Origin of the sequence: Vibrio sp. MA40-2 (assembly GCF_047302445.1) — a bacterium.
Classification (GTDB): domain Bacteria; phylum Pseudomonadota; class Gammaproteobacteria; order Enterobacterales; family Vibrionaceae; genus Vibrio.
In genome coordinates, this window is the sequence record NZ_CP178628.1 from 2,710,036 (window position 1) to 2,767,706 (window position 57,671).

Genomic DNA, 57,671 nt, shown 5'->3' on the forward strand with positions numbered 1-57,671 from the left:
AAAACTATTTTTAACTAGCCAGTTAGCGTGCTTCTTATCAGAGCGACGTTTTTCTGCGATATCATCAATCACTCTCGTTACCCGATGTTGGGCACATTTTTTAAGCTCAGGACACGCATCCAGAGGATAAGAATAACTAGAAAACCGTGACGTAGTTGCACTGCTTTCTGCGTGAGTATGAAGGTTGCCTGATTTGGGGTTATATAGTACTACGGCAACTCTGTCTACCGATGCAACTTCGCCTCTAATACGTTGATGAATATCGTCTAACTCATGATATAAAGAATCTAGCTTTTTAGAGGTATTTTGCACTGGTTGTAAGCGTTCTATAGACCTATCCATTACAAATTCCTAAATTAGCCTTTATAGCCCTTTTTGAAATATTCACTATAAATACTTCTCGGGCGTTGCTAACTTAAGTTTAGTTGTAAAACGGCAAAAATGAAGGCTTTTCGTTCGTAGTCTTACAAAAATTTACAAATTTATAATTTTACTTACATTGCCCTATTCTTTCGTACAATGCAGTTTAAATCATGGTCGTTGACCAACCCCGTCGCTTGCATAAAAGCATAAACCGTTGTGCTGCCTAAAAATTTGAAACCACGTTTTTTCAAATCCTTAAATAGCAAATCAGACTGCTTGGTTGTGACCGGAATAGCTTGATTTTCTGAGCGGTTATCTATCGGTTTATGCCCAACAAATCCCCAAACATAGTCACTAAAACAACCAAACTCATTTTGAATGGCAATGAACTGTTTAGCGTTATTAATCGCCGCTTCAATTTTTGCTCTGTGCCTTATAATCCCTTCATCTTGCAGCAATATTTCAACTTTAGCCGCATCAAATTCTGCCACTTTAGCTGGGTCAAAATGAGCAAAAGCCTCTCGGTAGCCTTGTCGTCTTTTGAGGATTGTGTACCAACTTAACCCAGCTTGAGCAGACTCTAACACTAAAAATTCAAAGAAAACCTTATCATCATAAACTGGCACTCCCCACTCTTGATCATGATATTCGACATAATCTTTTTTAGTCTCATCGAGCCATTCACATCGTGCCATCTATTGTCCCTTCAAATTTATAACTTACTGCCATTTTATTGGTGCGAGTTTTAGTAATTACAACTTACTAAATTCTCGGTTTACTTGGAATGACTCTGACGTAACATACGCCTCTATATTTCTAACACCAACATCAACTTGTTGTAATTCTCGGTCGATATTATTGAGCAACTGTTCTGGTGTTTGACCCGTTTTCCATGCCTTATTCTTGATAATATGCTCTTGTTTTTCCTTTATACTTTCTTGATATTCATAAGGTTGTTTCTCAAGCATCAAGGTGAATGCAATATAGGCTAACACGACCAAGAAACTGCCACCAAGCAGCGCGGCAGAAACGACCAGAATACGAACAAGCCAAATTTCTAGACCAAAAAAATTCGCAATACCAGCACAAACACCGGTTAATTTGCCGTTAAACGGATCACGATAGAGTTGTCTATCTCTCATGCTTTTGCCTCCAACTAGGTGACTCTGAATCTAAAATCCTTTCTAACGTATCCACTCTTTTTTTCAGTGATTCCGCTTGTAAGGTTAATGATTCTAATCGCTCATAATCTTCCGTGGTCAATCCATGCTCTGATTTTCTTTTACCACGATAGTGAAGAAACAACCAAAGCGGTGCCACAAAGATCAAAAATACAATTACAGGTCCTGTAATAATGGCCGCTGTCATAAATTCACTCCTAATTATTTATCTTGATTCATTTGCTGCTTAAGTTTTTGCAACTCTTTTTCTATTTCATCATTTGCTTGTAGTTCCGCAAATTCTTGATCTAAAGATTTCGCTTTACCCGACATTTCAAACGTATCGGCTTCCGCTTCTAATTGATCTATTTTACGTTCATATTGTTCAAATTTGGAAAATGCTTCGTTAGTACGGCTGGTATGCAGGTGCTTTTGCACATCTCTTCTATTTCCTGCCGTTTCTCGACGAATAATCAACGCTTGTTGTTTGGCGCGAGTCTCATTTATTTTGCTTTCTAACTTACTAATTTCGCCAGTAAGTTTATCAATCGTCTCTTCAACTAGAGTTTGCTCGGTGTGCAAATTTTTTACTAAATCTTGTAGCTTTTGCTTTTCAATTAAAGCCGCTCTGGCTAGATCTTCACGATTTTTAGTCAAGGCTAATGTTGCTTTTGCTTGCCACTCTTCGATATGTAATTCCATTGAATTAACCCGTCGACTTAGCTCTTTTTTATCGGCAATCGATTTAGCCGAATTGGTACGTACTTCAACCAACGTGTCTTCCATTTCCTGTAAAATCAGTCGAATCATTTTTTCAGGATCTTCTGCTTTATCTAGTAAAGCACCTACGTTTGAATTGATGATATCAGCGAAACGAGAAAAAATACCCATAATTACATTCCTTAATTGATCATTGTTGTCATTTTTGAAACCGTTTGTGTAGTTCACAAAACTTGTTCAGTACATCTCTTACAATACAACATCTGTGCCAAAAATTTAGTTGTTAAAATACAGTTAGTTACCAAAAAAAATATTTAATTTTTGATGTGCTATGATGAATATAACCAACAATTGGTAAAAACAACCACTCAAATAGGTCTCTAATATGGAAAAGCAAACCCTAATTGGCGAGTCACCGCTATTTTTATCTGTATTAGATAAAGTGTCTCGACTTGCGCCAATAGAACGCCCTGTTCTCATCATTGGGGAAAGAGGAACGGGTAAAGAACTTATCGCCCAAAGATTGCATTACCTTTCCAAACGTTGGGATCAGCCACTAATTACGCTTAATTGTTCAAGTTTGAGTGAAGGGCTTATTGACTCGGAATTATTTGGTCATGAAGCGGGGTCTTTTACTGGGGCAAAAGCAAAACATCAAGGCAGATTTGAACGAGCAGAAGGCGGTACACTATTTTTAGATGAACTGGCGACTGCACCGTTATCGGTACAAGAAAAATTATTACGGGTTATCGAATATGGCCAATATGAACGAGTGGGTGGCAGCAAGTTATTAAATGCCAATGTCAGATTGATTTGCGCCACTAATGCCAACCTTCCCGCTATGGCAGCCAATAATAGTTTTCGGGCTGATTTACTTGATAGACTGGCCTTCGATGTAGTCCACCTTCCACCATTAAGAGAGCGACAACAAGACATTATTTCACTCGCGCAACACTATGCAATGAAGATGTGTCGAGAATTATCTCTACCTTTGTTTGTTGGGTTCAGCCATGATTGTATCGATAAATTAATTCATTATCACTGGCCGGGGAATGTTCGAGAACTTAAAAATGTAATCGAAAGAGCAGTATATCAACATGGTACTTCTGAAGCACCGATTGAAAAATTGATATTCGATCCCTTTATAGCAGAATGGCAAAGTAATGATCATACATCGTCAATAAACCAAAACTATTCTGTTAATAAGGACAATACCGCTAATCCAAACAATGCTGCTAATCATACTGAGCCAAACAACCGCGCTCACATCGATTCAACCACTGCAGCAAATCTGACTGAAAACGACTATTCATTACCCATTGATTACAAAGAATGGCAGAAACAACTTGATATACAATTACTTATGCAGGTAATGAAAAAAGCAAAATACAATCAACGTAACGCTGCGAGATTATTAAATCTTAGCTATCACCAGCTAAGAGGAATGCTAAGGAAATATGATTTAATCAACCTCTTTACCAGTTCAAAAGCCGATTAATCTTTACATAGCTAACGGATTTTGTCTTACAAAGCCGCTGTTGTGTACTAAAGAATTGGTATGACTAAGAAAAAATGTTAAATTAGTTCGTTCTATGGGTATTAAAACAACCTATTTCCAATCAATGATAGCTCTATCTATGAAAGCAATTTTAAAGTTTACCGCAAGTATTATGGGTTTAGGCCTACTTGCAGGATGTGACAACAGTATTGATCACTCAACGATTCGTAAACAAGGATTTGTCTCTTGTGGACACAGCTCTCCTGACTCATTTAACCCGCAAATAGTTGAAGGTGGGTTTACCGATGAATCTCTAAGCCCTCAGATCTACGACTCTTTACTTACTCTTGATCCTACTTCTTTAAAACCGATAACGAATATTGCCTCGTCATGGACAGTAGATCGCGATGGAACGGTATACACATTCAAACTGAGACACGATGTCGAATTCCAGACAACCGCTTGGTTTACTCCGACAAGACCGCTAGATGCTTCGGACGTTGTTTTCAGCTTTAGCCGCATTATTGATAGCACCAATTCTTATCACGACATTGGTGATGCAAGTTACCCATGGTTTGAAAGTATTGATTTTAGTAACCTTCTGCAAAAAGTCGAAGCATTAGATTCTCACACTGTCCAGTTCACATTAAGCACAGCAGACAATACCTTTCTCTCTAATATTGCAACTACGCATGCAGTTATTCTTTCTCGTGAATACGCTCAACAACTAGAAAAGAGTGGCCAGAAACAACGTATAGATGAACAGCCTGTGGGTACGGGGCCTTTCTATTTATCAGAATACCAAGTAGGAGATTTAGTCCGACTAAAAAGACATCAGAAATATTGGCAAGGCACTCCTGATTTAGAACAAGTCGTTTTTGACATCTCATCGCGTGGCACTGGCCCTTTAGCTAAGTTATTACGTAGAGAATGTGACGTATTGTATGCTCCGTTATCTAGCCAAATTCCAATAATAAAACAAGATGAAAATTTAGTACTGGAAGCGAAACCTTCGATGAATGTTTCATTTATCGCAATCAATACTGACCACCCTGCCCTAAATGATCCGCGTGTAAGAAAAGCCTTAAGTTTATCCATAAATAGAAAGAGTATATTAGACTCCGTGTACTACGGCACCGGAGAACAAGCGTATTCGCTGCTTCCTCCTAGCTCTTGGGCTTACGAAAATGATTCGAACCAAATTCGATTCGATAAAAATTATGCCTTAGGTTTACTAAAAGAAGCTGGCTACATGACTGGGCTACAATTATCCATGTGGGTGCCACTGGAAGCGACTCCTTTTAATCCTAGCCCAAGAAAAACAGCCGAATTAATACAATCTAATTACGCCGATATTGGCATAGAATTAGAGCTATTTACCAGCGACCGATTTAACCGAACCGACTTAAATACTCATGCGTCTATGGATTTAATTCTTACTGGATGGAATGCAAGCACTGGAGACCCAGATAATTTTTTGCGGCCATTGCTTTCGTGTAGTGCCGAACAATCAGGGTTAAATGTTTCCATGTGGTGTAATCCAGATTTTGATTTTTTGTTAGATCTGGCAAAAGAAACCAATCAAGAAAGATACCGACTAAACTTATACAAAGAAGCGCAATATATAATGAATGAAGAAGTTCCTATCATTCCTCTCGCGCATGGGGCGCAGTTTTTAGCCTATCACGAGTCGCTACAAGGCTTTGAATCTAGCCCTTTCAGCACTCAGAGCTTTCATAAAGTCAGGAGAGTAAAATAGATGTTTCGTTATACTATTCGTCGTTTTAACCTCTTTGCCATCACCTTGGTAATGTTGACCATTGTTGGTTTTAGCATTACTAACTTGGATCCAAATTCGCCATGGGCTGACATGAATTATCTGCAAGGATGGGCGCGTTATGTTCAAAATTTATGGCATCTAGATTTAGGCATTAACAAACAAGGGACGCCTATCATCGATGATATTGTTGTCGTGTTTCCTGCCACACTGGAATTAGTTTTCATCGCCTTTGCACTTGCTCTGCTTATTGGTCTTCCATTAGGTACTTTGGCTGGTATGCGCCAAGGCAAGATGATAGATAACGTGATTTCGTTTGTATCGATGTCAGGTTATTCTGCTCCATTATTCTGGGTGGCTTTACTATTGATTATGTTCTTTTCACTGGATCTAGAACTTCTGCCCGTTTCTGGGCGATATGATTTGCTTTACGAAATAGATCACGTGACTGGCTTTGCTATTATTGATGCCTTTTTGTCTGATCGACACTATCGTTCCGAAGCCTTACAAAGTGTATTAGGCCATTTAATACTGCCTTGTTTAGTATTAGCCTTAGCACCAACCACTCAAATTATTCGTCTAATGCGCGCTTCGGTTGCTGAAGTAATGACGCAAAATTACATCCGTGCCGCGCGAATTAAAGGTTTATCCAAATGGGAGATCGTCGCCCAGCATGTGGTTAGAAATGCCTTACCACCTATTTTTCCTAAATTTGGCGTTCAGTTATCTAGTATGCTTACTTTTGCTATAATCACTGAGTCTATTTTCAATTGGCCGGGTATTGGTAGATGGCTGCTCAATGCGTTATCAAATCAAGATTTTGCATCTATTCAAGCCGGCGTTATTGTGGTCGCGTCTTTTGTATTATCCGCCAATATTTTATCTGACCTGCTCGGCACGTTAGCAAACCCATTAGTAAGGAAAGAGTGGTATGTTAACCAATAATATTTATCAAGAAGAACATATTCCAACTCAGTTTGAACGTTTTGCTAAAAGTTATAGAAGTAATACTTTAGCTATGTTTGGCATGTGGTGCCTATTTATTGTCGTTCTCGTCACTATCACTTCTCCATGGATAAGCCCACACGATCCTAACTTACAAACCGGACATTTACTCATTCCTCCCTCCTGGGCAACCGAAGGCAGTATTGACTATTTTTTAGGTACCGATGACCTTGGCAGAGACATCCTGTCGCGAATTTTAATTGGCTCCCAATACACGTTTGGCGCAGCAGTATTGGTTACTTTCATTGCAGGCATTATTGGTTGCTTTATTGGCATTTTAGCCGGAATGACCAAAGGGCTACTATCCAGTACGTTAAACCATATGCTTGATGTAATCATGTCTATTCCTTCGTTGCTGCTGGCCATTATATTTGTCGCCTTTTTAGGCTTTGGCGAGTTTAATATTTTATTAGCGATAGGGCTGGCTCTGATCCCTCGATTTATACGTTCTATTTACACCGCGATACACAGTGAATTAGAAAAAGACTACATCATCGCGGCTAGACTCGATGGTGCCGATGATATTTATTTACTGATCAATTCCATTTTTCCTAATATTTTGTCGATTATCGCTGCCGAAGTTACTATGGCGATTACCATTGCCATTATGGATATCACGGCATTAGGTTTTCTAGGATTAGGTGCCCAATCACCTAGCACAGAATGGGGCTCTATTTTAGGTGATTCAGTGGAACTTATTTACCTTGCTCCATGGACGGTGACGCTTCCGGGACTTGCCATTATGTTTACGGTTATCTCAATCAATTTAGTTGGTGAAGGTGTTCGACAAGCCTTAAATGCAGGGGTCGAATAATGCCTTTACTTGATTTTAGACATCTAACGATAGAAATAGAAACACCACATGGTTTGGTTAAAGCCGTCGATCGTATGAGCCTAACCATTCAAGAAGGTGATATTCGTGGTTTAGTTGGAGAATCCGGTTCAGGAAAAAGCCTGGTGGCCAAAGCTATCGTTGGCATCTGCAAAGAAAATTGGCGTGTTAGTGCCGATAGAATGCGTTTTGGCGATGTGGATTTATTGCAATTAACCGCAAGAGAGCGACGAAAAGTCATTGCTCGAGATATTGCTATTATTTTCCAAGAACCCTCAACTTGTTTAGATCCATCCGAAGCAGTTGGTAATCAATTAGCCGAATCAATACCGTCTAAAACCTTCCAAGGTCGATGGTGGCAGCGCCTAAAATGGCGCAAAAAACAAGCGAAAGCTTTATTACATAAAGTGGGCATCAAAGATCATCGTCGAGTCATGGGCAGTTACCCGTACGAACTAACAGATGGTGAGTGCCAAAAAGTAATGATAGCGATGGCAATAGCAGCCAAACCTAGAATGCTGATCGCAGATGAACCAACCAATGATTTAGACCCAATTACTCAGACTCAAATACTCAAATTGTTGAGCCGGATGAATCAAGTACACAATACAACCATATTATTGATTGGTCATGATTTAACCACCATTACTCAGTGGGCAACTCGTATTACGGTGATGTATTGTGGTCAGTCTGTTGAATCGGCTGCAACCAAGCAAATACTCACTAAACCTAAGCATCCGTACACTGTCGCACTACTTAAAGCGATGCCGGACTTTAATAATTGGATCCCTCATAAACAGAAGCTGCAATCGTTACCCGGCTCTATTCCTCCTTTACAGCATTTACCAATCGGCTGTCGATTGGGGCCTCGTTGCCCTTATGCTCAACGACAATGTGTGGAGATACCGTATTCTAAAATCATTAAAGGACATAAATTTTCCTGCCATTTCCCGCTTAATACGGAGACAAAATAATGCATGAGTCCTTACTTGAAGTTAACGACTTATCCAAACGCTTTGTTACTCGTTCTGGTTTATTTAGAAAAAAAATCAACCACGCAGTAAAGCCTTTGAGCTTCACACTTGAAGCGGGACAAACCATTGGTCTTATTGGCCAAAATGGTTCGGGAAAATCAACACTGGCGAAAATGTTAGCGGGAGTGTGCGAACCATCAAGTGGTGAAATTAAAGTTAATGGTGAAAAACTAGAGCACAAAGATTATTCAACTCGCTGTAAATTAATTCGCATGATTTTCCAAGACCCTAATAGTTCTCTCAATCAGAGAATACAAATTGGTCGCATATTGGAAGGCCCATTGCGAAGAAACACCGAGATGACGGCTAGCGCCAGAATGCAGAGAGTAAAAGATACGTTAGTTCGGGTCGGTTTATTACCTGAACATGCCTATTTCTATCCGCAAATGCTCGCAACAGGACAAAAACAGCGTATATGTTTGGCTAGAGCGCTTATATTACAACCATCAATTATCGTGGCAGACGAAGCGCTTAATGGCTTAGATATGGCTATGCGCTCGCAAATTATCAATTTGTTTTTAGATTTACAGGATGAGATGGGGGTTTCGTTTGTTTATTCTTCGCAGCATATTGGTATTGTTAAACATATTACTGACAAAGTGATGGTGATGCATGAAGGTGAAGTGGTTGAGTATGGCGAAACCAATCAAATACTAACCAGCCCTAAACATGCAATTACGCAAAAATTAGTTGAAAATCACTTCTACAAAGCACCAAACTATAACAAAGGCTAAAAAAAAGCGGTGATATTCAATCACCGCTTTAGTATTGCACAATTACTAATCTGAACCATTACTAGCCCATAACCTCTTAGCTTTTATGTATTTTTTGTGTCTGCTTTTTGAGTTCAAAATCAAACTCATCAGGAAATAACACCACACCTTCTTGGTCAATATTTGGAAAAACAACAATGGCCAGTTCATCGTCTGCTAAACCATGAGTCCAACGACTATGCCACTTGGCCACAGAGATACTTTCTGCAACGCAGTTTTCCCATTCGCCCGTACTCCATTCAGTAGCGAACGCTTGGCTAGGCCAAACAGGAACACAGTCTTCGTCTTCGGTATTGAGCATTACGCAACCGTGTTCATCTGTTAGTATCCAAACTTGGCGATTCGTTGCTATCTCTTTTATGCAATATTTTAGACGCTGTTCCGCATCAAGATTGCTTATTGCATTATTGTCGAGCTTATCAACCATATATACCTCGGTGTTTACGCCAATTCGTTTTGAAGCCAAGGCCAGCCTTGTTTCTTACGGCTTAACGTATTTTCCATCATTAACATGCCATTTTTCTCATGCTGCACTAACTTCTCACCAAACTCACCTTTATACAGTAAACGAGTGGTCGCAGAAGTAATATCCGTTAACATAACTGCAGCAAAGGCTAAGCCTTCTTCATCACAACGACGTTGAAGATCCGCTTCTAGTGCTTCAATCATTCCGTCTACTTGCTCTAATGTTGCAAGTTCAATTTGGCCTACAACTACATCACGATCCATAAACGGGTACGCTTTCAGATCTTTCTCTACCAATTGAGCAGCATTAAGCCCTTGGATATCAGTCTTAGCGATTAATAAGTTCTTAATAAACGAATCTAAATCGGTCACTTGAGCAAATTTAGCTAGTTCTTCAACGGCTTCTTTGTCTTTTGGTGTACAAGTTGGAGATGCGAAACCAACTGTATCCGATAAAATCGCAGACATCATTAAGGTTGCCATTTCACGAGTGATGTTAACTTCTTCCATCTTCAATAAATTGAATAAAATGGTACAAGTACACCCTACTGGCCAAATCCACGCTTCTAATGGATTAATGGTCATCACATCACCTAAACGATGGTGATCGACAATACCAACAATTTCAGCATCATTGATGTCATCAGGAGCTTGAGATACGTCAGTGTAATCAACTAACCATACTTTTTCACCAGCAACGCTAGTGCACATTTCAGGAGCTTCCACTCCAGCTTGCTCTAAAATGTATTTAGTTTCACGGTTAAGCTCACCTTGACGACCTGGTTTTGCTTCTAAACCACGAGCTTTAAGTAACTCGGTGGCAACTAATGCACTACAAATGCTATCACTATCTGGGTTTTTATGACCAATAACTCGAATCATGTCATTTCCTATACACGTTTTTATTATGGAATGAGATCTTGTATGACCTACTTTCAATGACCGATACTTTACCTTATTTTTCACATTTGTCATTGGATCGATGATAAAAAAATCCGCTTAAAGCTAATAAAGCTCTATAGTCTCAACAATAATTAAAGCTATTTGAGGTTATAAGCTATTAGCGTTATTAACAAAACTTAAACATAGCACCGTCAATTAACGCTATTCGGCCGAGCTGATCGGCTGAAACTTTTAATTTGCACAAAATACGTTATGCTGATTATCTATTTGCAATCACAGAAGTGATGACGTTAATGGTTTTAGATATTTCCTGGTCCCAATTAGCCTTATTCTCTCTCACCTTGATCATACCCTTTGCTATTAATGTTCATTATCAGACAGCATTAGCCAAAGATATGGCAATTTCGATGGTAAGAATGGCAGTCCAATTGATTTTAGTTGGCTTGTATTTAGAATTGGTCTTTCAGACCAATAACCTATTGCTTAATTTACTTTGGATTATCGTAATGGTCACCGTGGGTAGCAGCGCTATTATTGGCAAAGCAAAGCTCCCTATGCGACTGCTTTTTTTTCCTGTTCTTTTCGGCTTGGTGGTTGGTTTAGCGCCACTGTTATATTTACTGGTGGTTATGGTTATTCAACCGGTTCCACTTTACAGCGCTCAGTACGTGATCCCGCTTGCTGGAATGTTGCTAGGTAATACGTTAAGCAGCAATATTGTTGCATTACAAAATTTATACGGTGCGTTCGAGCACAGAAAATCAGAATATGAAGCGTCTATTTCATTAGGCGCGAGTCCCAAATACGCTACGTTACCTTTTATAAGAACTGCGATGCAAAAAGCGTTTGCACCTATACTGGCTTCAATGACGGCTACTGGCTTAGTGACATTACCCGGTATGATGACAGGGCAAATTTTAGGCGGAGTCAATCCCATGATAGCGATAAAATATCAACTTATTATTTTAATCGCTATTTTCGTGATGATGTCTATCTCAGTAACAATTTCGCTGCAAATGAGCATAAAAAAGACCGTGACGCCTCAAGGTAGAGTATTAGTAAAATTTCAATAAAAAATACTTGCGATCTTTGATTCGCTTATTTTCATTAGCGTCTCACATTTTATCCACAGATATTGTGGATAAACAACTGTTCGAATTAAATATAAAGACGCTAATTTTTATTACCAATTGATTTAAAAAACCAATCAGAAGAACGAATAAAGACGGACATAGTCGGTTGATTTGTTTATTTTACTTGTTACTTTAGCCCAAAATAAATTGTACTAATAATAACCATTTTGTTCATAGCTAACAGTTCTCGGCATCGATTCTTGTTCCGATAGTCAATCCCATTTAATCTGAGACTAGAACTACACCTCAAGGACTCTAAAAATGAAATATACTCAAGAAAAGATGGCAGAACTCAATTTATTGCTACAATTTGATCTTAGTAGTGCGGCGACGGGTATTAAGGTTCACAATGATGCAGCACAAGAATTGCAAACGGCTGTGCAGAGCCTATATGCTAAAAATTTATGTACTTTGCCCGATGGAGGTTATTTAACCAGCGAAGGCATTGAAGTCGCAGAGCATGCAGATAAAATATTACGCGTTTTATCTGCATAAAAGAGGAAACGGTTATCAATCATAGCAACATTGGCAATATCGCCATTATTGGAGCCGGTTGGTTAGGCCAACCGCTTGCCACACAATTACTAGCCAACAAGCAGTTTGTTTATGCGACTCGTCGATCGGCAGCCACACTAGAAGAACTACGAGCCCACTCCATTCCTTGTTTCCAGTTATCACTGCAAGGTCACCATGCGCCCTTAAATGGACAAAATGATCCAGATTACACGACGCAAATTGTACAAGATCTTATTGACCGCGACATCGAGACGGTTATCGGGGTTTTTCCACCCGGCTTTCGACAAGGTGGTGGCGAAGGTTATGCCAATAATTGGAAAACTCTGGTCGACTGTTGCCGAAAGGCAAAGGTAAACAAGATTATTATGGTCAGTTCGACCTCGGTTTATCCAGATACATGTGCAACCATGATAGAAGCCGATGCATCATATGAAATAGCCGTAGATAACGATGACTATTCGAATAAAAGCCGAATAATGTTAACGGCTGAACAATCGGTACTCGAGTCCAAAATAGACTACGTAATTCTGCGTTGTTCAGGATTATTTGGTCCCAATAGGCATCCAGCGAGATTCGTCGCTAAATTATCCAGTATTAGCAATGTCGCACCAGTCAATATGGTGCATTTAGACGATGTGGTAAACGCGATTGAATACAGCTTAACTCATATTAATAATCAAATCGTTAATGTGAGCACTCCTAATACCGTCACCAAGTATCAGTTTTACCAACAAGCGTTACAGCATTACGCCGAACCTATTACCATGCCGGAGACTAACAGCGTTAATACCAAGCGAATCAGTGCAGAAAAATTATTAACAACTGGGTTTACGTTTAAGTTTGATAATGTGTTGGACGCATTAGCTCATTGTTAATCTATTGCACACACTCGGCTACATAACATTTATACTGCAAGATAAAAACTGCTAATGAAGGTGATAACAGGCTTGAAAGGTTATCAATGTGTTAACAAGCAAAGGGTAACACTACCCTTTGCTCATGATATACATCATCCATACAAAGTTAATTAACTGCGTATCTCTTGTCTAGATATTGTTCAAAATCACGACACATATCGTTATCTGAATCGGAGTTAGAAGCGATAACTTGACTTCCATCCACAATTTTAATCGATGCATTTAATGGTTGTACGGCTGCTCTGGTTCTATCGGCTAATGCTTTGATTTTGTCTAACTCCATTTGCCAAGCCTGCTCTGTACTCAAATTACATTCTTCGGCTAAGTATTTAGCGTTAAACCCTTCGCCAGTGAGTGCTTGTATCGACTGATTATGAGAAACACTATTACCTGCATGCCAGTAATGCTTCGCTAGCAAGGGACCAATTTCTGGGTTATCGGTCAAATAACCAAATTTACGCATAAAATACGCTCTGGTTTGATAAACTGCCATGTGAGCTAAAAGATACCCTTGATACGAACAAGCTGATTCATCAGACAGTAAATGAGGAATGGCTAACAAAGGTCTTGGACTACAAGATAAACCCAGAATTTTCTGTTCACAGCGACGAGCTAATTCAGTAACGTTCTCCGCGGTTAATTGGTCATCTTTAAGCTGATATAAAGCTCGCTCAAAATAAGGCACCACCAAAATACTGCGCTCTTCATAGGCTTTAAAAGGTTGTTTACTATCGACCATTGCTTTAATGATTTCTTCTGGCACTGATTCGCCATTGGCGTTAACCGCATATCGTTTAAGCCAATCTGCATCATTTAAAAGACTGTCACAGAACATTGATTGGGTTTCTGCGTACGCCATAGAAGTGGGAGCAAATTCTTGCGAAAAACACGGTGAATTCATTTTTACATTAGCAAAATGTGCCGCATGACCCCCTTCATGAAATAAGGTATTAATACCAGCATACCCACTACCAATTTGGTCAGGTTTAGCATTGCTTGTAAAGTTAACTTTAGCGGCAACCCAATCACCTTGGTTATAATACGATGGCACTGGACCGTGACAAAAGCCATTCGGGTACTTGCCTTTTCTGTCAAGTAGATCGAGGGTCAATTCAGCCGCCGAATAGTCAATATTTAAGCGGCCAAACGATTCGACCCAACGTCGCAACGACTTTGAGAATGGAACATATTGGTCTAAATCTCTCATTGCATCACCGGCGAATGAAAAAACAAAATTATGTGCACTTAATGCCTGCTCTCCTTGCTCGTTAGCTAATGTTTGTAAACTAGTTAAATGACTTTGCTGAGTTTGAGTTTCAAAGTCATCTAAAATAGTGAACAACTCGTTAGTACTCATTTGCTCTGTTTTCTCGATTGAATAGTCAAAAAATGTGTCATAACCAAGTGACTGAGCAAACTGATTTCTTAATTTAACTAACTGCAAGAATCCATTTTCTAATAGCCACTGCTCTAAATCCAGCAGCGCGTTGTGTGCCGAAAGTCTAACGTCTTCATTACTACTGGTACGAATAACTGCAGCCAATGTGGGTAGCGACCCTTCCACTTTCTGACCATTTTCATCGACATAATGCATTAAATGGTTTTGCTTTTTTTCAAACAAATCGGATTCAAATTGAATCAGCTGTGTTTTGAGATTTTGCGCTTCACTGCCTTCAATGGCATGAGATTGAAACATGGATAACCACCCTGTTAATCCGGTTTTGGTTTCGCGCTTTTCATCTTCATCTTGGAGCGACTCAGCTGCAATTAGCTGCTGCTTTATTTCGATAATCTTAGTCGGCTCGCTTAAAAATTGTGTCCATTTCGTTTGTGCTGCAGTCGATCCTGCGTGGTCATCACTTAATCCCATATACGTTTGCCAAAAAAAGTCTTCTTTTTCTTTATGAAGGATAAGATATTGTTGATTAAGTTGATTAAGGTAACGTGTTGCTGTCATGATATATTTTCACCTATTGAGATACTTATTTCATATTAACATGCCAAACTAAAATACGCTTTTTGCTTTTAGGGTTTTTCTATTATGATAGGCTAATTAATATAGCTTAGTGGCAAAAACGAAGGGAGTTAACATGGCATCAGATTTCTACGGCAGCAGCGCCGCGTACGCTAGAAAAGAGAGTGATTATCGAGATCGAGCGTTGAAGATGTATCCTTGGGTATGCGGAAACTGCGCACGAGAATTTGTCTATTCAAATCTAAGAGAACTGACTGTTCACCACAAAGACCATGACCATACTAATAATCCAAATGACGGCAGCAATTGGGAGTTATTATGTATTTATTGCCATGATCACGAACATTCCAAATATACCGACCACGACCAATATGGTACCGACATTACTCCAGGGCAAGATGAACATGAAAGTGCCACGCATAATCCGTTTGCTGATCTGGCTAAAATGATGAAGAAATAGACAAAAAATAAAAGCAGATTAACTTAATAAGCTAATCTGCTTTTTAGATGTCGAGATAGACCACTTAATATGGTGACCTCTAGAGACAAATTAACGTTGTGTTAATTCACCAACTCTGCTCTTTCAACTATTCCTGCTACTTTGTGGTCAAAACCTTTCAAACCAACCACATGAACATGTTCTCTATTATCGATCACTTTACGAACTAATTTGTAAGTAGTTCCCTGTTCTGGACTGATATTCTCTGGCGCAGCAATAAGCAACTGCATATCGAGTCGGTGACATAATTCAAATAGCGTGTTGATAGATTTGCTATCCAAACGGGCCGCTTCATCTAAGAATAATAATCGACAAGGCACAATGTCTTTACTGCGTAGGCGACGAGATTCTTCTTCCCAACTTTGGATCACCATCAACAATATTGACTGACCTGTACCAATCGCTTCGCCAGTCGATAATGCCCCAGACTCAGCCTGTAGCCAGCCGTCAGAGCCTCTATTCACTTCAACACTTAGTTCCAAATAGTTACGGTAATCAAGTAATTCTTCACCTAAAATCTGTGGCGAACGTTGTCCCATATCAATATGTGGGTTCACGCGTTGGAATAACTTCGCCATTGCTTCTGAAAAAGTATGTTTGGAGGTTTCAAATAAATCTCGATGCTGTTGCTGTTTACTGGCTAGTCCATCGAGTAAAATCTCATGACTTTGGCGTATTTTCACATTCAAGCGTACCCCTTTCACTTGACCAAAGTTAATATTGGATAAACCTTGGTTGAGCATACGGATACGATTCTGTTCTCGTTGGATAGTTTTATTGATAATGGACGCAACCGAATCGGAACTGATCGCCAATCGATTCTCGCGTAAAGAAAGCTCCTCACTCAAGCGGGCCAACTCGACTTCCATCTCTTCAATCGCTTCTACTGGATCATCCGTACGAATAATATCTTGACGGATACGCTGCTTTAAATATTGATATACAGCGATATAGAATAAGACTTTTCTTTCTGGATAGGCATTTTCTTCTGATAAGCGTAACGCATCACGCAAATCGGCATTGTCTGCTACAGCAAGTCTTAACGCGCCTAAAGATTTATCTGACATTGAGCGCAGCTCGTCGCCAGTTAAATACGCCAGTTCTCTTCGATATAATCGGCGGTCAACATCGTGTTGCTTGGCTAAACGAATCACTTCACACCAATTCGATTTGGCTAACACAGCAACATATCGAGTCTCTTTATATTGCTTTGAAACTCGTTTAATCGCTTTTGACAGTGTTTTCATTTCAAGTTCTGTCGATGTGATGATTTTTTGCTGCTCAGCTTTATTGTTTCTTATACTGTGCACTTGCTCAAGCAACTGGGCTTTTCGTTCCTCTGCTCTTTGTAACGTTGCTTCATCGCCACTTACACCATATTCGGTTAATTCGTCTTGGAATTCTTGAATGGTTTCTGTTTTCGCTTGATAAGCACTCTTTAATGATGCTAACACTTGATTATATTGATTAAATTCACTTTGAGCTTGCTTAAGCACCAACCGACTCGTACTACGCTGTGATTCTGCTTGTACCAGTTTTTGTTTTAGTTGTTCACTGAGTTCACTGCTCTGGCCTAACATAGATGCAGAATCTTTATAAGCAAAATAGCCTGTACGCTCTTTCAAATCTTCCAGTGCGTATTGTTGACGTTTTAAGGTTTGCAAATTTTGGTCAATCTGCTGGTAATCTTGCTCCACGGATTGATGTTCAGCAGGATCGTTTTGTAATGCAGATAAATAATCTGTTAGGTTATTCACCGATTGTTTATGTTGTTCAACATAACGTTTAGCATTGACGATATCACTCAATTTTAACTCTAAGTCGCGATGTTTTTCCGCATAAGACTCGTCATTTAAATAGCCTATCATTGACGCTATTTTATCCAGCAGGCTTAACGCTTGCTTGCAACTATTAAGTTGTGCCTTTAATTGAGCTAAGCTCGATTCAATCTGTTCGAGGTTAGTTTGGCATTGCGCATAGTTCTGCTTTACTTGCTGTAGTTCATGCTCTGGATCCGTTTGGAATGCTGACTCCATAAAATGAGACACAAAATGACTAAAGCTCTGATATAACCGTTGCAATTTTTGCGAATCAAACGCGGCTTTAGCATGAGATTCAATCACTTCATCACGATCACTTCTTAATTGTTCTAAGCGTTGTTCCCGAGCCGCTCGACCAAATAATGGGTTAACCGGCAGTCGAGAATAGCGAAGCTGGCGCTCACTATACTGAACACAAACTGCACCATCTAATTCATCAACATTAAACGTACTATCGTCAAACGCATCAACATCGCCTTCAATAATATAGACATCTTCGGGACAGTCCGTTAGTAATGCCAGTTTATCTTTAATGTCGGTCAAATCGCTCACGACAACCGCATTACGCGATGGTCCATACATGGCAGTAAAATAAGGAGCGTCTTCTAAAGTAATATCGTCATATATTTCGCTAAGTAATACACCTCCCAGTGTATCTGCAATACCTTTTAAGCGAGTATCATTTGCGCCGCCAAAGGAAGCTAATTGATCGATTTCTTTGTCAAGAGCCTCTCTTCGAGCAAGTAAGCTTTCTTTTTCAGATAACTTGGATTTTTCTTGTTGTAATATTGACTGCATCTCAGCCATAACGGATTGGCGATTGGACAACGGCTGATCGGTCTTTTCTCTGAGTGTTTCTAGTGCGCTATTAGCTTCTAACCAAACAGGCGCTCTTGATTCTAATTGAAGCAATGTTTCTTTGTAGTGTTTGGCCTGCTGAATGGCTTTGAGTCGCTCATCTCTATTTATTTCAATCTGTTCTTCTAACGAATCAACACGCAGTTGATTCTGCTCATACTGTTCGGCTATATCAGCTTTATTACTTACCATCGTGCCATAGTCACGAGCATACTGCTGACAAAGATCAGTCACTTGCTTCTGTTTGGCGAGGTTTGATCGCGATTCTTGTAGCTGTGCGCTTAATTGATCCTGATTTGCAATCAATGATTCCGATGCTTCTAACTGCTCTATTGCTTGTTTTGCTTTGAAATAGGCATTTTTTCTATCGACGTCATCAGAGATGCTTTTTACCAAGGCTAGTCCAGCATCAAACTGCGTAACTGCGGCAGAAAACATATCCAATTTATGCTTCAATGCGAGTAGTTGTTGGGTCTGCTGCTCTTCTTGCTGTTTAAAATCGGATAACAGTTGCGGTACATCTTCTGCTTGTAAATTTTGATTTTGTAGTACATCTCGTGCTTTCTCTAGGACGGTAACGGCTTGCTGATATTGTAATGATCGCGTTTGCTGGACATCTAGAGCTTGTTGGTAATCAGCCAACTGCATTTGTAAACTATCAACTTCTTGCTCAGCAGACGTGGTCTTTTTCTCAAGCTCTATTACCGTATTCTGAGAGTCTTCAACAACGATTATCTGCTCTTCTAATCGTTCACTTAGCGCTTCTAAATCCTCAAGATATCGTGCAATTTTTTCTTGTTGCTTCATCGCTCCATGAATCAATTGAAGATGATCAGATGCAGATTGATAATCCTGTTCAACGTCAAATTCTTGCTCATTTAATTGCTCAAGTGTCTCTTGGGTCGAGCGATACAAATCCTGCTGCTGAACCAACTGATGACGAGTAGAATTCAGTTCATGCCTTAAAGATAGCGCAAGATCTAGGCGTTGTTTTCGATCATTGGTGTGTCGCATATAATCAGAAGAGACATAATTCGTCGATTCTGTAATAAGATGTTTGAACAGGTCTCTATCCGCTTGAGTCGACTTTATCGCCTCTAATGTGATCCTGTTCTCGCGTAATGCCGATTCCATATCTTGGAATGCTTTTTTAACTCCACCATTTTGAGGCAGCAAATAATCTCTTAAAGACCGGGTAATAGCACTTGATATACCGCCATATAAAGATGCTTCAATTAATCGATAATACTTAGATCGATCACTGGTGTTTCTCAATTTTTTAGGTAAAACGCCAAAATCGAACATTTGAGTGTGATAATCAGCCACAGAATTAAACACTCTAACAATGGCACCTTCGTATTTATTTGTGGATTGATCTGCGATGGATTGTTTAACTTCATTGATGGTTTTAACTCGTGCGTTATTATTGGTTAACGCTTCCATCAAAACATCGGTAGGTTTAATATGACTCGCCAGCCCCTGAATTAAAAACGGTTTAATGTCGACTTTTTTATCTCGACCAGCTATTTGTTGTAAGCGAACACCAAACAGCAAACGTTGTTTTTTTGAGTTAACCACATCGAGTGCTGCGTAACAAACTCCGGGCTGCAATTTGCCAAATAAACCTTTATCTCTCGATGCTTGAGAGCTACCAGCTTCGGTGGTATTTCTAAAATGAAGTAAACTTTGGTCAGGAATTAGCGCGGTAATAAAGGCGGCCATTGTCGTTGATTTACCCGCACCATTTCCGCCTGATAAAGTAGTGACTAATTCATCAATATCGAAGGTGCGTGCAAAAAAACCATTCCAGTTAATCATTGTTAATGATTGATATTTACCACGTTCAATCATGCTTCACCCTCTAATAATTCTATTGTGTATTGCTTTGTATCTTGTTCAATCACTGCTTCACCATCACGAATAAGTCTCAGTTGAGCTTGTTTAAGTTCCTCACCGGTTCGTACATCAGCACCAAAGCGGAACACGGATTCACTGATTTGAAACTTGCCTTCTTCACCGATTGAAAGCACCATGCCGAGTCTTTTTAATCGACGTAAAGACGTTTTAACTTTTTCAAATAATTTATCTTTATCTAAATCCGATCCTGTGGCCCGATGGGTCACAACTCGCAGCAACTTTTTCTCGTCCGCTAGCGTCAGTAATTCTTCGTATAGCTCTTGATTAGTAAATATACCTTCGTGAGCCAACCGTTCTGGGCTTAGATATAAAAAGCAGAGCACCTTCCCTACCAACATATCCAATTCTGACAACACACTTCGACCAATCAATGCAGTAGAGCGTGGACGTAAATAGAAAAAACCTTCTGGGGCTTTAACTAATTCGGTGTTGTATCTTAGATAAAACATCGCTAATTCTGTTTCAAAATCACACAGTAAAGCGTGATTATCCATATCTTCAGTTGCTATATGTTTGCCTGCCCTAAGCATGCTATCGAGCGTGGGAAAAAGTGGATTTGCTATTGCTTTAACCAGATTCTCTGGCAAGTATTGTTCAGTATTTATTAATGACATTTGCTTGTACCTTTGCACCGAAATCGTTGATCGCTTGCCAATCTGGTTGAATGGCGTAAAAATCTGACTCAGAAAAACCGAGCCTAACCGCTTGATCGATAACAATTCTGGCTAAATCAAAATGTTGCGTTGTTGGATGTTGTAAAAGATAGTTTTTTAGAACAACGCCTAAATCTATCGAGTGTCCATGTTCTTTATGGCGAGATAACATATCCGCTACTTGTTGAGAAAGTTCGTCACTGACTTGTTGAAGTTGTTCATATTTTACTTCCATCGGTAGAACACCAATTACTTCTTCATCTCTCAGAGCTATCGCCTCATCTCTAAGATCCGTTAATTTTTCCTCGTTAGCATAGGTGAGCATCCATGGCGCATCAAAGTACGTTTTTATTGATTGGCGTAACCTCTGGCTAAAGGCTCTATTTTCATCCATATCTATAGCAGTACGGATAAATTTGTGCACATGTCTGTCATAGCCTATCCATAAATCAATAGCTTGTTGACCCCATCTGACCACTCTGTCTAATTTAACTTGCAATGAATAAAGTGAATCGTCGATAAACTCAAATGCATTGTCATTACTCAACGCTTGTTGAATATCGAGTATTTGCGTTTGAAGTTCATCACCCGCTGCCTGCAAAGTGTCTTGCAAGTCTCGAAGATTATTGGATGTTTCTGACAACAATACTTCACAATTATTAATCGCTTCTCGCCAATCTTTATTAAGCAGTTGGGCTATTTGTTGTTTCACTTCGTGTTGCTGTTCATCCATGACTCTTTGGGTTAAATCTATCTGATCAAAAATTTCACCGACTGAATATTTGAGTACCCCATAGACTTTCTTCTGCCAATGAATTTCATCCCCTCCTTCCTGAGCTGCAGTGACTGCTTTGGCCATTTCATCTGACACCATTGCCAGTTGAATAGACAGTTTTAGCTCTGAAAATTGATTATGACGTAAGTAATATTCAGTAATTCCTATTGCCAAAGAAGATAAACGGTAAATACTTGCTCCGTCCAAGCTTTCACTTGTAAAGCGACTGATAAGCCGTTGTTTAACTAGATCATTGATCGCATTGTTAGCTTTAAATTGGCGGTTGGAATTGATATTTTCGCCTTGCTCGGTATTACTGAACTGTTTACTTACGATGTTAAACGCATCGTGTAATTCACCTTCCGCTAATTCCTCATCAAATTTACTACTACCAAGCACAGCGATTGAGATCAGAAACGCCAGTTTTTCACTCGATAAGTTTAGCGAGAAGTCGTGCTTTTCAACCCAGCCAACGACTTCATCAATAGGTTGCTGAGAAAGCATGTGAGTTGTATCACTCATTATTTTTCCTATCATTCATGTTTTTTTGCCCATACATGGATATATCGACCAAGCGACAAATATGGTTCTTGTCGACATAATTTTTTTTCTAATGCCAATAAATCATCAAATTGATAATCACCCATATATTGTTGATTCCCTATATAATCGTGGAATGAACGAATACCAGACTTACCACAAACTTCGAATCCTGCATTTTCTATCCATTGGTAAACCTCTTCTGGTAGCAATCCATTTTGTGGTTGCAACTTAAAGCGTTTTTTATGCGGCATTCCAGCTAACACATGCGGAATATTGCCACAAACTACATTTTTTAAAACTAAACCATGATGGTTATAAAACATCACCGAAGCGATACCACCTGGCTTAATTTGCTCTAAAACGGTTTCCAGTGCGTGCTTAGGATCCACCAGCCATTCCATTACCGCATGGAACAACAACATATCAACCGGCTGACTAAGCTTTTGCGCTATATTTTGCACTGGACAGTGAATAAATGAATATCGTTCGAGCAGATCGTTACTCATGACGTCCTGCTTGGCCAATTGCAACATTTCAGCGGAAATATCGCAAAGGGAAACATTATGCCCAAATGATGCGAGTCGTTGGGATATTTGCGCTAAACCACCTCCTGCATCTAATATATGCAAAGGCTTGTCAGTCGCGAGCATTTGTAACGCTTGCATAAGATCTTCCCAAACTACGGTCTGGCGAATTTCACCTTTCTCCGAACCGTAAATATTCTCGGCAAACTTATGCGCTATACCATCAAAATTTCTGTCTTCTTGCACGAATTATACTTTTCCATTTTATGATAGAAACATCATTTTTAACTGATCGGCCTATTCTGTCATAGGAATAATAGGAATAAAGGGGTATGCTGCCTTTTTTACTTCTAAGTGATGGTTTTTCGGACTAATTACGTATGTTTGAACTGAAAAAAGTAATATCTTCGCTCGCAATGCCTCTACCCGCTCTGCTAATTATCGGGTTTATTGGCTTGTTGTTTGTCATGTTTACCCAAAAACATAAAATTGGTGTGTTGTTTATCTTCGTCTCATTAACTGGGATTTTTTGCGTTTCTTTCCAGCCTATTTCAAGTCAACTTTTAATGCCTCTAGAAAGAAAATACACAGCATTTTTACCTACAGACGAAGCAATTGATTACGTTATGGTGTTGGGTAATGGCCATGTTGTCGATGACCAACTCCCTCCAACGGCTGAGTTAAGTCGAGCATCATTGATGCGCTTAACCGAAGGGATACGTATTCTACGCATGTATCCCGATGCAAAGTTGATCCTGTCAGGTTACGCTGGAGGAACCGAGTTTAGTCATGCAAAAATGATGGCCAGAGTAGCCTTAGCACTTGGTGTCGCTAAACCTGATATTATTTTGTTAGAAACAGCAAAAGATACCTGGGAAGAATCACGTCAAGCGGCCGCTTTTGTTGGTCAAAAAAAATTGGTGTTGGTTACATCAGCTAGCCATATGGAAAGAGCGGTAACTGAATTTCAATCGGCAGGATTGTCACCTATTCCTGCACCAACTAACTACCTAGCTCAATCAGATATTAAGCAACCTTGGTCTAAGTTTACACCTAATGCTGCTTATCTTGAGCAAACGGAACGTTATTGGTCGGAACGCATGGGATTATGGTGGTTGTACCTCCGGGATTCATTGCTAACGGCAGAAGAAATTAAATTAAATGTATCGAGCCCAGAGTAAATAATTGCGCCTCGAGTAGCAATACTCCAGATAGATGATTGTGTAACAGACGGTTTGCCTATAAAATTAGGTTTCAACCAGATTTATTGATAACCGCTATACTTGATAGCGGTTTTTTGTGTTTATTACACAATTGCTGACCTGTTCCGCATTATAAGTTCATAGTGTCAGCCTCGTTAATTAGGACGATCTACATGGCAACCATAAAAGATGTCGCACGAATTGCAGGTGTTTCTACTACAACCGTATCCCACGTGATCAATAAGACTCGTTTTGTTGCAGAGGCAACACAGCAAAGAGTAAACGATGCGGTTAAACAATTAAACTATGCACCGAGCGCTGTTGCGCGCAGCTTAAAGTGTAATTCAACCAGAACCATAGGCATGCTGGTTACTCAGTCAACTAACCCTTTTCTTGCAGAAGTAATCAACGGGGTAGAAAGCTACTGTTATCGACAAGGTTATACTTTAATTCTGTGTAATACTGGCGGCATTTATGAAAAACAACGTGACTATATTCGTATGCTCGCAGAGAAAAGAGTTGATGGCATATTTGTTATGTGCTCAGATCTCACCAAAGAACTACAAGACATGCTAAATGCTCACGCAGATATTCCAAAAGTGTTTATGGATTGGGGTCAAGGCGAATCATTTTCTGATGAATCAAAAGATAAAATCATTGATAACTCAGAAGAAGGTGGCTATTTAGCGACAAAATATCTGATTGAAAACGGCCATACTAACATTGCTTGTTTAAGTGGGCATTTAGATAAAACCTTGTGTATTGAACGCCTGGACGGTTATAAAAGAGCGTTAAATGAGCATGATATCCCGTTCGAGCAAGCTAATGTGTTTGAAGGTAATTTTGAGTGTGATACTGCGCTAGAAATTGCGGATAAAATTCTTGCCATGGAAACCAAACCAACGGCAATTTTTTGCTTTAATGACACCATGGCGCTTGGCATGATGAGTAGACTACAACAAAAAGGTATACGTATTCCTGAAGATATTTCTATTATTGGCTACGACAATATAGATTTAGCCGAGTACTTCTCTCCGCCTTTAACCACAATTCATCAACCTAAGCGTCGTGTCGGTAAAACAGCCTTTGAAATTTTACTAAGCAGGATTAAAGATAAAGAGCACGAAAGACGTATTTTTGAAATGCATCCAGAATTGATTATTCGTGAAAGTGTTAAAGATCTAACCAAAGCCGATAAGTACTAATTGGGCGACATTATTTAGCATTTTGTGCATAAAAACAACACCAATATGCATAAACATGCATTTTTACTGTGATCTCTGTCACATCTGAAATTAATGTCGGTGATCTTTGTTCAAAGTTTACCTATATTAATTACATCACGATCAGGGCAAACCATTTGAAAAAATGGGACGCAAAGCTTCCGGCCTTAGTTTGTTCTCGCTAACTTTAGTGAAATATAAAAGGTAGCGGGGTTGCCGAAAACTGGTTAATAAATATCTTTGGAAAATTCATCGATATTTGTTAATTTCTCGGTTCTGAATTGGTTGATGCAATTTTTAACCTGAGACTCGAAGAAATGGATAAACCTGTACTTAAAAATTCGTTAGAACTATTTACGACATTTGGCAACGTTAAATCTCGCTCTATGTTTGGTGGATTTGGGATCTTTGTAGACGATACAATGTTTGCCCTCGTGGTTAAGGATGCCTTGCACATTCGTTGTTGCGACGCGCTTAAACAACAGTTTACTGATGAAGATTACCAACCTTACGTATATAAAAAACGAGGCTTCCCTGTTGTCACAAAGTATTTCCAACTTCCGAATGACTTATGGGATAACACAGACGACATACTTCATATTGCAAGTATTGCGCTTGATTCTGCACATAAAGCCAAAGAATCCAACACCGAAGTGAAACCCACTCGATTGAAAGATTTGCCAAACCTACGTTTAGGTACTGAACGTTTACTTAAAAAGGCCGGAATAACCTCTGTTGATGATTTACGCCAAGCGGGCTCTCTACAAGCATTTAAAGCTATCCAACGTTCTCATGAAGGTAATCTGAATATTGAACTATTGTGGGCTTTAGAAGGTGCGTTAAACGGAACGCATTGGTCTGTAGTTCCACAAGAGAGACGTAGTGAACTTATTGAATTACTAAAATAAGCAAAACATAACGATAATATTCAAAACAGCCGCTGAGAATGTCTAGCGGTTGTTTTGTTTTACGGTATAGCGTTTGAAAATATTTGTTTAATTAAAAATAATTGAAAGTTTTTAGCTCTATTGCCTGTCATAATAAGTAATGCAATTTAACTGGATTATTTTTTAATGAACAAAAAACTTATTATCGGTCTTATTCTTATCGCAACAATGATTTTTCTCGGTACGCAATTTGGTCAATACTTTACTTTAGAAAATGCAAAGCAACAGCAAACGATACTTGCTGAATATATTGAAAATAATTTTGCTATAGCGGCGCTTATTTATTTTATTACTTACGTTGCCATTACCGCCTTTTCCATTCCCGGAGCAGCAGTCGTTACCTTATTAGGTGCAGCACTATTTGGCTTTGTTACTAGTCTATTCTTAGTCTCATTCGCCAGTACTATTGGAGCCACGCTAGCATTTTTAAGTAGTCGATTTTTACTTCGTGATTGGGTTCAAGGTAAATTTGGATCCAAGCTAGAAACAATGAATAAAGGCGTGGAGCAAGATGGAGCATTTTATCTTTTCTCGTTACGACTCATTCCTGTTTTTCCTTTCTTTCTAATTAACTTATTAATGGGTCTAACACCTATTTCGACTGCTCGATACTATCTTGTCAGTCAACTTGGTATGCTTCCTGGTACCATCGTATTTCTAAACGCGGGCACACAGTTAGCCAACATTGACAGTTTGTCAGGAATTGTATCACCGAGTGTACTAGCATCATTCGTTTTATTAGGCTTATTCCCTGTGATAGCGAAATGGATAATGAGTAGACTACGTCCAAATAATGCGGCATAAATTATGAAAATATTTAGTGCATCGAATCCTACTGAGGCCCACATTATATGTGGGCTGATGAAACAACAAAATATACACACCGAAGTACGTGATGAAGGTTTATTCAGTTTAAAAGGAGAATTACCTTTAACTAATGACACCGACCCTTATGTATGGCTATTTGAATTAGACAAACTTGACCAAGCACGCACTTTAATCAATGAATATGAAAATCAGCAACACGACTTAGCGGATTGGTTATGTGAAGTATGTGGTGAACAAAATGAAGGGCAGTTTGGTCTTTGTTGGCGATGCACAGGTAAGGAAACTTCACAAGAAAATAGAAGCGCACAAAAAAATAAGTAGCAAATAAGCACAACAACGTAATTAGATTGGTATTTCTATTCCGGTCAAATTACGTAAGCTGCTTTTGAATAAAAGCTATAGATTTCTGATTGAATTCGTCAGGTTTTTCTACATTACAGACATGCCCACAATCACTGATTTCATACAGTACACTGCCTTTATGCCTAGCCACCATCTCTCTCACTGGGGTAATAAACATATAATCTTTATCACCCATTAAATAAAGAGTGGGAATGGATAACTCTTTGTCACGAAAATAGCGCATCATAGGATTTACATCTGCTGCGAGTTTGAACCAACGTTTGAATTCATTTTGACAAAGCTTTTTTGCTTCGCGAATAAAAAGATGTCGAGACTCTTTTTGGCTTCTCTGAGGCATGACTATATAGGCAAAAAGACCATATAACCACATGTAAGGAACAAGATTCTTACTGAGGTCACCCAACTTAACCAATATCTGAGATCGCATATTAAAACGCGTTATCGCACCACCTAAAACCATTGTATGAACTCGATCCGACGCTATTTCAGCTAAGTTTCTAACAATAATGGTGCCTAAAGACATTCCAACAAAATGTGCAGATTGTATTTTTAAGTGATCTAACACCTTTAAAATATCTAGAGTCACATCTTTAAAAGTATATTTGTTAGCAATAAAACCTTTTATAAAATCGTGTGATTTTCCATGACCTCTTAAATCGATCAACAACAAATTAAAATGCTGTTTATACGCTTTAATTTGCTTAAACCATATTGAAGAGCTACCGCCTGCTCCATGCACAAAAACAACCCACTCATCACTCGTTGGGTGCTTATAGGTTTTATGAAATAACAGGGTTTCTGACATAAGTTTGGCTACGGTTTGGGTATTAACAGTACGGTGGATAGATAAACAAAGTTTACCACATATCTAACTCTTAAGAGTGTTTTTGCTTCACGTATTACCATTAAAATGTAAGCAAGAGTTTAAGTGGCCGTCATAGTTGCAGACAAAATAAGCGACCAGATGGTCGCTTATTTTTAATATATATAATCGTTTACTAATAAACTTTTAGTCGTGGTAGAAAGCTCTACTACTTATTCAAAAAATATTATTAACAATCACTTAGCTTTTTTGCGTTTATCGGTAATTTCCCATTTTCCATCCACATAAAGCGCCGTCCAACCAGATGGTTTACCATCAATTTCAGACCGAACATAATTCTCTTTCGTTTTACGACTAAAGCGAATGACCGTAGGACGTCCATCAGGATCGGCTTCTGGTGCAGTTGTTAAATATTGAAATTTAGGTGAAATTCGATCTTTAAAACGAACCAACTCTTTAACCAATGGTGCTCTTGTTTCTCGTGATTTAGGGAAATTACTCGCCGCCATAAATAAGCCTGACGCACCATCTCGTAACACAAAATAAGCATCCGAGTTTTCACATGGTAATTCAGGCAAATGTACTGGATCTTCTTTCGGTGGCGCAACTTCACCATTTCGAAGAATTTTACGAGTGTTCTTACACTCTTCGTTGGTGCAGCCCATATACTTACCAAAGCGACCATTTTTCAACACCATATCAGCTGAGCACTTATCACACTCAACCACTGGCCCATCATAACCTTTTAGTTTGAATTCACCTTTCTCAACAAGGTAACCTTCGCAATTTGGATTATTACCACATACATGCAATTTACGTTTATCATCAATAAGATAAGCGTCCATCGCCGTTTCACAAATTGGACAACGCTTTTTCGCGCGCAAAGCAGCCGTTTCAACGTCTTCTTCCAAAACGTTAATTATGCCTTCTTCGTCACCCAAATTAATCGTGGTTTTACACCGCTCTTTTGGTGGTAATGCATAGCCAGAACAACCTAAGAATACGCCAGTAGAAGCGGTTCTAATGCCCATTTTTCGACTACAAGTTGGGCACTCGATGTCAGTTTCAACGATATGATTTGGTTTCATACCGCCAGCTTGCTCATCCAGTTCAGCTTTCTCTAAATGGCTAGAAAAATCACTAAAGAAGTTGTCTAACACTCCTTTCCAATCCGTTTGCCCTTCCGCAACTTGGTCTAATTTTTGTTCCATTCGAGCGGTAAAGTCGTAGTTCATTAAATCATCAAAACTACCATCTAGACGATCGGTTACAATTTCACCCATTTTCTCTGCATAAAATCGACGTTGATCGACTTTTACATAACCGCGATCTTGAATAGTAGAGATGATTGATGCATAAGTCGACGGACGTCCAATACCTCGTTTTTCAAGCTCCTTAACCAAAGCGGCTTCAGTAAATCGCGCTGGAGGCTTAGTAAAGTGTTGCTTAGGTTCTAATGTTTGCAATGCTAATTTGTCGCCAACATCAACAGCTGGAAGAATTTGGTCTTCATTCTTACCCATCGGTCTTTGAACACGAGTCCAACCATCAAATTTTAGAATTCTACCTTTCGCTTTCAAAGTGAAGTCTGCTGCTTTAACACTGACCGTGGTTGAGTCATATTTAGCCGGTGTCATTTGGCAAGCAACAAATTGATTCCAAATTAACGAGTAAAGTTTAACCGCGTCTGCTTCCATGCTTTGTAAGTCATCAGCTTTGACGTCAACACTAGATGGTCGTATCGCTTCGTGCGCTTCTTGAGCACCAGCTTTACTTCCGTAACGGATCGCAGCCTCAGGTAAATATGCATCGCCAAATTCAGTTGATATATAGCCACGAAGCGTCTCTACCGCTTCTGCACTTAAGTTGGTAGAGTCGGTACGCATATAGGTAATGTAACCGGCTTCGTACAAACGTTGCGCGAGCATCATGGTCTTTTTAACCCCATAACCTAAGCGCGTACTAGCCGCTTGCTGCAAAGTCGAGGTGATATACGGAGCAGACGGCTTACTTTGTGTTGGGCGATCTTCTCGCTTACACACTTCATACTCGGCAGAATTTAAAATGGTTAGAGCCGATTTTGTTTCTGCTTCAGAAGTGGGTTTAAAATTTAAGCCATCTTTTTGTGCCACGACTAAACGAAAATCGGTTTTATCCTTTGTTTTGGTCTCTGCATGCACATCCCAAAACTCTTCGGGAATAAAAGCATTAATCTCACGTTCACGCTCGACCAATAACTTAACCGCAACGGATTGAACTCGACCGGCAGACAGCCCTCGTGCTACTTTTTTCCAAAGTAAAGGTGAAACCATAAACCCAACCACACGATCCATAAAACGTCGTGCCTGCTGAGCATTTACACCATCCATACTTAACTCACCAGGAGTTTCAAAAGCCTGTTGGATCGCATTTTTAGTTATTTCGTTAAAAACAACTCGTTTATATCGCTGTTCATCACCACCGATGATCTCACGAAGGTGCCAAGCGATAGCCTCTCCCTCGCGGTCTAAATCGGTTGCGAGATAAACAGTATCAGCATCTTTGGCTAATTTTTGTAACTCAGCTACTACTTTTTCTTTACCGGGAAGCACTTGATAGTTCGCCTCCCAGTTGTTAAATGGGTCAATACCCATTTTTTTGATCAGTGATTTGCGCTCTTTCTCTTTTTTAATACGAGCTTTTTCTTCCGGGCTCATACCTTTAGTTGAAATCGCCGCCGCTTTTTGGCCATTACTTTGACCTGCCGTAGGAAGGTCTCTAACATGACCAACACTAGACTTAACGATGAAGTCTTTTCCAAGGTATTTATTGATGGTTTTCGCCTTGGCTGGTGACTCCACTATAACAAGTGACTTACCCATAATCGATTCTGACATCCTCAATCATTACGATGGCTTTATTCAATTAATAACGACAAATTTCGCTATTAAAACCTGTAACAATGTTAATTTTACTACTTTTACTATTGAGCGAGAGCGACAGAAGATCAACATTTTTTTTTCTTTTTATACTTAGTTGGTCGACTTATAAGCAGTTGAGCCTCGCTCCAAACAAGATGTCGCACATACTAATCGGCTACAAATTTAATGCCTTAGAAATGACGAAAATCTATGTCTTAGCTCACAATTTATCGTTATTTTTAGTTTAATTAGTTTAGACATTAACGTTGATTTTGTTTTTTTGAGGCATAAACTATGCAAAAAATTAATTTTAATATTCGGAGTTTTCATGAGTGAAGTAAAACCTATTGCTGCCTTTGACCTTCTACTGATTGCTAATCAACTTATTCAGGAACATCAAGATTATATAGAAGGTATGCGCGCCGACTCAGTTGAAGAAAAAGACGGTGTGCTCATTTTTAAAGGCAACTATTTTCTCGACCAACAAGGGTTACCAACAAAGAATACAACCGCTGTATTTAATATGTTTAAATATTTAGCTCACCAATTATCTAAAGAGTTTACTCTTAAATAAAATACAACCCACTAAACAGGTCATTGTTGACAATATTTATTATCATCAACAATGACCCGATTGTTATTAAAGCAGCATGGTAAGTGTAATTACCGTTATTACTTACTCAAAGCTTGTAACTTTTCAAAGTAATTAGGGAACGTTTTAGAAGTGCAACCAGGATCGTTAATAGTCACAGGGGTATTACTTAAGGCGACCAAAGAAAAGCACATCGCTATTCTATGATCATCGTAAGTATCTATTTCTGCGTGTTTTATATTACTTGTTGGAGTAATAATAATATAATCATCACCCTCTTCGACTTGTGCGCCGACTTTGCGTAACTCTGCTGACATAGCCGCCAGACGATCGGTTTCTTTAACACGCCAATTATAAACATTTCTAATCGCGGTCGTTCCTTTGGCGAATAATGCGGTTGTTGCAATAGTCATTGCCGCATCTGGTATATGATTAAAATCCATATCAATCGCTTTTAGTTCACCAACACGCGAGATGACGTAATCATCTCCCCACTCTATTTCTGCACCCATTTTCTCTAGTGCATCGGCAAACTGAATGTCACCTTGAATGCTATTTTTACCAATTCCAGTCACTTTTATCTCGCCACCTTTTATCGCTGCTGCCGCTAAAAAATACGAAGCAGAAGAAGCATCACCTTCCACTAAAAAGTCACCAGGAGATTGATAAGATTGACCAGTTGGGATCACAAATTGCTGATAGTTATTATTAATAACCTCGATACCAAACTGTTGCATGATATGCAGTGTAATATCGATATAAGGCTTGGAAACCAAATCACCTTCTATGTTGATGGTTATTTCACCATCAGCTAATGGGGCTGACATTAAAAATGCAGTTAAGAACTGGCTTGAAATTGAGCCATCAATTGATACTGAACCGCTTTTTAAGCCTGTACCGTGGATTCGAAGTGGTGGATAGTTTTCATTTTCTAAATATTCAATTTTCGCTCCAGCACTTCGTAATGCTTTAACAAGATGACCAATTGGTCTTTCTTTCATTCGAGGCTCACCCGTTAACACGTAATCACCTTCGCCCAAGCATAAGGCTGCGGCGAGTGGACGCATTGCGGTTCCTGCATTACCTAAAAACAGCTCTAATTCACCGGAAGTATGAAATGATTGCCCAAGGCCTTGTACTTCACAAACCGTTTTATCTTCTGAAAGTGAATACTGTACACCTAGCTGAGTCAACGCATTTAGCATATGACGAATATCGTCACTATCGAGAAGATTGGTTAAGCGTGTTGTACCGTTAGCAAGTGCGGCCAGTAATAATGCTCTATTTGAAACACTTTTAGAGCCAGGAAGGTTAATTTCACCATTTACCTGATGAATAGGCTGTAGTGTGAGGGATTCCATTCAATTTATTGTCAATAGATTCTTGGTAACAGCAGATTATAGAAATTTTTTTACTATGGCTAGTGAAAATGAGACCACATTCATTTATGGTAGTTAAGTAACTATTATATATAAGACTAAAATATATATAACACTAAATAAAATAGACGTCAGGATAATTAGACAACTCAATGACCATTTATTTGCCAGAACTGGATACGGATTCCTTTGCTTTTCCACCACATAGCCAAGCATTAACCGACCCGAACGGGTTACTTGCTTTAGGCGGTGATCTTAAAGCTGAGCGATTAATAGAGGCATATAAACACGGTATATTCCCATGGTATGGCTCAAACGAACCAATATTGTGGTGGAGCCCCACTCCGCGAGCGGTGTTTATCCCTGAAAACTTCAAACCGTCTAGAAGTTTAAAAAAATTTTACCGGCAATCAAACTATACGATCAGTATTAATGTTAGCACCGATCGAGTTATCCAATCATGCGCCAACATTAGGGATAAAGATGAAATGTGGTTAAACCCCGACATGCAACGTGCTTATTCACGGCTCGCTTCTTTGGGTTATTGCCACTCGGTTGAAGTTTGGCAAGATAGAGAGCTAATTGGTGGTTTGTATGGAATTCAAGTAGGAAAAATTTTTTGTGGCGAGTCAATGTTTAGCAGAAAAACCAATGCTTCTAAAATTGCATTATGGGCTTTTTGCGAACATTTTCACTCATTTGGTGGAGCACTGGTTGACTGTCAAATCCTCAATCCACATACTGAATCATTAGGAGCAATCGAGCTGGACCGTGAAGAATTTTTAACTAAACTCACATCGTTAAGAACCCAAAAAATTGATGATGTTTGTTACCAACCACAGTGGCTCGACATCCCTTCGACACTATCCGCCTCATGACACTATCCGCCTCATAATGATAATGTCGGATAACTTCACCAAACATAAATAAAAAGTCCTCAGCAGGGAAAGCAGCTCATGTCGGATAACAACCTACAGATTAAAATTGGCTTATCAGGCCAAAACCCTTGCAACTATTTACAAGGCGAAGCGGAAAGAGTAGCCATCGCATTAGATGACACTTGTCACAATGGATCAAGTTACGAAATATTGCTTGCCAATGGTTTTAGAAGAAGTGGCGACACCATTTATACACCCTATTGTGACCACTGTAACGCTTGCCAAGCGATCCGTTTGTCTATTGCTGATATAACCCTGTCACGCAGTCAAAAAAGGCTTAAAAATAAAGCCAACAAGCTGACATGGAAAATGAAAGACCGAATGGATGAAGAATGGTTTGAATTATATAGCCAGTATATTAACAAGCGTCATAGTGATGGCAGTATGTATCCACCAAAAAAACAAGAGTTTTATCAATTCTCTCGCTCTAATTGGCTCGATATACGTTATTTACACATCTACGATGAAAAGAATCTGGTCGCAATAGCGGTCACCGATGATTTACCGCATAGTGCGAGCGCATTCTATACTTTCTTTGACCCAGATCACCCTTTATCCCTTGGTACCGTTGGGATACTAATGCAAATTGAATATTGTATCCAAACCAACAAACAGTGGCTTTATTTAGGCTATCAGATAGACAAATGCCCAGCAATGAACTACAAAGTACGTTTTCATCGTCATCAAAGGCTAGTAAATCAACGATGGCAAGGGTAGAATACTGCCCAACTTTAATATATCCAATTAATGACCCTATGAGTCGTTAATAATTTGCCTTATTTCTAAAGAGGATTAAATGGCTAAAGAAGACGTAATTGAAATGCAAGGCACTGTTCTTGATACTCTGCCTAACACTATGTTCCGTGTTGAGCTTGAAAACGGTCACGTTGTGACAGCTCATATCTCTGGTAAAATGCGTAAAAACTACATCCGTATTCTTACTGGCGATAAAGTAACTGTAGAGATGACTCCATACGACTTGTCAAAAGGTCGCATTGTCTTCCGTGCTCGTTAATCCCTCAGCGATTACGCAATAATAAAAAAACGGAGCCAAAAGCTCCGTTTTTTATTACTCTTTTAGGCAGAACATTAATGAACAGGCTCTTCTTGTGCGTTCAAATAATGAAATGCTAACTCATCTTCAGCAATGTCTACTTTTACGGTACCACCATTAACCAACGAACCGAACAGAAGCTCATTCGCTAACGGTTTTTTCAATTTATCTTGAATAACACGACCCATCGGACGAGCACCCATAGTCTTATCATAGCCTTTACTTGCTAACCAGTGCCTCGCCTCTTCAGAAACTTCTAAAGATACACCACGAGCGTCTAGTAAGGCTTGTAGTTCAACAATAAATTTATCGACCACCTGATGGATCACTTGTTCATCTAAACTATTAAACCAAATAATACTATCTAAACGGTTTCTAAATTCTGGTGTGAAGACTTTCTTAATTTCTGCCATCGCATCGGTACTATTATCTTGCTGAATTAGTCCCATCGACTTTTTCTCTGTCTCAGAAACACCAGCATTGGTTGTCATGACAAGAATAACATTACGGAAATCCGCTTTGCGACCATTGTTATCCGTTAGAGTGCCGTTATCCATTACTTGTAATAATAAATTAAAAATCTCTGGATGCGCTTTTTCTATTTCATCAAGTAACACGACTGAGTGAGGATGCTTGATTACTGCATCGGTTAACAATCCACCTTGGTCATAACCAACATAGCCAGGAGGTGCACCGATCAAGCGACTAACAGAGTGGCGCTCACCATACTCAGACATATCAAAACGTAGTAATTCTATTCCAAGCAACTTAGCTAACTGTAACGTTACTTCGGTTTTACCTACACCGGTAGGTCCAGCAAACAAGAAAGAACCAACTGGCTTGTTATCTGCTCCAAGCCCAGCACGAGTTAACTTGATAGCTTCGCTCAATACGCCAATAGCATCATCTTGACCAAACACCAACATCTTCATCCGTTTTTCCAGCTCTTGAAGTGTGTCTTTATCTGATGAAGACACTGACTTTTCTGGTATCCGTGCCATTTTGGCAACCATAGACTCAATATCGGCAACACTAACGGTTTTTTTACGACGGCTCGCAGGCGCAAGACGACTACGAGCACCGGCTTCATCGATTACATCAATGGCTTTATCCGGTAAATGACGCTCATTAATGTATTTAGCAGATAGTTCCACAGCCGCTCGGAGTGCTTTATTGGTATATCTCACTTCATGATGTGCTTCATATTTAGGTTTTAATCCAATAAGAATTTTGGTGGTGTCATCCAAAGAAGGTTCTACCACATCTATTTTTTGGAATCGTCTCGACAACGCTCGTTCTTTCTCAAAAATATTGCTGTATTCTTGATAGGTTGTCGAACCAATACAACGCAATTTACCACTACTTAATAGTGGCTTAATCAAATTAGCTGCATCAACTTGACCACCAGACGCAGCACCTGCACCGATAATTGTATGGATCTCATCAATAAATAAAATCGCGTCTTTTTCTTGCTCAAGCTGTTTCAAAATACCTTTAAGGCGTTTTTCGAAATCGCCACGGTACTTAGTACCCGCTAAAAGTGAACCTATATCTAGTGAATAAATAACACTGTCTTTTATAACATCAGGAACTTGGCCTTCAACAATCCGCCAAGCTAGTCCTTCTGCAATCGCTGTTTTACCAACCCCGGCTTCACCCACTAGCAGAGGGTTATTTTTACGACGACGACATAGAACTTGAACCGTCCTTTCAAGTTCTTTATCCCGTCCAATTAATGGGTCAATATCGCCTTGTTTCGCCACATTGTTTAAATTAGTGGCAAAAGCCTCTAACTTCTCATCAGCAGGGATTTCTTCTGCTGTTTCACTGCCAAATACATTCGGTGAAGAATCGTCACTATCTTGATTGGTCCCTTTGCTTATACCATGTGAAATATAGTTAACGATATCTAATCGACTCACGTCGTGTTTTTTGAGTAAATAAGCAGCATGTGACTCTTGCTCACTAAATATAGCAACCAATACATTCGCGCCAGACACTTCATTTCGACCAGAAGATTGAACATGGAATACCGCTCTTTGCAATACACGCTGAAAACTTAATGTTGGTTGAGTCTCTCTTGTCTCGTCATTTTCAGGGATAAGTGGTGTAGTTTGGTCGATAAAGGTATCTAGCTCATCTTTCAAAACATCAATATCTGCCTGACAAGCTTTGAGAGTATCTCTAGCAGCTTGATTATCCAGTAACGCAAGTAACAGGTGTTCAACTGTCATAAATTCATGATGCTTGTCTCTAGCACGGGCAAAGGCCCCGTTAAGACTTGTTTCTAGTTCTTTGTTAAGCATAAGTACCTCTCGCAATGAGCAAATCTACATTTGATGAGTCGCTATTAAATTAAGCCTTTTCCATCGTACATAACAGTGGATGCTCGTTTTCTCTCGAGTACATAGTGACCTGCGCCACTTTAGTCTCCGCAATTTCAGCAGAATAAGTACCACAAATCGCTTTACCTTCGTAATGAATTTGCAGCATTATCTGGGTCGCTTTTTCCATATCCATGGAAAAATATCTGGTCAAAATATCGATGACAAAATCCATCGGCGTATAATCGTCATTATTCAAAACAACATGGTACAAAGATGGTTCCTTGACCTTAGCTTGTTCTTTTTCCAGCAGGTCTAAATCTGGAGTTATCCATTCAAATTTTTTGTTCATTTTTTTTATCGAGTCATTGAAAAGTGTTCAAATTACCTTTCTTTAACATAGAGACTAATTCACCATTGGTGTCCCTGCAAATAAAACTTCGTCATCTTTTAATTTTATTCCTCCAACTGTGCAAATTATAACCACTTATACAACAACCAAAAAGTTTGAGTAGTCGATCACAAAGCTGACATTTTATGAATCTCAAAAATGATTTGTAAGAAATTTTTCGATTTTTTATGGCTTTCAACTATTGACTGCACTCGCTCATTGATTAAATTATGTACTATAGTGATAACATTTATTCGTTGATCAAAACACGTACTAATCACTCAAGTTCAAGTGATATGCATACAATCATTTGAAACAACTTCAGTTACATAATGCATGAGGGATGGAAAGCATGGCTACAGGTACAGTTAAGTGGTTTAACAACGCCAAAGGATTTGGATTTATCTGCCCAGAAGATGAAGATGGTGATATTTTTGCCCATTACTCAACCATTCAAATGGACGGCTATCGTACATTAAAAGCAGGTCAACAAGTGTCCTACGAAGTCGAAGATGGGCCAAAAGGCTCTCACGCTAGTTCGATCGTTCCGGTTGAAGGTCAAAACGCAAAATAGCTAACAACGGGATTTTATAAATAAGACCCCAGTTTAAAGAATGTATTAGTTAGTTAAAACGGTACATAAAATAAAAAACCCGCACTCAGCGGGTTTTTTATTTGTTTATCAGCTTATAAGCAATCTGCTTGTAACAAAACAAATCTACTCATAACAAGGCTGCTCACAACAAGCTATCTATCACTTGGTTTAAAGTGGTACTTGGACGCATTAGGTTTGAAACTAAATCATCAACTGGGAAGTAATAACCTCCTAAGTCTCCTTTCACACCTTGAGCTGAATTTAACTCATTAACAATGGCTTCTTCATTGTCTGACAACGTTGTCGCTATCGGTGCAAATTGCTCAGCAAGTTCCGCATCTGCAGATTGCTCAGCCAGTGCCTCAGCCCAATAAGTTGCCAAGTAGTAATGACTTCCACGGTTATCCAACTCTCCAACACGGCGAGATGGTGACTTATTAGTATCTAGAAACTTACCCGTTGCTTTATCTAGAGTATCGGCAAGAACTTTGGCTTTTGCATTACCGGTGACGACACTCAGATGCTCTAAAGATGCCGCTAGTGCCAAAAATTCACCTAAAGAATCCCAACGTAAATGGTTCTCTTTTTCTACTTGCTGAACATGCTTAGGCGCGGAACCACCCGCTCCTGTTTCAAACAGGCCACCACCGTTCATTAACGGCACAATAGATAGCATTTTAGCAGAAGTACCTAACTCAAGAATTGGGAATAAATCGGTAAGGTAGTCACGCAATACATTTCCTGTAACAGAGATGGTATCTAGGCCTTGTTTAATACGCGTTAAAGAAAAATCTGTAGCTTCAACAGGTGACAAAATTTTAATATCTAAACCGGCAGTATCGTGTTCAGGAAGATAAGCGTTCACTTTTTTAATCAATTCAGCATCGTGTGCACGAGCAGAATCTAACCAAAATACAGCAGGCACATTGCTTGCTCGTGCTCGTGATACAGCCAGCTTAACCCAATCTTTGATCGGTGCGTCTTTCACTTGACACATACGGAAGATATCGCCTTGCTCAACGGTTTGTTGCATAAGTACACGACCTGACGCATCAACCACATTCACTGTACCGGCATCTTGAATCACAAACGTTTTATCATGAGAGCCATATTCTTCTGCTTTTTGTGCCATTAAGCCCACATTAGGCACGCTGCCCATTGTTGTAGGGTCAAACGCACCATTGACTTTACAGAAATCAATAACAGCTTGATAAACACCAGCATAACAACGATCAGGGATCATCGCTTTGGTGTCTTTAAGTTGACCGTCTGGTCCCCACATTTTTCCTGAAGATCTGATCATTGCAGGCATAGAAGCATCCACAATCACATCACTTGGCACGTGTAAATTGGTGATTCCGCGATCAGAGTCAACCATGGCTAATGGCGGTTGCACAGCATAAACACTTTGTAATGCTGCTTTTATTTCAGCTTGTTTCTCTTCTGGTAAAGCTTGGATCTTGACATAAACATCACCAATACCATTATTCACATCAACGCCGATTTCGTCAAAAAGATCGCCGTATTGGTCAAATACTGTTTTGTAGTAAGCTTTAACCGCATAACCAAAAATGACCGGGTCAGACACTTTCATCATAGTTGCTTTTAAATGCAGTGAAAGTAAAACATCTTCTTGTTTTGCTTTAGCGGTTTCTGTGTCAAAGAACTCGACCAAGGCTTTTTTATTTAAAACTGACGCATCAATAATTTCTTTATCCAGTAAAGCTAGCTTATCTTTTAATACTTGCGTTTCACCGTTTGCTTTAACAAGTTGAATACTTACTTCTGTTGCACCATCAATTGTGACGGATGTTTCACTACCAAAAAAGTCATTCGCATCCATACTTGCAACGTGAGATTTAGAATCAGCCGACCACTCACCCATTGAATGTGGATTTTTCTTAGCGTAGTTTTTAACTGACGTCGGCGCTCTACGGTCTGAGTTACCCTCTCGTAGCACTGGGTTTACTGCACTACCTTTAATTCTGCCGTACGCATCTTGGATAGCTTTCTGTTCATCGGTTACCGCCTCTTCAGGATAATCTGGTAACGCATAACCTTTTTGCTGAAGTTCTTTAATAGCAGCTTGTAATTGCGGTATCGATGCGGAAATATTGGGCAATTTGATGATATTAGCTTCTGGTGTCTTTGCTAAGTCACCTAATTCTGTCAGTGCATCACCAATGCGTTGCTCTTCAGCTAAATACTCAGGGAAATTAGCAATAATACGCCCCGCGAGTGAAATATCGCGTGTGTCAACGTCGATACCAGAAGACGCGGTAAATGCACGAATAATAGGTAGCAATGAGTGAGTGGCTAGTGCTGGAGCTTCATCAGTAATGGTATAAATGATGGTCGGTTTTTCTGTAGGCATGAAATTTCCCTATATTTTCTGAGGCTAGTTGGATGAGAAGTAAGCCCGTATTTGATTAACACGTTTAGTATTCCCATTACATCCAGAATATCCAAACATGCTTGATGTTCTTATGGTCTAAGTTGAATTCTTGTCCATCCCTTAAACAGCTGTATTTTTATAATTAAACAATCTCGGCGAGTTAGTCTATCATATTGTGCAGCATTCCATATTTTAGGCGCAAAAATGATAGCCTAATTTTGCTAACATTCAAACTTTTACAAACACTTTGTTTACATAAATGTAAGGTAGTTAACATGTCATCACGCTCTACGGGTGCAAGTTGGTCTAAATCAGACAAATCTAAACCGACTAATTTTAAACACCGACGTGCTAATTCATCGAGCAAAAATAGAGTCAAAAAACGCAAAGTTAAATCGACAGTGTCTGCAGAAGATCGCATCGTGCTTATATTTAATAAACCGTACGACACGTTAAGTCAATTTACTGACGAAAAATCCGTTGACGGCATTAAAAGGCAAACATTAGCCGATTTTGTTTCTGTCAAAAATGTGTATGCGGCAGGTCGATTAGACAGAGACAGTGAAGGCCTAATGATATTGACCAACGATGGTGAACTACAAGCAAAATTGACTCAACCTCGTTCTAAATCACCAAAAACCTACTGGGTTCAAGTCGAAGGGTTACCTAGTGAGCAAGACTTAGATAAACTCCGACATGGCGTTGAACTTAAAGACGGTTTAACTTTACCTGCTCAAGTTGAAATAATCGCAGAACCAAATGTATGGCCGCGCATACCTCCGGTTAGGTTTCGAGCAGCCATACCCACTACTTGGTTAGCGATCACTATTATTGAAGGTCGCAATCGACAAGTAAGACGAATGACTGCGAATATCGGTTTCCCAACGTTAAGGCTGATTCGTTATGCCATGGGGCAACAGACTTTACAAGATTTAGCACCCGGTGAATTTCGCCATATAAAAATGTCGTCTACTCTCCTTCCATAAAACCAAGATCTGGCAGTAAATCTAAATGTTGGGCATAACGTTTTTGATCAAACTTTGCCCCATTTTTCATCACATCAAACACTTCAATAGCTAAGGCGCAGGCCATCATCTCTTTCGCATCTTGTTGTGACGCACCTGTCATCACTAGACGCATCAGGGTTTCTTTTACTTTAATTGGTTCACCATCCGCTAATTGATTTTCAATTGTTTCTATTAGTACGGCTTGGTCCATAAATTCATTTTGATCGCTCATGTATTTGTCTCTAAAAATAATCGGACTAAACTATGCCAGATAACCGTGCAATATCGAATGAATTTATTGATTCTAATGCCAGAATTTATCTTATTTGACAGCAAATCTGTGAACCTTATCGCTAAACTGTATCCTTTAAATTGTTTCTGGTAGAATCACCGCCCGTGTGATGGTAGCGATGACTCACCTATCTTGAAGATTAGAAAAAAGTCGCTTAATCACGAATGAAATAACGGTCTATTTGAAATGAATAATGTATACAACCAGTAATGTGTGTACCTGTAATTAACCAAGTTTGGAATTAACAATGCCTGAGAACAAAGCCATGTCTGAAAACAGCCAAAAAAAGGTCATTGTCGGAATGTCCGGCGGTGTAGACTCTTCTGTTTCCGCTTATCTTCTGCAACAACAAGGCTACCAAGTCGAAGGACTGTTTATGAAGAACTGGGAAGAAGATGATGATGAAGAGTATTGCACCGCAGCAGAAGACCTCGCCGATGCACAAGCGGTGTGCGATAAACTCGGTATCTATCTTCATACAATTAATTTTGCAGCAGAATATTGGGATAATGTGTTCGAATATTTTTTAGCAGAATACAAAGCAGGCAGAACACCCAACCCAGATATTCTTTGTAATAAAGAAATCAAGTTTAAAGCATTTTTAGAATTTGCCGACGAGGTTTTAGAAGCAGATTATATTGCAATGGGGCACTATGTACGACGTACGTTCCCAGAACAGTCAACCAATGCGCAAGACCAAACAAAAAAACCACAAATGCTACGTGGTATCGATAATAATAAAGATCAGAGTTATTTTTTATACACTCTGAGCCATGAGCAGATTAGTCGAAGTCTATTTCCAGTCGGCGAGCTGGAAAAACCAGAAGTAAGACGCATTGCAGAACAGCAAGGTTTGGTTACTGCGGAGAAAAAAGATTCTACTGGCATATGTTTTATTGGTGAACGAAAGTTCACTGAATTTTTAGGTCGATACCTACCCGCTCAACCAGGAAAAATAGAAACGCCTGAAGGCAAAGAAATTGGTGAGCACCAAGGGTTAATGTATCATACTCTCGGTCAGCGTAAAGGATTACACATCGGTGGACAAAAAGGCGGTGGTGGTAATGAAGACCCATGGTATGTTGCAGACAAAGATTTAAAACGCAATGTATTAATTGCCGTTCAGGGCTCGGATCATCCTCTATTAAAGTCAAATGGCTTAATTGCATCTCAACTTCATTGGGTTGACCGAGAAGTAATAACAGAGCCAATGAATTGCACCGTAAAAACTCGTTATCGTCAAAAAGATATTCCGTGTACAATAACGCCCATTGACCACGATAATATCAAAGTGATATTCGATGATCCTCAGGTTGCGGTCACCCCTGGTCAATCGGCTGTGTTTTATAAAGATGATATCTGCCTAGGTGGCGGTATTATTGAACAACGTATTTAACAAAAACAGATTTAAATAGGAGCTTTAAGTGGCAAATACACTCTATGATCGTACCATTGCTTTTGCAGGCATCTGCCAAGCTGTAGCACTTGTTCAACAAGTAGCAAAAGATGGTTATTGCGACTCTGATGCCTTTAAAGCTTCTATAAAAGCCATAATTAACACTTCTCCCGCTAATACATTAGATGTTTTTGGCCACGAGTCTGATCTCAAAATTGGCCTCGAATGCATGATTAAAGGCATTGATAGTACGCCAATGGGAAGTGAGGTGACTCGCTACATTATTAGTTTGATGGCGCTAGAGCGCAAATTAAATCAAAAAAGTGACGCGATGAGCCAGTTAGGTGAAAGATTACAGATGATCGAGCGTCAAGCCAATCACTATGATCTTTTTGATGAGCAAATGATCAGCAACATAGCCAGTATCTATCTCGAAGTAATAAGCCCAATAGGCCCTCGAATTCAAGTTACGGGTACGCCATCTGTATTGCAACAAACCAGTAATCAACACAAAGTCCGTGCGCTGCTACTATCCGGAATACGTAGTACTGTCCTTTGGAGACAGGTTGGAGGAAAGCGACGTCACATGGTATTTGGTCGTAAAAAAATGGTCGAACAAGCACAAATTCTATTGGCAAGGTTATAAAATCGATAATCACAATACCAAAACCATATGCAGTAACCCTTTAATACAGTATTAGTTTTACCAGACAATATTAGTTTTGACACAAAATATTAGTTTAAACCCGTCAATATTAATTTGAACACACAATAAAAGTTAGCCATTAACCCCACTATATTCAGGAGAATCACCATGGAACTGTCAGCATTGACTGCTGTTTCACCCGTAGATGGACGATACGGAAGTAAAACGATTGCGTTACGCAGTATCTTCAGCGAATACGGTCTACTAAAGTATAGAACCATCGTTGAAATCCGTTGGTTACAGAAGCTTTCAGCGACACAAGCTATTGTTGAAGTGCCTGCTTTTAGTGATCAAGCAAATGCATTTCTTGATCAGGTAGCAGAGAATTTCAATGAAGCAGATGCTCAACGAATCAAAGACATTGAAAGCACCACTAACCATGATGTTAAAGCTGTTGAATATTTTCTAAAAGAAAAAGTGGCCGAAGTTCCTGAACTGCATGCTGTAAATGAATTTATTCATTTTGCTTGTACTTCAGAAGATATTAATAACACCTCGCACGCATTGATGTTAAAAGAAGCGCGTGAAACGATAATTTTGCCTGAAATTGGTCGCATTATTGACGCAATTAAAGCGCTAGCAGTAGAGTATCGTGACATCCCGTTATTATCGCGTACTCACGGTCAACCGGCTTCTCCATCTACGTTGGGTAAAGAAATGGCCAACGTAGCTTATCGTATGGAACGCCAATATAAGCAAATTGAAAACGTTGAGATACTAGCAAAAATCAATGGTGCAGTAGGAAACTACAACGCCCATCTTTCCGCTTATCCTGATGTAGATTGGCATGAATTCAGCGAAACGTTTGTTACTCAATCTCTAGGAGTTACATGGAATCCATACACTACTCAAATAGAACCTCACGACTATATTGCCGAATTATTTGATGCCATCGCTCGTTTCAACACCATACTTATCGATTTTGATCGCGATATATGGGGATATATTGCTTTAGGTCACTTTAAACAAAAAACCATTGCTGGTGAGATTGGCTCATCAACCATGCCACATAAAGTAAACCCTATCGACTTCGAAAATTCAGAAGGTAACTTAGGTTTAGCTAATGCTGTATTTACCCATTTAGCGCAAAAATTGCCTATCTCACGTTGGCAGCGTGATTTAACCGATTCTACTGTGCTAAGAAACCTTGGTGTGGGTTGTGGCTATGCAATTATTGCCTATACTTCAACCTTAAAAGGGATTAGCAAGCTAGAAGTAAATCGCGAAGCACTGCTTGCTGAACTTGATAAAAACTGGGAAGTTTTAGCTGAACCGATTCAAACAGTAATGCGTCGATATGCCATCGAAAAACCGTATGAAAAACTGAAAGAATTAACACGAGGTAAACGTGTTGATGGTGACGCAATGCGTGCATTTATTGATGGACTTGACTTACCTGAAGAAGAAAAAGTTCGCCTGAAGAAAATGACACCAGCGAACTATATTGGCCAAGCTATCGAGCTAACTGATAAGCTTTAATCTACAAACTCTAATCGATAAGTTCTACTCTAATCGGTTAACTAAGTGGTTAGTACTAAAAAAGGTTGCTCATTATGAGCAACCTTTTTGTTTAATAGATCTCAGACTTAAACCTTAAATTGACTCACCAAGGTTTGTTGCTCGGCAGCTAGCCCAGCAATTTGGATTCCTACCGATTCAGATGCTTCGGCAAGAGCTAAGATTTGACTACTCAACTCTCGGATATTCGACACATTGTGATTGACCTCACCAGAAACAATCTGCTGCTCTTTCGCTGCTCGTGCAATCTGATTGTTCATGTCATTAATTTCAGAAATTGCCTCAAATATAGTACAAAGTTGCTCTGCGGCACTATTCACTTCAGACGATGTATGGCAGGCGAGTTCATTACCTTCCTGAATAGCAGACACTACATCATGTGTACCCGTTTGCACTTTATCAATCACTAACTTGATCTCAGCCACCGAGGAATACGTTCTGCTGGCTAGATTACGAACTTCGTCTGCTACCACCGCAAAGCCTCTCCCCTGCTCGCCAGCTCTGGCGGCTTCTATCGCGGCATTAAGCGCTAGGAGGTTAGTCTGTTCAGAAATGGCTTCAATGACCCCTAAAATGTCGGTGATACTGGCATTGTTTTCAGCTAGTTCCTCCACTACAGGAACCGCTAACTGCATTCTATTTACTAGTTTGGCCATTTCATCAGAAGACCGTTGTATCACTTGTTGACCTGATGTAGCGGCTAGACTAGCTTTAGTCGCTGCGTCTACAGCCACTTCAGCATTTTGGAACACTTGTTCACCGGTCAAGGTTAGTTCTTCTGATGCTGTCGCAACTAAATCGACTTCTTTAAATAATGAACCGCTGCTTTGACGGGTATCGGATACAGAAACTTGAGCGTCTTTGGCCGTACTAGCCACTTGTTCACTCGTTGCAACAACCTGAGAAATGGTGCTCTGAAGTTTAGTCAAAAAAGAATTAAAACCCTGTGCGAGCTGACCTATTTCATCTCCATTTTTCACTTCAATGCGTTGAGTTAGATCGCCTTCTCCAGACGCTATATCATTCAACCTATCAACCATTTGTTTAATTGGTGTAACTAATGCCTTTGAACTTGCCGCAATAATTGCTAGACCGATAACAACAAACAAGAAACCAACAATCATCTCGGACTGCACGCTTTTATCCATGCGTTCAACAATGGCTTTATCTAAAAGATTGGCGTCTTCCAACACACTTTGTGCTGGAATTTCTATCAACACACCCCAATTCTGATTTGCCACTTTAACTGGAGCAAAAACAATAAGCCAATTACCATCACTACTCCAAATCGTTTGAGCGGCTCCCGAACGCAAAAATTGATCTAATTGATCGGCTGCCAAACTCTCTACGGCTGCTACTTCACCTATGCTTTTTGAAGCTTCGTCACTCGCTACTAGCATCCCATTTTCACTTACAATAGAGACATGACCTTTACCCGAGAATAATTTAGCATCAGTTTGAATTGCAATATCTTGAAGATTAGCCAAATTAAGCTCTAAGCCTAAAACGCCAACCACCTCATCATCTCTGATTAATGGATAAGCTATCGATGAAGTAAAAATAGTGTTGCCTAGATGGTCTATCATCACCGGTGATGATAGACACGTTTGTCTACTGGTTAGCGGACAAACGAATTTTTGTATATTGTTGGCATCAGATAGAGTGGTTTCTGAAAGCACACTTGACACAGCAGCGTCATTTGAGCCGGACTGGTGCCATTGTGTAGCGAAACGTCCCACTTCATTAGAGCCAACATATTCAGCACCGTGATAATTGCTATCTTCACCATCAAGTGCATCTTTTTCAAATACTAAATAAGCGCTTTCTATGCTAGCAAAGCTTTCTACTGATTGGCGTAACATATCTTGCAGTGATGTACGTAAATCCTCACTAGCCGTAAAATTGTCTTCCGCATTTTGCTGCAAAAATACAGACATTTTGCCTAGCATTTCGGCCCGATGTAATGCCTCTTGCAGATAATTAATCGCTTCGGTTGCATTTTGTTCTGACTGAGCTTGGAGTAATTGTTCTGATTTGGATATAACCGATTCGTTGCTAAATAATTTAATCGTTTTTTGATTTTCCAAACCACTATAAATAGAGAAACCGATAAGAGAAATGGAAGTAACAATCAGACATAGCCCTGATAATAGGGAAATCTTCCATTGAACAGACATTGACCGCATGACAAAACCCTTTAATTATTCTAAATTTACTATTCTGTTTACTATTTTAACTTTATCGGCATTTTGAAGAATAAGTTTACCTTTAAATTAACTTATTTTGTCGTTTACCTTATTCCTCTAGGCTAAATTGAGCCACAACTCTCGCTTAAAAATGCTAATATCTTTAACGTAAAAATCCCATGAACAAAAAGTACCGTAAACAAAAATCAGCACTCATCTTACGAATGATCGTTCAACCTCATTCGGTTTGCTAAAAATAATGAAACCAGCAAAATAGATTCAGAAGGATAACATAACAACATGAAAGTAATTAGTTTTAATATCAATGGATTACGAGCACGACTTCATCAGCTGCAAGCTATTATTGATAAGCATCAACCGGATGTTATTGGCCTACAGGAAATAAAGGTTCATAACGATGCTTTCCCTATAGAAGCCGTTGAAGCAATGGGCTACAAAGTTTACTTTCATGGTCAAAAAGCCCATTACGGTGTTGCGATGATGTGTAAACAAGAACCGATATCCGTACAGTATGGTTTTCCTAGCGATAATGAAGACCATCAAAAACGTATGATTATGGCAACATTTTCCGACGAAAATGGCGAAAAAACCACCGTTTTAAATGGCTACTTCCCGCAAGGTGATAATGTAGAACATGAAACTAAATATCAGTATAAACGTCAGTTTTATAAGGATTTAATGGGCTACCTTAATCAATACCATACTAACGAAGATAATATTATAGTAATGGGCGACATAAATATTAGCCCAATCGATTTAGACATTGGTATTGGTGAAGTAAACCGCAAACGTTGGTTAAAAACGGGTAAATGTTCATTCCAACCAGAAGAACGCGAATGGCTAACTACCTTATTGGACTGGGGCTTTGAAGATACCTTTAGGAATCTTCATCCCGACGTGGATAACCTATTCTCTTGGTTTGATTATCGTTCGCGTGGCTTTGATGACAATCGCGGCCTACGAATTGACGTGGTACTCGCCACTGCAAAATTAGCAGAAAGATGCATCGAATCAGGTATCGACTATGAGTTACGCGGCATTGAAAAACCATCTGATCACGCTCCTATTTGGTCGACATTCGAATAATCGTTAATCTCTGATCAAAACCTATAAAAAAGCCCTAACAGTTTCATTCGTTAGGGCTTTTTTGGTTAAGATGATGAGCCAAATTGATTAGATAAAAACCTCAGCTTAGCGGTCTCATATAAGCCAAATATTTTTTCTCTGCTTTTTTGAACATCCAAAGAATACAAAACGTCACACACATATAGAATAATCCTGCGGTGAGAAAAGACTCAAAAGGCGCGTAATAACGCGAATTCACCAAGCGAGCAGCACCTGTCAAATCAAGGATAGTAACAATCCCCGCCACCGCAGAGCCATGTAGCATAAATATCGCTTCATTACTGTAAGCAGGCAACGAACGACGTAAAGCACTAGGTAAAACAATACGTTTGTAAGTTTTCCATGTACTCATACCGTAAGCTTTTGCTGCTTCCACTTCGCCTTTTGGCAGCCCATTGATCGATCCGCGTATTATTTCAGAACTATAAGCAGAAGTATTTAATACAAAAGAAACCAAAGCACAGAACCAAGCGTTTTCCCATAAGGTATCTTTGACAGCCATAAACTGATCCATACCATAATAAATTAGGTATAACTGCACCAACAACGGGGTACCTCGGAAGAAATAAATATAAGCCCAAGCAGGAAAGCGCAATAAAGGATTATGGCTGTTCCTGCAAATAGCTAAAGGAATTGCAATACATAACCCCAAAATCAAAGAGATAGAAACCAACCAAACGGTTGTCCATAATCCTTCAAAATATATCGGTAAACTTTCAATAATTAATGAAAAATCCATGACTACCTCGTATGTATGCTGAACTTACGTTCCGCTAGTTTAAGTAATCCAGTGGAAATACTAGTGAAAATCAAGAAAATGATGGCAATCGTCATATAAAACGTAAATGGCATCTTAGTTGAACCCGCAGCAAGCGAACCAACTCTAACCATATCTTCTAAACCAATAATTGAAACCAATGCTGTTGTTTTTAATAACACTAACCAATTGTTACCAAAACCGGGTAAAGCATGACGAATCATTTGCGGTAATAAAATTCGCTTAAAAGCCATTGGACCGCTCATACCGTACGCCTTAGCCGCCTCTAATTCTCCTTTATCAACGGCCATCATTGCACCGCGGAATGTTTCCGCCATATAAGCACCAAAAATAAAGCCTATCGTTAATACACCAGCTACAAAAGGGCTTACATCAATGTAATCCGGTAGGTATGCTGTCCATTCATGGCTAGGATCGGATGAAGTCATCCACTCATTTAACCATTCATTGACCGCATATAAACTATTATTAAGTAAAATTTGGCCACCGAAAAAAATCAACATCATTAAAACGAGATCGGGAATGCCGCGAATAACGGTGGTATATAAGGTGGCAATAGAACGAGCAAAGCGATAAGGTGCCATTTTAGCCAATGCACCCGCCATTCCGAGAATCATAGCTAATACTAACGATAAAACTGCCACTTCAATGGTGAGCAGTGCACCACTTAATATAGAAGCTTCGTACCCTTGTAAGTCGAACATGGTAAGTAGTCCATTACTCAGTAATATGATTGACTGAATTTATAACTATTCAACATGGGACTCCATGCAAACTTAAACATCCAAAACGACATAAGTTTAAGCGATGAAATTATCTGTTGAATAGCCACATTCAAGAAAAGCAAGGTGGCATTTCTGCCACCTCTCTAGACTAATTAACTACGGCAGCTAATTAGTCACACTCGCGTATTAGTCACCGTAAACATCGTAGTTAAAGTATTTAGCTTGAATTTCTTGATAAATACCTTTTTCACGCAATGCAATAATTGCTGCATCTAGCTTAGCGGTTAAATCTTTATTTTGCTTACGTACCGCTATACCCATTCCATCACCAAACCATTTAGGGTCAGTAAGTGAAGGACCAACAAATTCGTATCCCTCACCACCTTTCTGGTTAAGCACACCTTCTTCAAGCGCTGATGCATCACCTAATACAGCTGCAATACGGCCATTGTTTAGGTCAAGATAAGCTTCATCGAAAGAACCATAACGAACGATCTCTACGTCTTTGTAGTTATCCGTTATATATTTGTCATGAGTCGTTGCACGTTGCACACCAATCTTCACACCGTCAAGGTTAGAAAAATCAAGTCCTGCGCCTTTTTTAGCAATAAATTTATTTGGAATAACTGCATATTTACCAGTAAAATCAACTTTCTGCTTACGCTCTTCCGTAATAGACATAGCCGCGATTATTGCGTCGTATTTACGTGCAAGCAAAGAAGGAATAATACCATCCCAATCCTGTGGTACAATTTTACATTCTACCGCCATTTCAGTACAAAGTGCATTGGCCATATCCACATCAAAACCGCTTAGTGAACCATCCGCTTCTGTTTTACTAAAAGGAGGATAAGCACCCTCAATACCAAAACGTACAACTTTCCAATCCTTTGCTTGAGCTGTACCGGTTAACGCTGTAGCTGCTAATGTTGCCGCTAATAACCACTTTTTCATTTCCATACTCCTGTGTATTTGCGTGTCGGTTTCGTTTTTGAGTTATTGTTTAATGTAATAACCGATTTAGAAAACCTTTTTATATTTACAAAATATTATTTATTTTTCAAAGCGATGCCGTACCTGATCTATGTCCAACAACGCATCTAAAAAGTGTATCGATAGATGATCGTTTTAGTAGATTGAAGATATAAACTGTTTAAGCCTGGCAGAACTTGGATTAGTAAACAGATCCTCAGGATTACCTTCCTCTTCAACTACTCCTTGATGGAGAAACATCACATGATTTGAGACATCACGTGCAAAAGCCATTTCGTGGGTAACCACCAACATAGTCCGTCCTTCGTCAGCAAGATCACGCATAACACCTAAAACCTCTCCAACCAATTCTGGATCGAGCGCAGATGTAGGTTCATCAAACAGCATAACTTCAGGATCAACCGCTAGCGCTCTGGCAATTGCCGCACGTTGTTGTTGACCACCAGAAAGATGGCCAGGGTAATAATCCTTTCTTTCCAATAGGCCGACTTTATCTAACAAGGCTCTGCCTTTTTCTATCGCTTCTGCTCGAGGAACGCCTAGCACATGAATAGGGGCTTCTATTACATTTTCTAGAACCGTTAGGTGGGACCACAAATTAAAACCTTGGAAAACCATGGCCAAACGTGAACGAATACGTTGTACTTGTTTCTCACTTACAGGAACAGACTCACCTTGACGATTATTTTTCATTTCAATAAGTTCGCCATTAACCCAAATTTGGCCTGCGGTAGGTGTTTCCAATAAGTTGATGCAACGGAGGAAGGTACTTTTGCCAGAACCAGATGAGCCAATAATCGAAATTACGTCACCTTTATGAGCTTCAAGTGAAATGCCTTTGAGCACTTCATTCTGACCAAATGTTTTGTGTACATCTTTTATGTTCAGCGCTGGAACATCATGCATGCGCCACTACTCCCTGTGCAAAATATTGAGGTTATCCGACCTCTTTAATCGATACAAATTAGCATTCATAAAGACAACATGCAACAAATTATTAACTGATAAGAAAGCCATACACAAGCAATAGTGCTGAATTTTTATTCATTCACAGGCTATAAAACCAATTGAATGCGCATAAAACAGCAATATCAACCTAGACAAAACACTAATAGCATGTAAAGGTAAAGTTAATTTAAGCTGTATAACCCAATATAAATAACTTTTAGTATCATAAAAATAACGATATCTAGAAGTTAGCATTGATAAATGAATATAAAACAGAATAATAAAAAATTCACGACTGCCGAATAATCACGATTTTTAATTTTTGTAAATCTGGCTTGTGTTAATTTTATTCATTTAAATACCTTAAAACCTCCATCGTTCTATTTTTGACACCATAAAAATAAACTCTCGATCAGATCACCTCAATGCCATATTTCTCTAGGCCATACTTTTCATTACTATGATTGTAAATTCCGGCCCGCTTACTGCAATCGTCATTGATACTTTTAAAAGTAATATTAATTGCCAACTACAGGCTAAGTTTCACGATATAACGTAGCCACAGCTGAATAAAATTTACTAATTATGTAGTTTTTTTTCACTAATTTTCAATAAATGATCGAGATCAACCACCCCAAATAGGTAGCTTGCTACACTCAGCACTCAAATAGTGAGGTAAATTTACCCCTTATCTCTATTTTTTGACATATTCTTTAAGCACACTAACTTTGTGTTACATGAAATAAACAATAGGTACAGCAAAAGCATAATTGCTGACAAGCTAATTAATAACTTAAACAATTAACTAAAATATATGAGGAATCTATGTCAGACGTAGTTAATAAAGACCACTCAGAAAAAGAAGGGCAGAGTTATTCAGAACTTCACCGCCCTGCTTCTGAGTTCTCTAGTCGCTCTGAATACCTAGATCACGAACTTCAGATTATGAATCCACGTCGCTACGGGTTGAACTTACCCGGTCGTGACTTTCGCTTCGAACTTGAAGATCTTGTACCTGCGCTTGCCGGCACTATTGGTATTATCGCCATGTACTCCGCTGTAATGATGTCTTGGGCAGATGGTTTAACTCAAGCATGGGACCATATCTCTTTAGGAAAAGAATTCGCTATCGAGGTTGCTCGAGTTGAAATGCTTATTCCTGCTTTACTTTTTTGTGTCCTTGCTTCTGGTTTCATTAATCCACGCGCCAACCTCGCGGGTAATCATGGTCCAATGATTCCACTTATAGGGACTATTGCTTTAGCCGGTGCTCATCCATTGGCACTTGCTATTTTACTAGGTGTCTTTGGCTTACTATTGAGCTACTTCAAAGGCGGTTCCAAATTAGTCAATTTAACCAGTGAAGGGGTTGCTGGTGGTTTGCTCGTTTACCTTGGCTTTACCGGAACTATGAGCCAAATAGCACAAATTCAATCTTGGGCTGTGGGCCTTGAGTCTGCCGACATTGCTAAAGGAAGTATGGGATACATAGGGTTAATTGTTTTGGCGGTCAATGTAGTCCTTTATGCTTTTCTGGCGAAAATTAATAAACGCTGGTTAGCTATCCCTGCTTGCGCGGTCACAGGCTTACTTATTGCTCTAATTTTTGGTGCTGGGTTCGACCTTACTTTTGAAACTCAAACTGGTCTTCCGAACCTCAATCCAGTTTATTGGTGGGGCAATACGCAAGAAGGATGGATGTTAGGTTTACCAAACCTGCAACACTTTATTGCTTCTTTACCGTTTGCCATTCTAGCCGTTGCGATGTGGTCACCAGACTTCTTAGGACACCGTATTTTCCAAGAACTCAACTATCCTAGACGAACTCAACGTGTATTAATGGATGTAGATGACACCATGACTATGTGTTCTATTCGTCAAATGGTAGGTACAGCCGTTGGTGGCGGAAACATTACCTCTTCTTGGGGGACTTACATGATCCCAGCCGCTATAGCAAAACGCCCTATTCCTGGTGGTGCCATTTTACTCGGATTGTTAGTGATGATTATTGCAATCTTAGGTTTCCCAATGGATGTTGCAGTATGGCCACCAGTTATGCGTGTTGCTCTGTTAGTTGGTGTATTTTTACCACTTTTAGAAGCAGGTATGCAGATGGTTAAAGATACTAAAGACTCTCATTCTGCTGGTATTTGTATCTTTGCGTCTGCAGTGGTAAACCCAGTATTGGCGTGGGCTCTGACCATGTTACTTGATAATAATGGTTTAATTGGCAATAAAGAACGTGCTCAAAAATTATCCATAATCGATAAACTAGTCATTCCGGCAGGGGTACTTGTTATCTGTCTCATCGCGATGCTTGCTGTTGGTATGTTTGAGGGCAAATATGGCATTCCTGGCTTCTTATAAGTGAGAAAAAATGGGTAGCAATCATGTTGCCCATTTTTTATTGTATATTTTTTTGAAATTTTACAATATAATTTGAAAGGTAAATTAAATTGGCAATTTTGGTGACAATATCTATGGTTTAATGAGAAATCATTGAGCATACATATTTTTATTAATTAAAGAGTGTACTGTGTGCTTCGGCACTAGCTGAACAAAGTGAAAACAGTACGTAATTTTTCTACGAAAAAGGTAGGTATATCATGGCAGAGCAATTTGCTAAAGCTTGGGAAGGTTTTACTGACGGAGATTGGAATAACGAAGTTAACGTTCGTGATTTCATACAAAAAAACTATACACCTTATGAAGGTGACGAATCTTTCCTAGTTTCTGAAGGTACTGAAGCAACGAATACGCTTTGGGATAAAGTAATGGAAGGCATCAAACAGGAAAATAGCACTCACGCACCTGTTGATTTCGATACTTCGGTTATTTCTACCATCACTGCACACGATGCTGGTTATATCAATAAAGATTTAGAAACCATCGTTGGTCTACAAACTGATGCTCCATTAAAACGCGCTATCATTCCTAATGGTGGTATCCGCATGGTTGAAGGTTCAGCTAAAGCATACGATCGCGAACTTGATCCTATGGTTAGCAAAATCTATAAAGAGTATCGTAAAACTCACAATGCTGGTGTTTTCGATATCTATACTCCTGATATCCTAGCATGTCGTAAATCAGGCGTTTTAACTGGTCTTCCAGATGCCTATGGCCGTGGCCGTATCATCGGTGATTATCGTCGTATTGCGCTGTACGGTATCGATTTCTTGATGAAAGACAAACTGGCTCAATTCACCTCTCTACAAGAAAAATTTGAGAACGGTGAAGATCTTACTGCGACTATGCAACTTCGTGAAGAAATTGCAGAACAACATCGCGCTCTGGGTCAAATCAAACAAATGGCAGCCAAATATGGCTGTGATATTTCAGGCCCAGCAACAACGGCTCAAGAAGCTGTACAGTGGACTTACTTCGGCTACCTAGCTGCAGTTAAATCTCAAAATGGTGCCGCAATGTCTCTTGGTCGTACATCGACTTTCCTAGATATTTTCATCGAGCGCGATATCGCAGCTGGCAAAATCACTGAAGCTCAAGCTCAAGAAATGATTGACCATTTTGTAATGAAGCTACGTATGGTTCGTTTCCTACGTACGCCTGAATATGATGAATTATTCTCTGGTGACCCAATCTGGGCAACAGAATCAATGGGTGGTATGGGTCTTGACGGACGTACACTAGTTTCACGTACTAACTTCCGTTTCCTAAATAGCTTGTACACCATGGGTCCAAGCCCTGAGCCAAACATTACGGTACTTTGGTCTGAGCAACTACCTGACGGATTTAAACGTTTCTGTGCGAAAGTGTCTATTGATACGTCTTCTATTCAATACGAAAACGATGATTTAATGCGCCCAGATATGGAATCTGACGATTACGCTATCGCTTGCTGTGTATCACCAATGGTTGTTGGTAAGCAAATGCAGTTCTTCGGCGCTCGTGCTAACCTTGCTAAAACAATGCTTTATACTATCAACGGCGGTGTTGATGAAAAATCTAAAGCTCAAGTTGGCCCAACAATGGAAAAAATCACTTCTGAAGTTCTTTCTTATGATGAACTTTGGGACAAGATGGACCATTTCATGGACTGGCTTGCTAAACAATACGTGACAGCTCTAAACAGCATTCATTACATGCATGACAAATACAGCTACGAAGCGTCACTAATGGCTCTACATGATCGTGATGTATACCGTACTATGGCTTGTGGTATTGCTGGTCTATCCGTTGCTGCTGATTCATTGTCTGCAATCAAATACGCAACTGTTAAACCTGTTCGTGACGAAGACGGCATTGCTGTCGACTTTGAAATCGAAGGTGACTATCCTAAATTCGGTAACAACGATCCTCGTGTAGATGATATCGCTTGTGAACTTGTGTCAGTATTTATGGGTAAAATCCGTAAACTGAAAACTTACCGTGATGCTGTTCCAACGCAATCTATCCTTACGATCACTTCAAACGTCGTATATGGTAAGAAAACAGGTAATACTCCAGACGGTCGCCGTGCTGGTGCTCCATTTGCTCCAGGTGCTAACCCAATGCACGGACGTGATGAAAAAGGGGCGGTAGCTTCTTTAACATCAGTAGGTAAACTACCGTTTGCTGACGCAAAAGATGGTATTTCTTACACGTTCTCTATCGTACCTAATGCATTAGGTAAAGATGATAGCGCTCAGAAAGCAAACCTTGCCGGCCTTATGGATGGTTACTTCCACCATGAAACAGGTATTGAAGGTGGTCAGCACCTTAACGTTAACGTTCTTAACCGCGAAACACTTCAAGACGCAGTTAAACACCCTGAGAAATATCCTCAGTTAACGATTCGTGTATCTGGTTATGCGGTACGCTTTAACTCTCTTACTGCAGAGCAACAAGCTGACGTAATCGCACGTACTTTCACTGAATCTCTATAATTCAGTAGCACGTACAGTATAGGCCATAGTATAAAGCGGCCTATATAGCTAAAAGCCTCACTATTATGTGAGGCTTTTTTGTTGCTTATGTGACCGATTAACTTTTCGCTTGTTTAACTGATTGCCTTGGCTAACTAATTACCTTGGCTGACTGATTGGCTTGGCTCGCTGACTGATTCTTTGACTAATTTATTAACTGGTCCACAACCAATCCTAGTACGTTGCAGTTTGGATAAAACAGCTTGCAGGCTTTAATATCAATCGACAATATCAAAGGGCATACTGTCTTTTGATATTGTCTTTAAGTTTAGTTTCATCTATATCAAAATCTTAAATAGCTCAGTGATTATAAAGTAAACTTCTGACATTCTTGGTTAAGAGTCGTCGACCTTTGATCGACCAGTTGACTTGTTTGTTTGAGTTCAATATTACTTTGAGCGATAGACGCCATTGAGCTCGAAATGTGTGACATGCCATCT

General features: G+C 39.5%; 52 protein-coding genes and 1 riboswitch (2 of these 53 only partly in view). Of the genes, 27 read left to right on the forward strand and 25 right to left on the reverse strand.

Annotation, left to right across the window (positions count from 1 at the left end):
• The 5 genes from ACLKML_RS19720 to pspA form a co-directional block, all read right to left on the reverse strand.
• A protein-coding gene (locus tag ACLKML_RS19720; protein WP_413284663.1) for an HD domain-containing phosphohydrolase crosses the window boundary here: on the reverse strand, positions 1-342 show its 5' portion. Its footprint begins 804 nt before the window's first position; 342 of the gene's 1,146 nt are visible here — the first part of the coding sequence; its start codon is at positions 340-342; its stop codon lies beyond the left edge, outside the window.
• Between the two features lie 152 nt (positions 343-494).
• Positions 495-1,058 (reverse strand): DNA-3-methyladenine glycosylase I, encoded by a 564-nt coding sequence (locus ACLKML_RS19725; protein WP_413284664.1) that lies wholly within the window; start codon positions 1,056-1,058, stop codon positions 495-497.
• A gap of 57 nt (positions 1,059-1,115) precedes the next feature.
• Positions 1,116-1,505: an envelope stress response membrane protein PspC gene (gene pspC / locus ACLKML_RS19730; RefSeq protein WP_317715248.1), complete on the reverse strand. Its 390-nt coding sequence runs from the start codon at positions 1,503-1,505 to the stop codon at positions 1,116-1,118.
• Positions 1,495-1,731 (reverse strand): envelope stress response membrane protein PspB, encoded by a 237-nt coding sequence (gene pspB, locus ACLKML_RS19735; RefSeq protein ID WP_413284665.1) that lies wholly within the window; start codon positions 1,729-1,731, stop codon positions 1,495-1,497. Before pspB ends, pspC begins: the two co-directional genes overlap by 11 nt.
• 14 nt (positions 1,732-1,745) lie before the next feature.
• Positions 1,746-2,414, reverse strand: coding sequence for a phage shock protein PspA (gene pspA / locus ACLKML_RS19740; protein WP_413284666.1), 669 nt, complete (start codon positions 2,412-2,414; stop codon positions 1,746-1,748).
• Positions 2,415-2,628: 214 nt separating this feature from the next.
• On the opposite strand from pspA, the gene pspF reads away from it, so the two are divergent.
• From pspF to ACLKML_RS19770, 6 genes are all read left to right on the forward strand, one after another.
• Complete coding sequence (gene pspF, locus ACLKML_RS19745; protein ID WP_413284667.1) at positions 2,629-3,741, forward strand: phage shock protein operon transcriptional activator; 1,113 nt, start codon at positions 2,629-2,631, stop codon at positions 3,739-3,741.
• Between the two features lie 139 nt (positions 3,742-3,880).
• On the forward strand, positions 3,881-5,500 hold the full coding sequence (gene sapA, locus ACLKML_RS19750) for an ABC transporter substrate-binding protein SapA (RefSeq protein WP_413284668.1): 1,620 nt from the start codon (positions 3,881-3,883) through the stop codon (positions 5,498-5,500).
• Positions 5,501-6,463: an ABC transporter permease gene (locus ACLKML_RS19755; protein WP_413284669.1), complete on the forward strand. Its 963-nt coding sequence runs from the start codon at positions 5,501-5,503 to the stop codon at positions 6,461-6,463. It abuts the gene before it with no gap.
• Positions 6,450-7,337: an ABC transporter permease subunit gene (locus ACLKML_RS19760; RefSeq protein WP_413284670.1), complete on the forward strand. Its 888-nt coding sequence runs from the start codon at positions 6,450-6,452 to the stop codon at positions 7,335-7,337. Before ACLKML_RS19755 ends, ACLKML_RS19760 begins: the two co-directional genes overlap by 14 nt.
• Positions 7,337-8,329: an oligopeptide/dipeptide ABC transporter ATP-binding protein gene (locus ACLKML_RS19765; protein ID WP_413284671.1), complete on the forward strand. Its 993-nt coding sequence runs from the start codon at positions 7,337-7,339 to the stop codon at positions 8,327-8,329. The genes ACLKML_RS19760 and ACLKML_RS19765 overlap by 1 nt, the downstream gene beginning before the upstream one ends.
• On the forward strand, positions 8,329-9,123 hold the full coding sequence (locus ACLKML_RS19770) for an ATP-binding cassette domain-containing protein (RefSeq protein ID WP_317715256.1): 795 nt from the start codon (positions 8,329-8,331) through the stop codon (positions 9,121-9,123). Before ACLKML_RS19765 ends, ACLKML_RS19770 begins: the two co-directional genes overlap by 1 nt.
• Before the next feature lie 76 nt (positions 9,124-9,199).
• Here ACLKML_RS19770 and ACLKML_RS19775 read toward each other — a convergent pair whose 3' ends face one another.
• Positions 9,200-9,589: a DUF2750 domain-containing protein gene (locus tag ACLKML_RS19775; RefSeq protein WP_413284672.1), complete on the reverse strand. Its 390-nt coding sequence runs from the start codon at positions 9,587-9,589 to the stop codon at positions 9,200-9,202.
• 14 nt (positions 9,590-9,603) lie between these two features.
• Positions 9,604-10,509 (reverse strand): manganese-dependent inorganic pyrophosphatase, encoded by a 906-nt coding sequence (locus tag ACLKML_RS19780; protein ID WP_413284673.1) that lies wholly within the window; start codon positions 10,507-10,509, stop codon positions 9,604-9,606.
• Positions 10,510-10,823: 314 nt separating this feature from the next.
• Between ACLKML_RS19780 and ACLKML_RS19785 the strand changes: the two genes are divergently transcribed.
• The 3 genes from ACLKML_RS19785 (at position 10,824) to ACLKML_RS19795 (ending at position 13,054) form a co-directional block, all read left to right on the forward strand.
• Positions 10,824-11,603, forward strand: a complete 780-nt coding sequence (locus ACLKML_RS19785) for an ABC transporter permease (RefSeq protein ID WP_413285937.1) — start codon at positions 10,824-10,826, stop codon at positions 11,601-11,603.
• 321 nt (positions 11,604-11,924) lie between these two features.
• Positions 11,925-12,158 (forward strand): TIGR02647 family protein, encoded by a 234-nt coding sequence (locus ACLKML_RS19790; protein ID WP_317715259.1) that lies wholly within the window; start codon positions 11,925-11,927, stop codon positions 12,156-12,158.
• A gap of 47 nt (positions 12,159-12,205) precedes the next feature.
• The gene (locus ACLKML_RS19795; RefSeq protein ID WP_413285938.1) at positions 12,206-13,054 is read left to right on the forward strand and encodes an NAD-dependent epimerase/dehydratase family protein; all 849 of its coding nucleotides are present in this window, start codon (positions 12,206-12,208) and stop codon (positions 13,052-13,054) included.
• A 148-nt stretch (positions 13,055-13,202) separates the two neighbouring features.
• On the opposite strand, the gene ACLKML_RS19800 is transcribed toward ACLKML_RS19795, so the two are convergent.
• Positions 13,203-15,053: a M3 family metallopeptidase gene (locus tag ACLKML_RS19800; RefSeq protein ID WP_413284674.1), complete on the reverse strand. Its 1,851-nt coding sequence runs from the start codon at positions 15,051-15,053 to the stop codon at positions 13,203-13,205.
• Between the two features lie 133 nt (positions 15,054-15,186).
• Here ACLKML_RS19800 and ACLKML_RS19805 point away from each other — a divergent pair, with 133 nt between their 5' ends.
• Positions 15,187-15,531, forward strand: coding sequence for a YajD family HNH nuclease (locus tag ACLKML_RS19805; RefSeq protein WP_413284675.1), 345 nt, complete (start codon positions 15,187-15,189; stop codon positions 15,529-15,531).
• 101 nt (positions 15,532-15,632) lie between these two features.
• Here ACLKML_RS19805 and mukB read toward each other — a convergent pair whose 3' ends face one another.
• Genes mukB through cmoM form a run of 4 tightly spaced genes read right to left on the reverse strand, consistent with a single transcriptional unit; the run spans position 15,633 to position 22,906 of the window.
• Complete coding sequence (gene mukB, locus ACLKML_RS19810) at positions 15,633-20,099, reverse strand: chromosome partition protein MukB (protein WP_413284676.1); 4,467 nt, start codon at positions 20,097-20,099, stop codon at positions 15,633-15,635.
• Positions 20,096-20,779, reverse strand: coding sequence for a chromosome partition protein MukE (mukE, locus tag ACLKML_RS19815; protein ID WP_413284677.1), 684 nt, complete (start codon positions 20,777-20,779; stop codon positions 20,096-20,098). Before mukE ends, mukB begins: the two co-directional genes overlap by 4 nt.
• Entirely contained in the window at positions 20,760-22,115 is a 1,356-nt protein-coding gene (gene mukF / locus ACLKML_RS19820) for a chromosome partition protein MukF (protein WP_413284678.1), read from the reverse strand. The genes mukE and mukF overlap by 20 nt, the downstream gene beginning before the upstream one ends.
• An 11-nt stretch (positions 22,116-22,126) precedes the next feature.
• Positions 22,127-22,906 carry a tRNA uridine 5-oxyacetic acid(34) methyltransferase CmoM gene (gene cmoM, locus ACLKML_RS19825; protein WP_413284679.1) on the reverse strand — a complete coding sequence of 260 codons (780 nt, stop codon included), beginning with the start codon at positions 22,904-22,906 and terminating at the stop codon, positions 22,127-22,129.
• Between the two features lie 134 nt (positions 22,907-23,040).
• Here cmoM and elyC point away from each other — a divergent pair, with 134 nt between their 5' ends.
• The 5 genes from elyC to ACLKML_RS19850 all read left to right on the forward strand — a co-directional run bounded on the left by elyC (position 23,041) and on the right by ACLKML_RS19850 (position 27,181).
• A complete protein-coding gene (gene elyC / locus ACLKML_RS19830; RefSeq protein WP_413284680.1) occupies positions 23,041-23,841 on the forward strand; it encodes an envelope biogenesis factor ElyC in 801 nt (266 codons plus the stop codon).
• A gap of 194 nt (positions 23,842-24,035) precedes the next feature.
• Entirely contained in the window at positions 24,036-25,067 is a 1,032-nt protein-coding gene (locus ACLKML_RS19835) for a substrate-binding domain-containing protein (RefSeq protein WP_413284681.1), read from the forward strand.
• 135 nt (positions 25,068-25,202) lie between these two features.
• Positions 25,203-25,306, forward strand: a riboswitch (cyclic di-GMP riboswitch).
• Between the two features lie 96 nt (positions 25,307-25,402).
• Positions 25,403-25,993, forward strand: a complete 591-nt coding sequence (locus ACLKML_RS19840) for a TfoX/Sxy family DNA transformation protein (RefSeq protein ID WP_413284682.1) — start codon at positions 25,403-25,405, stop codon at positions 25,991-25,993.
• A gap of 165 nt (positions 25,994-26,158) precedes the next feature.
• Complete coding sequence (locus ACLKML_RS19845) at positions 26,159-26,836, forward strand: TVP38/TMEM64 family protein (RefSeq protein ID WP_413284683.1); 678 nt, start codon at positions 26,159-26,161, stop codon at positions 26,834-26,836.
• A 3-nt stretch (positions 26,837-26,839) separates the two neighbouring features.
• The gene (locus ACLKML_RS19850; RefSeq protein WP_413284684.1) at positions 26,840-27,181 is read left to right on the forward strand and encodes a DUF2007 domain-containing protein; all 342 of its coding nucleotides are present in this window, start codon (positions 26,840-26,842) and stop codon (positions 27,179-27,181) included.
• 49 nt (positions 27,182-27,230) lie between these two features.
• On the opposite strand, the gene ACLKML_RS19855 is transcribed toward ACLKML_RS19850, so the two are convergent.
• Positions 27,231-28,028 (reverse strand): alpha/beta fold hydrolase, encoded by a 798-nt coding sequence (locus ACLKML_RS19855; protein ID WP_413284685.1) that lies wholly within the window; start codon positions 28,026-28,028, stop codon positions 27,231-27,233.
• 254 nt (positions 28,029-28,282) lie between these two features.
• Positions 28,283-30,907, reverse strand: a complete 2,625-nt coding sequence (topA, locus tag ACLKML_RS19860; protein ID WP_413285939.1) for a type I DNA topoisomerase — start codon at positions 30,905-30,907, stop codon at positions 28,283-28,285.
• 367 nt (positions 30,908-31,274) lie between these two features.
• Here topA and ACLKML_RS19865 point away from each other — a divergent pair, with 367 nt between their 5' ends.
• A complete protein-coding gene (locus ACLKML_RS19865) occupies positions 31,275-31,520 on the forward strand; it encodes a YciN family protein (protein WP_413284686.1) in 246 nt (81 codons plus the stop codon).
• A gap of 98 nt (positions 31,521-31,618) precedes the next feature.
• On the opposite strand, the gene aroA is transcribed toward ACLKML_RS19865, so the two are convergent.
• A complete protein-coding gene (gene aroA, locus ACLKML_RS19870; protein WP_413284687.1) occupies positions 31,619-32,899 on the reverse strand; it encodes a 3-phosphoshikimate 1-carboxyvinyltransferase in 1,281 nt (426 codons plus the stop codon).
• A 170-nt stretch (positions 32,900-33,069) separates the two neighbouring features.
• Here aroA and aat point away from each other — a divergent pair, with 170 nt between their 5' ends.
• The 3 genes from aat to infA all read left to right on the forward strand — a co-directional run bounded on the left by aat (position 33,070) and on the right by infA (position 34,870).
• Complete coding sequence (gene aat, locus ACLKML_RS19875; protein WP_413284688.1) at positions 33,070-33,795, forward strand: leucyl/phenylalanyl-tRNA--protein transferase; 726 nt, start codon at positions 33,070-33,072, stop codon at positions 33,793-33,795.
• 78 nt (positions 33,796-33,873) lie between these two features.
• The gene (locus ACLKML_RS19880; RefSeq protein ID WP_413284689.1) at positions 33,874-34,572 is read left to right on the forward strand and encodes an arginyltransferase; all 699 of its coding nucleotides are present in this window, start codon (positions 33,874-33,876) and stop codon (positions 34,570-34,572) included.
• A 79-nt stretch (positions 34,573-34,651) separates the two neighbouring features.
• Positions 34,652-34,870: a translation initiation factor IF-1 gene (gene infA / locus ACLKML_RS19885; RefSeq protein ID WP_001040192.1), complete on the forward strand. Its 219-nt coding sequence runs from the start codon at positions 34,652-34,654 to the stop codon at positions 34,868-34,870.
• 74 nt (positions 34,871-34,944) lie between these two features.
• On the opposite strand, the gene clpA is transcribed toward infA, so the two are convergent.
• Together clpA and clpS are read right to left on the reverse strand one after the other, a co-directional pair.
• Positions 34,945-37,215 (reverse strand): ATP-dependent Clp protease ATP-binding subunit ClpA, encoded by a 2,271-nt coding sequence (gene clpA, locus ACLKML_RS19890; RefSeq protein WP_413284690.1) that lies wholly within the window; start codon positions 37,213-37,215, stop codon positions 34,945-34,947.
• A 49-nt stretch (positions 37,216-37,264) separates the two neighbouring features.
• The gene (gene clpS, locus ACLKML_RS19895; protein ID WP_413284691.1) at positions 37,265-37,585 is read right to left on the reverse strand and encodes an ATP-dependent Clp protease adapter ClpS; all 321 of its coding nucleotides are present in this window, start codon (positions 37,583-37,585) and stop codon (positions 37,265-37,267) included.
• A gap of 391 nt (positions 37,586-37,976) precedes the next feature.
• Between clpS and cspD the strand changes: the two genes are divergently transcribed.
• Positions 37,977-38,198 carry a cold shock domain-containing protein CspD gene (gene cspD / locus ACLKML_RS19900; RefSeq protein WP_413284692.1) on the forward strand — a complete coding sequence of 74 codons (222 nt, stop codon included), beginning with the start codon at positions 37,977-37,979 and terminating at the stop codon, positions 38,196-38,198.
• A 163-nt stretch (positions 38,199-38,361) separates the two neighbouring features.
• Here the strand turns inward: cspD and ACLKML_RS19905 are convergent, their stop codons facing one another.
• On the reverse strand, positions 38,362-40,593 hold the full coding sequence (locus ACLKML_RS19905; protein ID WP_413284693.1) for an NADP-dependent isocitrate dehydrogenase: 2,232 nt from the start codon (positions 40,591-40,593) through the stop codon (positions 38,362-38,364).
• Positions 40,594-40,889: 296 nt separating this feature from the next.
• Here ACLKML_RS19905 and ACLKML_RS19910 point away from each other — a divergent pair, with 296 nt between their 5' ends.
• The gene (locus ACLKML_RS19910) at positions 40,890-41,600 is read left to right on the forward strand and encodes a pseudouridine synthase (protein WP_413284694.1); all 711 of its coding nucleotides are present in this window, start codon (positions 40,890-40,892) and stop codon (positions 41,598-41,600) included.
• On the opposite strand, the gene ACLKML_RS19915 is transcribed toward ACLKML_RS19910, so the two are convergent.
• On the reverse strand, positions 41,584-41,853 hold the full coding sequence (locus ACLKML_RS19915; RefSeq protein ID WP_413284695.1) for a hypothetical protein: 270 nt from the start codon (positions 41,851-41,853) through the stop codon (positions 41,584-41,586). The two genes, ACLKML_RS19910 and ACLKML_RS19915, sit on opposite strands and share 17 nt — an antisense overlap.
• Positions 41,854-42,178: 325 nt before the next feature.
• Between ACLKML_RS19915 and mnmA the strand changes: the two genes are divergently transcribed.
• From mnmA to purB, 3 genes are all read left to right on the forward strand, one after another.
• Positions 42,179-43,309 (forward strand): tRNA 2-thiouridine(34) synthase MnmA, encoded by a 1,131-nt coding sequence (gene mnmA / locus ACLKML_RS19920; protein WP_413285940.1) that lies wholly within the window; start codon positions 42,179-42,181, stop codon positions 43,307-43,309.
• A gap of 28 nt (positions 43,310-43,337) precedes the next feature.
• Positions 43,338-43,955: a high frequency lysogenization protein HflD gene (gene hflD / locus ACLKML_RS19925; protein ID WP_413284696.1), complete on the forward strand. Its 618-nt coding sequence runs from the start codon at positions 43,338-43,340 to the stop codon at positions 43,953-43,955.
• A gap of 168 nt (positions 43,956-44,123) precedes the next feature.
• On the forward strand, positions 44,124-45,494 hold the full coding sequence (gene purB / locus ACLKML_RS19930) for an adenylosuccinate lyase (RefSeq protein ID WP_413284697.1): 1,371 nt from the start codon (positions 44,124-44,126) through the stop codon (positions 45,492-45,494).
• 107 nt (positions 45,495-45,601) lie between these two features.
• On the opposite strand, the gene ACLKML_RS19935 is transcribed toward purB, so the two are convergent.
• Positions 45,602-47,719 carry a methyl-accepting chemotaxis protein gene (locus tag ACLKML_RS19935; RefSeq protein ID WP_413284698.1) on the reverse strand — a complete coding sequence of 706 codons (2,118 nt, stop codon included), beginning with the start codon at positions 47,717-47,719 and terminating at the stop codon, positions 45,602-45,604.
• 300 nt (positions 47,720-48,019) lie between these two features.
• Between ACLKML_RS19935 and xthA the strand changes: the two genes are divergently transcribed.
• A complete protein-coding gene (xthA, locus tag ACLKML_RS19940; protein WP_413284699.1) occupies positions 48,020-48,826 on the forward strand; it encodes an exodeoxyribonuclease III in 807 nt (268 codons plus the stop codon).
• Between the two features lie 100 nt (positions 48,827-48,926).
• Here the strand turns inward: xthA and ACLKML_RS19945 are convergent, their stop codons facing one another.
• From ACLKML_RS19945 to ACLKML_RS19960, 4 genes are all read right to left on the reverse strand, one after another.
• A complete protein-coding gene (locus tag ACLKML_RS19945) occupies positions 48,927-49,604 on the reverse strand; it encodes an ABC transporter permease (RefSeq protein ID WP_317715286.1) in 678 nt (225 codons plus the stop codon).
• A gap of 2 nt (positions 49,605-49,606) precedes the next feature.
• Positions 49,607-50,347, reverse strand: coding sequence for an ABC transporter permease (locus ACLKML_RS19950; RefSeq protein ID WP_317715287.1), 741 nt, complete (start codon positions 50,345-50,347; stop codon positions 49,607-49,609).
• A gap of 207 nt (positions 50,348-50,554) precedes the next feature.
• On the reverse strand, positions 50,555-51,322 hold the full coding sequence (locus ACLKML_RS19955; protein WP_413284700.1) for an ABC transporter substrate-binding protein: 768 nt from the start codon (positions 51,320-51,322) through the stop codon (positions 50,555-50,557).
• Positions 51,323-51,496: 174 nt separating this feature from the next.
• Positions 51,497-52,267, reverse strand: coding sequence for an ABC transporter ATP-binding protein (locus tag ACLKML_RS19960; RefSeq protein WP_413284701.1), 771 nt, complete (start codon positions 52,265-52,267; stop codon positions 51,497-51,499).
• A gap of 867 nt (positions 52,268-53,134) precedes the next feature.
• Here ACLKML_RS19960 and ACLKML_RS19965 point away from each other — a divergent pair.
• Positions 53,135-54,676: a DUF3360 family protein gene (locus tag ACLKML_RS19965; protein WP_413284702.1), complete on the forward strand. Its 1,542-nt coding sequence runs from the start codon at positions 53,135-53,137 to the stop codon at positions 54,674-54,676.
• 239 nt (positions 54,677-54,915) lie between these two features.
• Positions 54,916-57,192, forward strand: a complete 2,277-nt coding sequence (pflB, locus tag ACLKML_RS19970; protein WP_413284703.1) for a formate C-acetyltransferase — start codon at positions 54,916-54,918, stop codon at positions 57,190-57,192.
• Positions 57,193-57,538: 346 nt separating this feature from the next.
• Here the strand turns inward: pflB and ACLKML_RS19975 are convergent, their stop codons facing one another.
• Positions 57,539-57,671, reverse strand: partial view of a methyl-accepting chemotaxis protein gene (locus ACLKML_RS19975; RefSeq protein ID WP_413284704.1) — the final stretch only. The gene runs 1,748 nt beyond the window's last position; only the last 133 of its 1,881 coding nucleotides appear in the window; the start codon falls outside the window, past its right edge — the gene reads right to left on this strand; its stop codon occupies positions 57,539-57,541.

Bases quoted from the DNA above. Each gene is read 5' to 3' on its own strand.
- mukE (WP_413284677.1), bottom strand. From the start codon at position 20,779: ATGTCATTAATAAATACTGAACAATACTTGCCAGAGAATCTGGTTAAA.
- xthA (WP_413284699.1), top strand. From the start codon at position 48,020: ATGAAAGTAATTAGTTTTAATATCAATGGATTACGAGCACGACTTCAT.
- ACLKML_RS19805 (WP_413284675.1), top strand. From the start codon at position 15,187: ATGGCATCAGATTTCTACGGCAGCAGCGCCGCGTACGCTAGAAAAGAG.
- mukF (WP_413284678.1), bottom strand. From the start codon at position 22,115: ATGAGTGATACAACTCACATGCTTTCTCAGCAACCTATTGATGAAGTC.
- ACLKML_RS19855 (WP_413284685.1), bottom strand. From the start codon at position 28,028: ATGTCAGAAACCCTGTTATTTCATAAAACCTATAAGCACCCAACGAGT.
- ACLKML_RS19965 (WP_413284702.1), top strand. From the start codon at position 53,135: ATGTCAGACGTAGTTAATAAAGACCACTCAGAAAAAGAAGGGCAGAGT.
- ACLKML_RS19725 (WP_413284664.1), bottom strand. From the start codon at position 1,058: ATGGCACGATGTGAATGGCTCGATGAGACTAAAAAAGATTATGTCGAA.
- ACLKML_RS19880 (WP_413284689.1), top strand. From the start codon at position 33,874: ATGTCGGATAACAACCTACAGATTAAAATTGGCTTATCAGGCCAAAAC.
- ACLKML_RS19845 (WP_413284683.1), top strand. From the start codon at position 26,159: ATGAACAAAAAACTTATTATCGGTCTTATTCTTATCGCAACAATGATT.
- ACLKML_RS19760 (WP_413284670.1), top strand. From the start codon at position 6,450: ATGTTAACCAATAATATTTATCAAGAAGAACATATTCCAACTCAGTTT.
- pspB (WP_413284665.1), bottom strand. From the start codon at position 1,731: ATGACAGCGGCCATTATTACAGGACCTGTAATTGTATTTTTGATCTTT.
- pflB (WP_413284703.1), top strand. From the start codon at position 54,916: ATGGCAGAGCAATTTGCTAAAGCTTGGGAAGGTTTTACTGACGGAGAT.
- ACLKML_RS19780 (WP_413284673.1), bottom strand. From the start codon at position 10,509: ATGATTCGAGTTATTGGTCATAAAAACCCAGATAGTGATAGCATTTGT.
- ACLKML_RS19835 (WP_413284681.1), top strand. From the start codon at position 24,036: ATGGCAACCATAAAAGATGTCGCACGAATTGCAGGTGTTTCTACTACA.
- ACLKML_RS19955 (WP_413284700.1), bottom strand. From the start codon at position 51,322: ATGAAAAAGTGGTTATTAGCGGCAACATTAGCAGCTACAGCGTTAACC.
- aat (WP_413284688.1), top strand. From the start codon at position 33,070: ATGACCATTTATTTGCCAGAACTGGATACGGATTCCTTTGCTTTTCCA.
- ACLKML_RS19850 (WP_413284684.1), top strand. From the start codon at position 26,840: ATGAAAATATTTAGTGCATCGAATCCTACTGAGGCCCACATTATATGT.
- purB (WP_413284697.1), top strand. From the start codon at position 44,124: ATGGAACTGTCAGCATTGACTGCTGTTTCACCCGTAGATGGACGATAC.
- ACLKML_RS19765 (WP_413284671.1), top strand. From the start codon at position 7,337: ATGCCTTTACTTGATTTTAGACATCTAACGATAGAAATAGAAACACCA.
- clpS (WP_413284691.1), bottom strand. From the start codon at position 37,585: ATGAACAAAAAATTTGAATGGATAACTCCAGATTTAGACCTGCTGGAA.
- elyC (WP_413284680.1), top strand. From the start codon at position 23,041: ATGTTTGAACTGAAAAAAGTAATATCTTCGCTCGCAATGCCTCTACCC.
- ACLKML_RS19775 (WP_413284672.1), bottom strand. From the start codon at position 9,589: ATGGTTGATAAGCTCGACAATAATGCAATAAGCAATCTTGATGCGGAA.
- cspD (WP_413284692.1), top strand. From the start codon at position 37,977: ATGGCTACAGGTACAGTTAAGTGGTTTAACAACGCCAAAGGATTTGGA.
- ACLKML_RS19790 (WP_317715259.1), top strand. From the start codon at position 11,925: ATGAAATATACTCAAGAAAAGATGGCAGAACTCAATTTATTGCTACAA.
- ACLKML_RS19800 (WP_413284674.1), bottom strand. From the start codon at position 15,053: ATGACAGCAACACGTTACCTTAATCAACTTAATCAACAATATCTTATC.
- ACLKML_RS19945 (WP_317715286.1), bottom strand. From the start codon at position 49,604: ATGGATTTTTCATTAATTATTGAAAGTTTACCGATATATTTTGAAGGA.
- ACLKML_RS19755 (WP_413284669.1), top strand. From the start codon at position 5,501: ATGTTTCGTTATACTATTCGTCGTTTTAACCTCTTTGCCATCACCTTG.
- mnmA (WP_413285940.1), top strand. From the start codon at position 42,179: ATGTCTGAAAACAGCCAAAAAAAGGTCATTGTCGGAATGTCCGGCGGT.
- pspC (WP_317715248.1), bottom strand. From the start codon at position 1,505: ATGAGAGATAGACAACTCTATCGTGATCCGTTTAACGGCAAATTAACC.
- ACLKML_RS19865 (WP_413284686.1), top strand. From the start codon at position 31,275: ATGAGTGAAGTAAAACCTATTGCTGCCTTTGACCTTCTACTGATTGCT.
- ACLKML_RS19950 (WP_317715287.1), bottom strand. From the start codon at position 50,347: ATGTTCGACTTACAAGGGTACGAAGCTTCTATATTAAGTGGTGCACTG.
- sapA (WP_413284668.1), top strand. From the start codon at position 3,881: ATGAAAGCAATTTTAAAGTTTACCGCAAGTATTATGGGTTTAGGCCTA.
- aroA (WP_413284687.1), bottom strand. From the start codon at position 32,899: ATGGAATCCCTCACACTACAGCCTATTCATCAGGTAAATGGTGAAATT.
- ACLKML_RS19915 (WP_413284695.1), bottom strand. From the start codon at position 41,853: ATGAGCGATCAAAATGAATTTATGGACCAAGCCGTACTAATAGAAACA.
- infA (WP_001040192.1), top strand. From the start codon at position 34,652: ATGGCTAAAGAAGACGTAATTGAAATGCAAGGCACTGTTCTTGATACT.
- topA (WP_413285939.1), bottom strand. From the start codon at position 30,907: ATGGGTAAGTCACTTGTTATAGTGGAGTCACCAGCCAAGGCGAAAACC.
- pspF (WP_413284667.1), top strand. From the start codon at position 2,629: ATGGAAAAGCAAACCCTAATTGGCGAGTCACCGCTATTTTTATCTGTA.
- ACLKML_RS19905 (WP_413284693.1), bottom strand. From the start codon at position 40,593: ATGCCTACAGAAAAACCGACCATCATTTATACCATTACTGATGAAGCT.
- mukB (WP_413284676.1), bottom strand. From the start codon at position 20,099: ATGATTGAACGTGGTAAATATCAATCATTAACAATGATTAACTGGAAT.
- ACLKML_RS19840 (WP_413284682.1), top strand. From the start codon at position 25,403: ATGGATAAACCTGTACTTAAAAATTCGTTAGAACTATTTACGACATTT.
- clpA (WP_413284690.1), bottom strand. From the start codon at position 37,215: ATGCTTAACAAAGAACTAGAAACAAGTCTTAACGGGGCCTTTGCCCGT.
- ACLKML_RS19785 (WP_413285937.1), top strand. From the start codon at position 10,824: ATGGTTTTAGATATTTCCTGGTCCCAATTAGCCTTATTCTCTCTCACC.
- ACLKML_RS19770 (WP_317715256.1), top strand. From the start codon at position 8,329: ATGCATGAGTCCTTACTTGAAGTTAACGACTTATCCAAACGCTTTGTT.
- ACLKML_RS19910 (WP_413284694.1), top strand. From the start codon at position 40,890: ATGTCATCACGCTCTACGGGTGCAAGTTGGTCTAAATCAGACAAATCT.
- ACLKML_RS19935 (WP_413284698.1), bottom strand. From the start codon at position 47,719: ATGCGGTCAATGTCTGTTCAATGGAAGATTTCCCTATTATCAGGGCTA.
- pspA (WP_413284666.1), bottom strand. From the start codon at position 2,414: ATGGGTATTTTTTCTCGTTTCGCTGATATCATCAATTCAAACGTAGGT.
- ACLKML_RS19960 (WP_413284701.1), bottom strand. From the start codon at position 52,267: ATGCATGATGTTCCAGCGCTGAACATAAAAGATGTACACAAAACATTT.